Origin of the sequence: Gordonibacter sp. 28C (assembly GCF_003339845.1) — a bacterium.
GTDB lineage: Bacteria > Actinomycetota > Coriobacteriia > Coriobacteriales > Eggerthellaceae > Gordonibacter.
The window spans coordinates 115,344-172,866 of sequence record NZ_PPTR01000004.1; the positions used below are offsets into that span (position 1 = coordinate 115,344).

58 protein-coding genes and 1 pseudogene (2 of these 59 only partly in view) are annotated in these 57,523 nt (G+C 65.4%); 48 read left to right on the plus strand and 11 right to left on the minus strand.

Annotated features, from left to right (window positions below; all coding sequences use genetic code 11):
• The 24 genes from C1878_RS06390 to C1878_RS06510 all read left to right on the plus strand — a co-directional run.
• Positions 1–351 carry the final stretch of a hypothetical protein gene (locus tag C1878_RS06390; protein WP_114600847.1) on the plus strand. The gene continues 666 nt to the left of window position 1, outside the view, so 351 of the gene's 1,017 nt are visible here — the last part of the coding sequence; the start codon falls outside the window, past its left edge; its stop codon occupies positions 349–351.
• 90 nt (positions 352–441) lie between these two features.
• Entirely contained in the window at positions 442–1,191 is a 750-nt protein-coding gene (locus C1878_RS06395) for a hypothetical protein (RefSeq protein ID WP_114600848.1), read from the plus strand.
• 67 nt (positions 1,192–1,258) lie between these two features.
• Positions 1,259–2,308, plus strand: a complete 1,050-nt coding sequence (locus C1878_RS06400) for a hypothetical protein (protein ID WP_114600849.1) — start codon at positions 1,259–1,261, stop codon at positions 2,306–2,308.
• Positions 2,309–2,574: 266 nt separating this feature from the next.
• Positions 2,575–2,847 carry a helix-turn-helix domain-containing protein gene (locus tag C1878_RS06405; RefSeq protein ID WP_114557284.1) on the plus strand — a complete coding sequence of 91 codons (273 nt, stop codon included), beginning with the start codon at positions 2,575–2,577 and terminating at the stop codon, positions 2,845–2,847.
• A gap of 23 nt (positions 2,848–2,870) precedes the next feature.
• On the plus strand, positions 2,871–3,251 hold the full coding sequence (locus C1878_RS06410) for a hypothetical protein (protein WP_233789627.1): 381 nt from the start codon (positions 2,871–2,873) through the stop codon (positions 3,249–3,251).
• A gap of 6 nt (positions 3,252–3,257) precedes the next feature.
• Positions 3,258–6,206 carry a hypothetical protein gene (locus C1878_RS06415; RefSeq protein WP_114557721.1) on the plus strand — a complete coding sequence of 983 codons (2,949 nt, stop codon included), beginning with the start codon at positions 3,258–3,260 and terminating at the stop codon, positions 6,204–6,206.
• Positions 6,207–6,576: 370 nt separating this feature from the next.
• Positions 6,577–8,085 (plus strand): hypothetical protein, encoded by a 1,509-nt coding sequence (locus tag C1878_RS06420; protein WP_114557720.1) that lies wholly within the window; start codon positions 6,577–6,579, stop codon positions 8,083–8,085.
• Between the two features lies 1 nt (position 8,086).
• Positions 8,087–9,547, plus strand: a complete 1,461-nt coding sequence (locus C1878_RS06430; protein WP_158539746.1) for a hypothetical protein — start codon at positions 8,087–8,089, stop codon at positions 9,545–9,547.
• Positions 9,548–9,724: 177 nt separating this feature from the next.
• On the plus strand, positions 9,725–9,967 hold the full coding sequence (locus C1878_RS06435; RefSeq protein ID WP_035585870.1) for a hypothetical protein: 243 nt from the start codon (positions 9,725–9,727) through the stop codon (positions 9,965–9,967).
• Positions 9,968–10,190: 223 nt separating this feature from the next.
• Complete coding sequence (locus tag C1878_RS16560) at positions 10,191–10,967, plus strand: hypothetical protein (RefSeq protein ID WP_035585869.1); 777 nt, start codon at positions 10,191–10,193, stop codon at positions 10,965–10,967.
• 38 nt (positions 10,968–11,005) lie between these two features.
• Positions 11,006–11,431 carry a TadE/TadG family type IV pilus assembly protein gene (locus tag C1878_RS16565; RefSeq protein WP_052106161.1) on the plus strand — a complete coding sequence of 142 codons (426 nt, stop codon included), beginning with the start codon at positions 11,006–11,008 and terminating at the stop codon, positions 11,429–11,431.
• A gap of 1 nt (position 11,432) precedes the next feature.
• Positions 11,433–11,924: a TadE family protein gene (locus C1878_RS06450; protein WP_035585868.1), complete on the plus strand. Its 492-nt coding sequence runs from the start codon at positions 11,433–11,435 to the stop codon at positions 11,922–11,924.
• The gene (locus C1878_RS06455; RefSeq protein ID WP_035585867.1) at positions 11,924–12,556 is read left to right on the plus strand and encodes a pilus assembly protein TadG-related protein; all 633 of its coding nucleotides are present in this window, start codon (positions 11,924–11,926) and stop codon (positions 12,554–12,556) included. Before C1878_RS06450 ends, C1878_RS06455 begins: the two co-directional genes overlap by 1 nt.
• Before the next feature lie 39 nt (positions 12,557–12,595).
• Positions 12,596–13,906 carry a Flp pilus assembly protein CpaB gene (cpaB, locus tag C1878_RS06460; protein ID WP_114557717.1) on the plus strand — a complete coding sequence of 437 codons (1,311 nt, stop codon included), beginning with the start codon at positions 12,596–12,598 and terminating at the stop codon, positions 13,904–13,906.
• Positions 13,896–15,236 carry a CpaF family protein gene (locus C1878_RS06465; RefSeq protein WP_052106160.1) on the plus strand — a complete coding sequence of 447 codons (1,341 nt, stop codon included), beginning with the start codon at positions 13,896–13,898 and terminating at the stop codon, positions 15,234–15,236. The genes cpaB and C1878_RS06465 overlap by 11 nt, the downstream gene beginning before the upstream one ends.
• A 1-nt stretch (position 15,237) precedes the next feature.
• Positions 15,238–16,128, plus strand: coding sequence for a type II secretion system F family protein (locus C1878_RS06470; RefSeq protein ID WP_114557716.1), 891 nt, complete (start codon positions 15,238–15,240; stop codon positions 16,126–16,128).
• 26 nt (positions 16,129–16,154) lie between these two features.
• On the plus strand, positions 16,155–17,021 hold the full coding sequence (locus tag C1878_RS06475) for a type II secretion system F family protein (RefSeq protein WP_086414890.1): 867 nt from the start codon (positions 16,155–16,157) through the stop codon (positions 17,019–17,021).
• A 25-nt stretch (positions 17,022–17,046) separates the two neighbouring features.
• Positions 17,047–17,427 carry a DUF192 domain-containing protein gene (locus C1878_RS06480; protein WP_114557715.1) on the plus strand — a complete coding sequence of 127 codons (381 nt, stop codon included), beginning with the start codon at positions 17,047–17,049 and terminating at the stop codon, positions 17,425–17,427.
• 662 nt (positions 17,428–18,089) lie between these two features.
• Positions 18,090–18,395: a helix-turn-helix transcriptional regulator gene (locus C1878_RS06485; RefSeq protein ID WP_114557714.1), complete on the plus strand. Its 306-nt coding sequence runs from the start codon at positions 18,090–18,092 to the stop codon at positions 18,393–18,395.
• A gap of 918 nt (positions 18,396–19,313) precedes the next feature.
• Positions 19,314–19,607, plus strand: a complete 294-nt coding sequence (locus C1878_RS06490; protein WP_114557713.1) for a hypothetical protein — start codon at positions 19,314–19,316, stop codon at positions 19,605–19,607.
• Positions 19,608–19,650: 43 nt separating this feature from the next.
• On the plus strand, positions 19,651–19,980 hold the full coding sequence (gene mihF, locus C1878_RS06495; protein WP_086414894.1) for an integration host factor, actinobacterial type: 330 nt from the start codon (positions 19,651–19,653) through the stop codon (positions 19,978–19,980).
• A gap of 237 nt (positions 19,981–20,217) precedes the next feature.
• A complete protein-coding gene (locus C1878_RS06500; protein WP_227791155.1) occupies positions 20,218–21,339 on the plus strand; it encodes a hypothetical protein in 1,122 nt (373 codons plus the stop codon).
• Positions 21,340–21,354: 15 nt separating this feature from the next.
• Positions 21,355–22,479 (plus strand): hypothetical protein, encoded by a 1,125-nt coding sequence (locus C1878_RS06505; protein WP_086414896.1) that lies wholly within the window; start codon positions 21,355–21,357, stop codon positions 22,477–22,479.
• Positions 22,480–22,494: 15 nt separating this feature from the next.
• Entirely contained in the window at positions 22,495–23,163 is a 669-nt protein-coding gene (locus C1878_RS06510) for a hypothetical protein (RefSeq protein ID WP_086414897.1), read from the plus strand.
• Here C1878_RS06510 and C1878_RS06515 read toward each other — a convergent pair.
• On the minus strand, positions 23,160–24,287 hold the full coding sequence (locus C1878_RS06515) for a hypothetical protein (protein WP_114557712.1): 1,128 nt from the start codon (positions 24,285–24,287) through the stop codon (positions 23,160–23,162). The genes C1878_RS06510 and C1878_RS06515 overlap by 4 nt on opposite strands.
• A 511-nt stretch (positions 24,288–24,798) precedes the next feature.
• On the opposite strand from C1878_RS06515, the gene C1878_RS06520 reads away from it, so the two are divergent.
• The 18 genes from C1878_RS06520 (at position 24,799) to C1878_RS06600 (ending at position 45,253) form a co-directional block, all read left to right on the plus strand.
• A complete protein-coding gene (locus C1878_RS06520; protein WP_086414899.1) occupies positions 24,799–25,098 on the plus strand; it encodes a TnpV protein in 300 nt (99 codons plus the stop codon).
• Between the two features lie 200 nt (positions 25,099–25,298).
• Positions 25,299–31,202, plus strand: coding sequence for an SNF2-related protein (locus C1878_RS06525; protein ID WP_114600851.1), 5,904 nt, complete (start codon positions 25,299–25,301; stop codon positions 31,200–31,202).
• 95 nt (positions 31,203–31,297) lie between these two features.
• Positions 31,298–32,254, plus strand: coding sequence for a hypothetical protein (locus C1878_RS06530; protein WP_114600852.1), 957 nt, complete (start codon positions 31,298–31,300; stop codon positions 32,252–32,254).
• A 118-nt stretch (positions 32,255–32,372) separates the two neighbouring features.
• Positions 32,373–33,317, plus strand: a complete 945-nt coding sequence (locus C1878_RS06535) for a hypothetical protein (RefSeq protein ID WP_086414902.1) — start codon at positions 32,373–32,375, stop codon at positions 33,315–33,317.
• Positions 33,318–33,376: 59 nt separating this feature from the next.
• Positions 33,377–33,961 carry a hypothetical protein gene (locus C1878_RS06540; protein ID WP_114557709.1) on the plus strand — a complete coding sequence of 195 codons (585 nt, stop codon included), beginning with the start codon at positions 33,377–33,379 and terminating at the stop codon, positions 33,959–33,961.
• Between the two features lie 41 nt (positions 33,962–34,002).
• Positions 34,003–34,968, plus strand: coding sequence for a hypothetical protein (locus C1878_RS06545; RefSeq protein ID WP_086414904.1), 966 nt, complete (start codon positions 34,003–34,005; stop codon positions 34,966–34,968).
• A gap of 49 nt (positions 34,969–35,017) precedes the next feature.
• On the plus strand, positions 35,018–35,986 hold the full coding sequence (locus tag C1878_RS06550; RefSeq protein WP_086414905.1) for a hypothetical protein: 969 nt from the start codon (positions 35,018–35,020) through the stop codon (positions 35,984–35,986).
• 6 nt (positions 35,987–35,992) lie between these two features.
• Positions 35,993–37,621, plus strand: a complete 1,629-nt coding sequence (locus C1878_RS06555; RefSeq protein ID WP_086414906.1) for a hypothetical protein — start codon at positions 35,993–35,995, stop codon at positions 37,619–37,621.
• 14 nt (positions 37,622–37,635) lie between these two features.
• On the plus strand, positions 37,636–38,052 hold the full coding sequence (locus C1878_RS06560) for a hypothetical protein (protein ID WP_086414907.1): 417 nt from the start codon (positions 37,636–37,638) through the stop codon (positions 38,050–38,052).
• Positions 38,053–38,223: 171 nt separating this feature from the next.
• Positions 38,224–38,484 (plus strand): hypothetical protein, encoded by a 261-nt coding sequence (locus C1878_RS06565; RefSeq protein WP_086414908.1) that lies wholly within the window; start codon positions 38,224–38,226, stop codon positions 38,482–38,484.
• Between the two features lie 207 nt (positions 38,485–38,691).
• Positions 38,692–39,045, plus strand: coding sequence for a hypothetical protein (locus C1878_RS16855; protein ID WP_241963636.1), 354 nt, complete (start codon positions 38,692–38,694; stop codon positions 39,043–39,045).
• Positions 39,046–39,093: 48 nt separating this feature from the next.
• Entirely contained in the window at positions 39,094–39,627 is a 534-nt protein-coding gene (locus C1878_RS16860) for a hypothetical protein (protein WP_241963637.1), read from the plus strand.
• A gap of 23 nt (positions 39,628–39,650) precedes the next feature.
• Positions 39,651–40,769, plus strand: a complete 1,119-nt coding sequence (locus C1878_RS06575; RefSeq protein ID WP_114557708.1) for a hypothetical protein — start codon at positions 39,651–39,653, stop codon at positions 40,767–40,769.
• 109 nt (positions 40,770–40,878) lie between these two features.
• Positions 40,879–41,778: a hypothetical protein gene (locus C1878_RS06580; RefSeq protein ID WP_147271389.1), complete on the plus strand. Its 900-nt coding sequence runs from the start codon at positions 40,879–40,881 to the stop codon at positions 41,776–41,778.
• A gap of 128 nt (positions 41,779–41,906) precedes the next feature.
• The gene (locus C1878_RS06585; RefSeq protein WP_114557706.1) at positions 41,907–43,127 is read left to right on the plus strand and encodes a hypothetical protein; all 1,221 of its coding nucleotides are present in this window, start codon (positions 41,907–41,909) and stop codon (positions 43,125–43,127) included.
• A gap of 15 nt (positions 43,128–43,142) precedes the next feature.
• Positions 43,143–44,102, plus strand: a complete 960-nt coding sequence (locus C1878_RS06590; RefSeq protein WP_086414913.1) for a hypothetical protein — start codon at positions 43,143–43,145, stop codon at positions 44,100–44,102.
• A gap of 12 nt (positions 44,103–44,114) precedes the next feature.
• On the plus strand, positions 44,115–44,858 hold the full coding sequence (locus C1878_RS06595; RefSeq protein ID WP_114600853.1) for a hypothetical protein: 744 nt from the start codon (positions 44,115–44,117) through the stop codon (positions 44,856–44,858).
• Complete coding sequence (locus C1878_RS06600; protein ID WP_114600854.1) at positions 44,858–45,253, plus strand: hypothetical protein; 396 nt, start codon at positions 44,858–44,860, stop codon at positions 45,251–45,253. Before C1878_RS06595 ends, C1878_RS06600 begins: the two co-directional genes overlap by 1 nt.
• Before the next feature lie 18 nt (positions 45,254–45,271).
• On the opposite strand, the gene C1878_RS06605 is transcribed toward C1878_RS06600, so the two are convergent.
• Positions 45,272–45,607, minus strand: coding sequence for a hypothetical protein (locus C1878_RS06605; protein WP_114600855.1), 336 nt, complete (start codon positions 45,605–45,607; stop codon positions 45,272–45,274).
• Between the two features lie 196 nt (positions 45,608–45,803).
• Here C1878_RS06605 and C1878_RS06610 point away from each other — a divergent pair, with 196 nt between their 5' ends.
• On the plus strand, positions 45,804–46,793 hold the full coding sequence (locus C1878_RS06610; RefSeq protein WP_114600856.1) for a hypothetical protein: 990 nt from the start codon (positions 45,804–45,806) through the stop codon (positions 46,791–46,793).
• A complete protein-coding gene (locus tag C1878_RS06615) occupies positions 46,777–47,526 on the plus strand; it encodes a hypothetical protein (RefSeq protein ID WP_114600857.1) in 750 nt (249 codons plus the stop codon). The genes C1878_RS06610 and C1878_RS06615 overlap by 17 nt, the downstream gene beginning before the upstream one ends.
• Positions 47,527–47,656: 130 nt before the next feature.
• Here the strand turns inward: C1878_RS06615 and C1878_RS06620 are convergent, their stop codons facing one another.
• Together C1878_RS06620 and C1878_RS16865 are read right to left on the minus strand one after the other, a co-directional pair.
• Positions 47,657–48,055 carry a sugar transferase gene (locus C1878_RS06620; protein WP_114600858.1) on the minus strand — a complete coding sequence of 133 codons (399 nt, stop codon included), beginning with the start codon at positions 48,053–48,055 and terminating at the stop codon, positions 47,657–47,659.
• On the minus strand, positions 48,043–48,219 hold the full coding sequence (locus C1878_RS16865; RefSeq protein WP_241963638.1) for a hypothetical protein: 177 nt from the start codon (positions 48,217–48,219) through the stop codon (positions 48,043–48,045). The genes C1878_RS06620 and C1878_RS16865 overlap by 13 nt, the downstream gene beginning before the upstream one ends.
• Before the next feature lie 426 nt (positions 48,220–48,645).
• Here C1878_RS16865 and C1878_RS06630 point away from each other — a divergent pair, with 426 nt between their 5' ends.
• The 4 genes from C1878_RS06630 (at position 48,646) to C1878_RS06645 (ending at position 52,562) form a co-directional block, all read left to right on the plus strand.
• Entirely contained in the window at positions 48,646–49,971 is a 1,326-nt protein-coding gene (locus tag C1878_RS06630) for a hypothetical protein (protein WP_114600859.1), read from the plus strand.
• A gap of 10 nt (positions 49,972–49,981) precedes the next feature.
• A complete protein-coding gene (locus C1878_RS06635) occupies positions 49,982–50,701 on the plus strand; it encodes a hypothetical protein (RefSeq protein ID WP_114557701.1) in 720 nt (239 codons plus the stop codon).
• Positions 50,702–51,046: 345 nt separating this feature from the next.
• Complete coding sequence (gene abiEi, locus C1878_RS06640) at positions 51,047–51,586, plus strand: type IV toxin-antitoxin system AbiEi family antitoxin (RefSeq protein ID WP_114600860.1); 540 nt, start codon at positions 51,047–51,049, stop codon at positions 51,584–51,586.
• Positions 51,567–52,562 (plus strand): nucleotidyl transferase AbiEii/AbiGii toxin family protein, encoded by a 996-nt coding sequence (locus C1878_RS06645; RefSeq protein ID WP_241963639.1) that lies wholly within the window; start codon positions 51,567–51,569, stop codon positions 52,560–52,562. The genes abiEi and C1878_RS06645 overlap by 20 nt, the downstream gene beginning before the upstream one ends.
• A 152-nt stretch (positions 52,563–52,714) precedes the next feature.
• On the opposite strand, the gene C1878_RS06650 is transcribed toward C1878_RS06645, so the two are convergent.
• From C1878_RS06650 to C1878_RS06680, 7 genes and pseudogenes are all read right to left on the minus strand, one after another.
• Complete coding sequence (locus tag C1878_RS06650) at positions 52,715–53,917, minus strand: hypothetical protein (RefSeq protein WP_114557699.1); 1,203 nt, start codon at positions 53,915–53,917, stop codon at positions 52,715–52,717.
• 42 nt (positions 53,918–53,959) lie between these two features.
• A complete protein-coding gene (locus tag C1878_RS06655) occupies positions 53,960–54,892 on the minus strand; it encodes a glycosyltransferase family 2 protein (protein ID WP_199519297.1) in 933 nt (310 codons plus the stop codon).
• Positions 54,893–54,908: 16 nt separating this feature from the next.
• Positions 54,909–55,136: a hypothetical protein gene (locus C1878_RS06660; RefSeq protein ID WP_114557698.1), complete on the minus strand. Its 228-nt coding sequence runs from the start codon at positions 55,134–55,136 to the stop codon at positions 54,909–54,911.
• Between the two features lie 4 nt (positions 55,137–55,140).
• Positions 55,141–55,290, minus strand: coding sequence for a hypothetical protein (locus C1878_RS16570; protein WP_158539747.1), 150 nt, complete (start codon positions 55,288–55,290; stop codon positions 55,141–55,143).
• A 593-nt stretch (positions 55,291–55,883) separates the two neighbouring features.
• Positions 55,884–56,126, minus strand: a pseudogene (locus C1878_RS17085) (hypothetical protein); the annotation flags it as partial.
• Positions 56,127–56,306: 180 nt separating this feature from the next.
• Entirely contained in the window at positions 56,307–57,299 is a 993-nt protein-coding gene (locus C1878_RS06675; protein WP_114557695.1) for a hypothetical protein, read from the minus strand.
• 3 nt (positions 57,300–57,302) lie between these two features.
• Positions 57,303–57,523 carry the end of a relaxase/mobilization nuclease domain-containing protein gene (locus C1878_RS06680; RefSeq protein ID WP_114600861.1) on the minus strand. It continues 1,840 nt past the right edge of the window, so the window shows 221 of its 2,061 coding nt (coding positions 1,841–2,061); its start codon lies off the right edge, out of view — the gene reads right to left on this strand; it ends in the stop codon at positions 57,303–57,305.

The following is a 57,523-nucleotide window of genomic DNA, read 5'->3' on the forward strand; positions in this document are numbered from 1 at the left end:
ACCATCCCGACTGGTACGGACATGAACGGCATCGACATCTCCGGCTACAAGTTCAAGACTTTCCGCAAGCCCTGGACCGAGTCCGATATCGCCAACGGCAAGGGCACCACGGTCACCGTCAAGAAGGACATGCCCGTCCATCTGTTCAAGTACGACGAGAACGACCAGCTCAAGACCCTCGATGCCGACCCGTTCGAGCTGTCAAAGGCCGTCAAGGCCGCGCGCGAGGCCTACAAGGCCAAGATGAACGCCGAGGCGCCCAACCCGCAGTCCCAGGCCGCCGCAGCAGTCGCCGCCGCCCACGGCACCGCCGAGCAGAGCGGCGACGTCGCGCAGGCCGCCAAGCTCTAGCCCGCGCCCGCGGCCTCCACAACCCGTACCGGAAGGGCGCCCGCGCACCGTACCGCGGGCGCCCTTCCCTGTCTTTGGATGTGATGGAATATGAAAAGCTATATCGAGCCGTTGAACGCCGCGGATGCGCTGGACGTGCTCGACCTCTACGGGATCGATACGCCCGGAGCCTTCTTCTCGAGCGAGCATGAGGGCTGCGTCGAGGTCGAGCTGTCCGGCCACACGGCCCTCCTCGAAACGCCGGAGAGCGTCGCGATGCTGTTCGGGCATGATGCCGCGACGGCGCTCTGCCAGCACTCGAACTTTCGCAGGGACGCGGCCGAGATCATGAGCCGGGCGCTCGACCTCGACGATTTCCTCTACAACGTCTACAGCGGCACCGCCTTCATCCCGGACAAGGCGCCGGACGGCGAGTTCTTCGGGTTCCATGTCGCCCATACCCCCCTCTCGGCCATCCTCGAGGACGATATCGACCCGCTCTCGCCGGATGTCTGCGACTACGGCCTCGATCCCATCAGCGAGACCACCGAGGACGCCGCGGTCGGATATTTCGACCCTGCCGGTGCGGTCGATGATGAAAAGTTCCTCACCTCGGCCGATTGGGCGCTGTGCGATATCGAGTCCAGCGTCCTCACGGCGTTCGGAGCCGGATGCAGCCCCGAACTGGCAGGGTGGACGCTCGGCAACGCCGAGAGCGTCGCCGAGACGTGCGCCTCGCTCGGGGTCGATATAGCCACGGCCCCGGCGCCCGACAACCCCGCGCGCGTCGCCGCGGCCGCCAAGGCGGCCACGAAGGCAACAACCCACGGGGTGGCCGCCGCGGCCGGTAACCGGCTGTGACCGGTTTTCCCGGGCCCGCGCCGAGGCGGGCCCGCACGACTATAGATCCCGACCCATTGGAGCGACCATGAGCACCTATAAAGAGCAGGATATCGAGAACCTGCTGGCACACCTGCGCGAGGGCATCGCATCCGATTCCGTCCTGGCACTCGCCGACGATATCCGCGTCGACTGCGAGGGCGCCGGGGACGGCGAGTCGGTCTGGATGCACCCGGTACTTCCCGGGGCGCGCTACGGCAAGGACGACAAAGTCATCTACGACCCGTTCGATACGCTGCCGGGGCGGTCCCTGAAATCCTCGGGCGGGCTGCCCATGGTCGAGTTCTACCTCCACCGCGGCGACGACCGCCCCGATGCGACGCGCAACGTCAAGGATATGGAGCCCCTGCCGTATCTCATCGGCCGCTACTACATGAAAACGCTGCTCGCCGACCACCTAGACCGCGGCATCCTGCTCCAGGACATGCCGCGCCTGGCCCTCTCGGCCGATACCGTGGCCGATGTGCAAGACGCCCTCGCGAAGGCCGTGAGGGCATACGCCGCCGCATGCGACTTCGAGATCGACGGCGCCGACGCGGATATCGCGCGGTGCCTCGCGCAGGGCGGCGGACGCGCCGCCGGCGCCAAGGTCTCGGCGGTCTACGTGCCCGTGGGCGACCTGCCGCGAGAGACGACGGTCTTTCCCGACATAGCCCGCGCGGCGGCCTCCATCGGCCTCGAGGATCCCGAAACCGAGACCCTGGCAGAGTACGGGGGCGTCACCGTGTCGCTGGTCCGCGCCGCCGATGCGGAGGGCAGCGAGCTCAAGCCGAACCGGGCGTGGGCGCGCGGCGGGGCGACCGAAATCGTCCGCGGCGGCTTCCTCGTCATCGCGACCGACGGGGACGGCGAGGTCGTCGACCTTCCCAAGTGGGCGATCGAGAGCGCCAAGACGCGCTTCGCCGACCCCTCAACGGGCCCGTTCCAGGCGTCCGCCGAGTTCATGAGGGAAGTTCGGCGCGGCCTCGGCGAGCAGATCGAGCAGGCAGGACGAACGCCTTCCGACATCGCCGCGCTGGCATCGCAGCTCGCCGCGAAGCCGGGAGACGACGGCGGCGCGGGCGGTAAACGCATCTGAAAAAATAATCGGGCCCGGCGCGGCGCGGATGTATAGATTCGGGTTTGCAAGGGTATCAATTTTGCAATCAGGCCGCTGCCGGCTATCCAATCATCACCCAAACGCATCGCCGCGGCCTGATATGCGGGAGGAGGCGGCAAAATCCGGATCGCCATCCGAGTTTCGACCGCCCCGCCACCGCATTCGCCAGAAGGGGCGCCCGATGCCGGCATACGCTGGTGCGGGCGCGGCAAGTGGAGAAAACAGGACATCGCAGGGGGGACCGTATGCAGCGAGGCTCCGACAACGAACGGCGCGACAGGACCGAGATGCAGCGACAGCGCGACCGCGACTACGCCAAGGAGCTGTGCGCGTCGCGCCTGGCGTTCACGCTGTCGAGGACCGGCACCTCGAAAGAGGACTACTGCCGCGCCGTCGGCATATCGAGCTCGACGCTCTCGCGCATCCTCAACAGGCAGACGCTCATGTCCACCTCCACCCTGATCGAGACCGCCAGATATTTCGAGGACACGAGCGTGTCCTGGTTTTTGGGACTGTAGGAGGACAATTGAATCCCATCGATATGATCAAACGCTCAGACATCGAACCGTATGAGCTGAGGCGTATCGCGTTTGGTGCCATCCTGACCGCGTTACCGTCCGCCATCTTCCAGCTGCAAAGCGCCGCGTCGGTCATCCTGTCCTGCCCGACAGACTACTACTCTCCAGCGTCGGCAGCGTGGTTTCTGACCAGGGGCTGCCTGGGCGCCGTGTGGGTCCCGGTCATCCTGCTCATCGCCGCCGGCATCGCCTGCAAGGTACGGAGCCGCGCCCTCGACCTCGGCATCGCCGCGGTCCTTTTCGCCCTCACGGTCCGCACCGCCATCCGCCTGGACCCGTATTCCATCGGCTACCTCGCCACCGCTTTCACCTGTTTCGCCGTCTCCGGCCTCAAGGAGGAGTAGATCGCTTTGAACACCTCGCCACGAACCAACATCGTCCCGGGTCGAAACGGGAATGACGAGAAGACCGGGCCCCTCCAGGTGCCGATCACGCGTCGCGGCGTCTTCGCCGCCCTCGCCTGCGCGGCCGGGTTGGCCCTGCTCGGGCCCGCCCGGAAGGCCGAAGCCCTCGCCGGTATGAACTTCAACCTCGGCCAGGGCTGGTTCGGAGCCGCCAACGACTCGATGCTCGTCCACCTTGACCCACGCCAGGGCGAGGGGGACATGTACTTCGGCTTCGCCAACAGCTACCATGAATGGCTCTGCGCCGCCCCCGCCAACACCAGCTACTATATAAATCATTACGGGCAATGGCTGAGGTACGCCTTCGCGTGCGTCTTCGAGTGCAACTACGCCAACGAGCTCTACACCCTCGTGGTGGTCAGGCCGTTCGCATGGTGCTCCAGCAAGGACCTGCAGAAAGGCAGGGGCCTTTGGGTCGATACCATCTCCGAGGGCGGCGACAACAAGGGCTACGTCTACCTCGACGGCGCCGAGCTCGCAGGCTCCCGTTTCGCCGGCGACCTCAGGAACCAGATCGGCTACCCCTATTACGACTGGATCTCATACGGCTTCTACGACTTCAACGACTTCCAGGGGTCCACGTACTGGGGGTCCACCCGCCCGTCCTTCTGGGTCAAGAGGCAAAAGGGCGAGGCGCGCCACAGCGTGTGGAGCAAGCTCCAGGTCTACAACGTGGATTACAATCACTTCGGGGTATACGAGAACGTCATCAAAGAATCCGACGCCCCGAACTACTGGTTCCTGAGCCAGACCACCCCTTCCCGCGATTTCAGGGTCGAGAAGATCTACATCCGCAACGACGTGGCCCTCTACGGCGGCATCTTCTACATCAGGCCCGTCATGGCGCCGGACATCCAGCTCGACCTCGTCCAGGGCCAGTACAGCGGCGGCAAGCCGCTCGCGCAGTACGGCAACGGCGCCTCCGTGGGCCTCTGGGAGGACTACCGCGGCGTCAACCAGACCTGGATGCTCAAGCCGTACACCAACGACGGCGTCGACACCTTCACGTTCGCCATCGCCAACATGGTGGGCCCGAACCTGACGCACATGCTGAACAACAGCGGCCACGCCGCGCCTGTGGTCGACCACGGAGTCGTCCAGAACAGCCATGCCGACATCTGGGACATCAACGACTCTGACGGCCGGAGCAAGGCCTGGTGGGTCCACCACGAGCCCGACGACTCCAACGAGACCGACCACTCCTGCTACTTCATCACCTCGGATGCCGACGGCCTGCGCCTCGACACAGACGGGGTCACCTCGAACTCGGGCGTCAGCGTCTCGGTCCAGTCTGCGGCGTGCCCCGGGCGCTGGGCCATCCAGAAGAATGCCCAGTGGAACCTCGTCGAGGCGCGCATTGAGGGCAAGGTCTCGGTCCATTGCGACGAGGGCATGCTCAAGATCGGCGACAAGGCGAAGATCTGCGGGTGGCACAACACGGACCCGGACGACCCGGATGCGGGAATCAAGCCCGCCGGCTGGGTCTTGGGATGCAAGAACGAATCGGACCTGCCGGTCAGGCCGATCTTCAGGCTCTACATGTCCGACGTCGCCGACGACCTTCCCGAGGACGATGCCGCCATCTTCGCCCAGTGCGGCGTGGCCACATGGGGATGGCAGCAGGAATCGCTCGCGCACCGCCATATCGGCTACCCCCACGGCGGCCACTCGATCTACGGCCTCGCCCTCAGACTCGAAGGCTCCGCCTTCCCGGGATCGATCCGCTACGCGGCGCAGCGCTACAGCGGCGGCGAGTGGGTCGAGGGCGCCGACGGCGCGCGCATCCTCGACTCCGAGTCGGATATCCTGGGCAGGGTAAAGGTCTGGCTGACCGGCGAGATCGCGGACCACTACGACCTCGAGATCAGGACCAAGCTGCTCAACGGGAGCGGCGAGTGGTCCGACCCGGTCTACGTCAACTGCTCCGCCTCCTCGCCGCTCGACATCGGCTCCGCCCCCGCCGTCGGCATCGAGCCGGACGGCGCCGACGGCAACAAGATCTGCGGCATGAATATCCATCTCGTGCGCAAGCCGCAGGGCGGCCGCGTCGTCAGGGAGTTCTCAAAGAGCGAGGACCTGACCGTAGACGCGTCCTGGGGACCGGGATACCTCTCCGTCGCCGCCATGCTCGGCATCCGGACCGTCGGCAAAACGGACCGCTACGTCTGGACCGACCGCTATCTCGGCACCCTCGTCTCCCGCGGCGTGCCGGTGGTCACGACGTGCGTCGAGTACTACGCCGACGGCGTCGAGCAGAAGGACATGGTGTACCGCGACCTCGACGTCGAGGGCGGAGACGTCTACACCCCCGTCGACATCGCGACGCAGAAGGCCCTGAAGGACACCTGCAACCTCAACGGGCAATACGGACAGAACCCCTCGACGGGCTTCTCGGGCTGGTTCCTCGACCCCGAGCTCACCCAGCCCGCGGCGGGCGTCACCATCGTCAAGGACCAGACGCTCAAGCTCTACGGACGCAACCGCTGCACCGTGCGCATCGAGTACGCCGAGGGGTCGCTCAGGCCCGAGGACGGCGGCATCTACCGCACCGCGCCGCTCGCGTACAAGCCCGATGCCCGCTCCAGTTTCGAGTTGCCCGATTTCTCGCAGTCGCCGGAAAAGCACAGGCTCGACGGCCTGGCGCTCGCGGCCATCGGCGACGACGGGCAGGGGCACAAGGCGCTCTACTGGGGCGAGAGCGTCACGCCGGTGAAACCCGGCGAGGTGTTTGCCATGATCGCCGACGAGACATGGCGCAGATACGTCCCGGAATGCTGGATGACCTCGGCAGACGGCACCGAGAAGGTTTCCTCGGTCACCGCCAAGCGCGACGTCACGCTCTACATCAAGTGGACCGAGGCGAAGGCCGAGGGCGTCGCGAGTAGCAAGGGCTGAGCGCTGACCATGCCGTGCGGAGCGGCCGCGTACACGATGGGAACACATTTCCACTTACGAAGTGTCTACGATGTTCCGCCAAGGGGTATAGTCAAAGCAACGCCGTCACTCCTTCCGATAAACTATGTCACGGCGACCCGGCCGACCCACCATCCGATCCAGTCGGCCCCATATGCAATGGCGGACTCCCCTATATGCCGTCATTCTCCCCATCGGCGGCCGGCCCTCACCGGCCGCCATCCTTTTGCGGATATTCCCACCGCACGCTATCTGCGTTTTCGGTGCCCCGTTCCCACTTTTGGGAGCGGGGTTCTTCTTTTCGCCGCAAAGGCGTATGCTCCCGGTCGAATATCTACCCCTTGGAGTCACCTTGATAGCACCCAAACATGGCGGGCGCACGCACGGCGCCATCTTTGCCCTATGTGCCCTCCTCATCGCGGGCCCGACCCTCGCCCGCGCCCTGACGGGAGCCGGAACGCTCGACTCCGACGTCTGGTTCCTCCTCGCGACCGGCCGCGAGATCGCCCGCAACGGCATCCCCCGCACCAACCCGTTCTCCATCTGGCCCGGACAGGGCATCGTCGTCCAGCAATGGCTCCATGACGTCTGGCTCTGGGCCTGGTATACGCGCGGCGGCTATGCCGCAGTGGCCGTGTCCGCCTGCGTGCCCGCCGGGCTCCTCTTCTGGCAGCTTGCCGGCCTCATGCTCGACGCCGCCGGCGGAAAGCTCTCGCGCGCGGGGCTGGCGTTTAGCCTCGCCATCCCCTCTGTATGCATCTGCATGTACATATCGGTGCGCCCGACGCTCTGGACCGCGCTGCTGTGCACGCTCACGGCCAGGATTATGCTCAGTTACCTCAGGGACGGCAGGCGCCTGGTGCTGCTGTGGCTCCCCGCCGTCGCCGTCGCCGGCGTCAACCTCCAGGCGGCCCATTGGCCGCTTCTCGCCGCGTGCGCCGCGGCGTTCGCCCTGCCGAACCCGCATGAGCTCGCCGACCCTGCGGCCCGCCGCGCGTGGTCCGCGCGGGCGCTCCCCATCTGCGCCGCCCTGGCGGCGATGTGCGCGGCGTCGCTTCTCAACCCATATGGCGCCGACGGGTCCCTCTATGTCTTGAAATCGCTCGGCGAGGCCGCCTATGGCGGCGCCATCGTCGAGATGCAGCCCCTATGGGTCCAGCTCGGCCCCCTTTTCGCCGTTCCCGTCGCGACGATGGCGCTGGGACCGATCGCGCTGTGCCGGCGAAGCGGAGCGAGAGTCCCGGCCGGCGCCGCGGCAATGCTTCTCGCCGGTATCGCCGCGGGAGTCCTGCACTCGCGCTGCATGTGGATCGCCGGCCTGTTCTGCGGCCTGTGCTGCGCGTTCGGACTCGCAGGGGCGCTCGGGGAGCCCGTGGCGCACCCGGGGCGCGCGGCCGCCGCGGCAGGCGCCGCCATGGCCCTGATCGCCGCGGTCTCGGGGCTCGCGGTATCGCTGGCGCCGCAATCGGGCGGCGAGGCGGGCATGCTATCCGTGACCGAATCGGAGATGTCCCCCATCTTCTCGGCGATATACGACGCCGGATCCGATGCGCTGGTGTTCTCCAGCGACGTCTCGGTGTACAACCAGCTCGAGTGGGAGGGCTTCAAGGTGCCCTGCGACATGCGCCCCGAGATCTGGGGCGAGGGCATCGCCGGCGCCGGGGCGGAGTCCGCCTACCGCGAGATCGTCGACGTCCTCCAGGGGTCGACCTCGCTGGAAGAGAGTACCGAGGACTGGGGCTGGGAGCTGTTCCTCGTCAGGGACGATGAGGCCGACGCCCTGCGATCCGGCGGGCACTTCGATGAGCTCGCGCACGGCGGCGGCTACACCCTGTTCGAGCTGCCGGAAGGCGGTGAATAGCGTGGACCGCACGGACACCATGCGCCGGGCGCGCATCCTGCGATGGGCGTCGCTCTCGGCCGCGCTCGCCGCATGCGCCGCGACGCTGGCGGCGGTGTCCCTTACCGGCTGGTCGCTGTTCCAGCCCGACACCCGCTACATGGTCGCCATCGGCCGGTGGATTGTCGAGAACGGCGAGCTCCCGACCTCAGACCCCCTCACTCTCCACGAGGGCCTTGCCTACATCTGCCAGCAGTGGCCCCTGTGCATCGCCGCGGCCGCCATCTTCGACGCGTTCGGCGAGGCCGGCATCAGGTGCGCGGCCGCCGCGCTCGACATCGCCGCGACGGCGACCCTTTGGGCCTGCACCCTCGACCGCGGCAGGACCGGCGCCGTCCACATGGCGGCATCTGCGGCATGCGGCGCCGCCATAGCCGTGCTGTGCAACTCGACGCCGCGCGGGATCGACGTCATGGCGCTTTGCGCCTGCTATGCGGCGGGCAGGAAATGGGCACGCGGCGGGCGGGACTCCCTGCTTGCCGCCTTTCCCGCCGCGGGGTTCGCCATGGCCCAGCTCCACGGGGCGCTGTGGACCGTCGCCCTCATGGTCCCGTGCTGCCTCATACTTGACGGCAGGCTCGACAGGCACGGCAGGCTCAAGGCGCTCACGGCGGCCATGTCGACGGCTGCCGCCTGCATGCTCAACCCCTACGGGGCGAGGCTGCTCATGGTGCCGTTTGCCACCATGAGCGCGAATTCGCTGAAATCCGTAGGCATCGGCGAGCTCGCACCGTGGACCGAGGCGGCGCCGGCCCAGGCGGCCGCCGCGTGCACGCTCGTCTCCGCGCTCGTGCTGTACCGCCTCCGCGTGCGCTGCCGCGGCGGCGGGCGGGCCCTGCTCGAGGCAGGCGACCTCCTCGTGCTCGGAACGCTCATGCTCGCGCTGGCCAACGTGAGAAACGAACTCTTCCTGATGACCTCCATGGCGCTCGCCCTGTCCGATATCCAGGGCGAGGTGGCGGGGCCGCGGGCGCGGAGGCCGTTGGCCCTTGCGTCGCTGTGCACGGCGGCGCTCCTCGCCGCCATCGGATGCCTGGCCGCGACCGTGCCGGCCAAGACGGCAATCGAGGAATCGGCCGCGGGGGCGCTGTCCTCCCTCGCCGCCGCGGGGGCGAAGCCGGGCGATGCCGTGATCTGCGATATCGACGTCGGCAGCGAGCTGGAGCTCGCGGGATACCGACCGCTGCTCGACACGCGCGCCGAGCTCTTCTGCCCCGAGCTCAACGGCGGAACCGACGCCTGGGGGCAGGCGCGGTCCGTTCTTACCGGAGACGCGGCAGCCATCGGCGAGACCGGTGCCGATTTCGCGGTCTTTCCCTCGGGGGCGTACCCGGCGCTCGAGAAGGCGCTCACCGGGCTCGGCTATGCCGACATATATGACGACGGATGTTTCGCGGCATACGCCGACAGGCCGGTTCCATAGAGTCTGCACATTCCGAACAAGGCCGTGAGCGGGGTAAACGCCCAATCCATCCCATTTTTGGGAAACCGGATGACTTTCCCGGCCGCCGGGTCCATCTTTTATGCCGTACTGCCCCCGAGCGCGGGGGGAACGCCGGCGTCGCGCCCACCGCGCCGCCATCGAGAGAAAGAGGCTCCCGTGAACGAGCTCATCGCCAAGCCCCTGGCCATCGCCACATGCGGCGTCTTCAACATGAAGCGCCGCGCCAAGGAGGCCCTGCGCGCGCAGGGCTCCATCGAATGGGTCGTGATCGTCGTCTGCATCGCCGTCGCACTGATCGCCGCCCTGGTGTTCCTGTCCGGCGAGATGAACAACAAGATCAACACCGTCGCGAACACGCTCAAGAACACTACCGTCAACGGCGCCCATGCCGGCAACTAGGCACGTCGGATAGATTCCCGAGCCGACGGCACCATAATTCCTACATATGAATAAATGGCCGCTGAGCTGGGACGATTCAGCCCCCTTCCCATTTTTGGGCGGGGGGCTGAATCGTCCCGCGCTTGGGTACATAGTTAGCAGCCGTACCGCCACCGCCCGGTGGCGCAGCAGGGCGCACCGTTTACGCCGGCGCCCACCACTTATCGCGGCGGAAGGGAGCCATATGCTCGGAACACTCTCGATAGCAGCAGGGACCGGCATCGCCGGGTGGCTCCTGCAGCACGCCTACCAGCACATGCGCTACTCGTCCTACGAGCGCGAGGACGCGGCCATGCTCGCACCGGGCGCGGACCCCGAGCAGCGCCGCAGCTGGCTTGCCGCCATCGCGCCGCAGATCAGCATCCAGGCCGTCGCGCCCTCCACGATCGACGCGCTCGCCGCATCGGGCGATATCGATGCGGGCCTGCTGCCCGCCCGCGCGGCCGGGGCCTACGCCCGCCGCTACAACCCGACGCTCGCCGGCGAGGCCCACTGGGTCCCCGCATACCTCGCCGCCGGCCTCGCCGGCGCCGCAATGTCGCCCGCGGCCGCCGTCGCGGCGGTGTCGTCGCTCGCCATCGCGGCGAGCGACATCCGCTTCCGCATCGTACCGATCCCCCACCTCGCCGCCCTCGCCGCCTCCTGCGTACTGGCATTCTGCCCGACGCCGGCGGGCGCCGCGATCACGGCGGCCGGCATGGCCCTCACCTGGGCCATCGGCGCCGGCGTGCGCCGCGTCGGCGGCGAATGGGGAGACGGCGACTCCCTCATGCTCGGATGCGTGCTCGGCGCCACCGCCGAAACGCCGACCGTGCTGACGCTCGTGCCGGCGCTCGGCGCCGCATCGCTCCTCTTCATCGCGTGCTCGCACCAGATCGGAGTCAAGACCAGCGCCATGCCGCTCGCGCCCGTCATCTCGCTCGCCCTGATCGCCTCATTGGCCGCGGGGGCGATCTCATGACCGCCGCCAGGGCACGCGGACGCCGCGGACAGGGGACCTTGGAGTTCATCCTGGTCCTTCCCCTTCTCATGATCATGCTCTGCGCCGTCGCGGACTACACGCACCTCGCGCGCGAGACGGCGAACGTGCAGACCGCGAGCTCGGAGGGGGCGCGCTACGCCGCGGCCAACCCCACCGCCTCCGACGACGCCGTGGCCGCCTACGTCCGCGAGGCATGCGCCCTCGGCGACACCGCGAGCGTCACCGTCACCTCGGCCGATGCGCCGTCGAAGCCCGTCACGCTCAAGAGCGGCGACAAGTCGGTCACCGCGCGCTATGCGCGAGAGAAGGTCACCGTCAAGGTCGTCGAGGACGTCAGCTGCATCTTCCCGCTCAAGTCGCTCGGCGTGAAGGGCGCCACCGACGACGGCTGGCAGGTCCATTCCGAGACGTCGTCCATCAGGTCAGAGATAGAGAGGTCGTGACATGGCAGCCTTTCCAACGACACGCAAGCATGTGCACCTCCCCGGCCAGGGCTCGGTCGAGTTCATCCTGGTCATGCCGGTGCTGCTCACGTTCCTCTTCGCCATCGGGTCGTTCGCGATGCTCTCCTACCAGAACACCGTGATCCAGCACTCGCTGGCGACGCTCGCCGACGCGCTCCCCGCCGGATGGCAGCAGCAAGACCGAAACGAGCTCGTCCGCGACCTCGTCTGCGGCGGCACCGACCTCGACAAGAGCAGGCTCACGGTGACCAACGCGAGCGTCAAGACCGAAACCAGCGGGGCCGTCAACGACGGCGACTCCATCGCGAGCGACCTTGGGGCCTCGACGCTCAGGACCGAGACGCGCCGCGTCGCCGTCGAGGCCGATATCGCCTACGAGTACAACGACCCGCTCTCGCTCGGGCGCAAGACGGTCCTCACGCGCCACGTCTCGCACAGCTACACGACCTATACGGACTGGGAGGTGCTGTGATGGCATCGCGAAAACCGCTGCGCGCCCGCGGCCTTCCCGGCCAGGTCGCCGTCATCTTCGTCGTGGCCATCAGCTGCCTGCTCATCGCGGTGGGCCTCGGCGTGGATGTCAGCACGGCCTATTCGGCCAAGACCGGCCAGGAAGCCGTGCTCGAGGCCGTCCGGCAGTCGTCGCTGGGCATGTCGAACGCCGTCAAGTACTCGGAGAACCCCGGGCGCGAGGCGCGCGAGGAGGTCGTCGAGCTGCTTTCGGGCAACGGATACACCGGCACCGCCGAGATCTGGTATGCGGAGCTGCCCGAGTCGGAGTCGGGCGCCAACGACCGCTACGCGGGCGTCTACGTGAGGCTTTCCAACGATACGGAGACCACCTTCCTCAAACTCGCCGGCCGCGACAAGCTGACCGCAAGGTCCACGGCCGTCTGGACCATCCATCCCTACTCGACCGGCAACGTGTACCGGCCGGCGGACGTCGGCAACGGGAGCCTCGAGGCCACGTTCGAGGACGGCACCGTGACCGGCCGCAAGGAGACGGCGGCCCGGCTCGCCGACGCCCCGGGCGCGCTGCTCGACGCCGTGCGCGGCGTGGCGGCGGCCAAGGGAAACCCAGGCAGCGGGGAAAGCGGAGACTGAGACGGCCGGCGGCCGTCCCCGAGAAAGGAACCAAGCTACATGAACGATAACCGAGACGAGATCCAGCGACTTCGCGCCATGAGGGCCGAGGCTATCAATCGCGGCGACTTCGGCCGCGCCGACGCGATCGGCGCCGACCTCGCGCGCCTCGAGTCCGCCGCGGGCGGTACCATCGACCCCATCACGGGCATGCCCGCGGCATCGGCAAGCGCCCCGTCCGCACCGCAGGGGGCGCCCTTCCCGCAGCGCCGCGACGAGCGACCCGCGCAGGGCCGCCCCGCCTACGAGGACCAGCACGGCCCCGCGCCGCGCCAATCGGCACCGACGCCGCAGCCCGCGTCCCCGTCCGCGCCGCAGGGAGCCCCTGCACCCCGCCGCGAGGCGCGCGACGCCCGCCGCATGGAGGCCGACGTTCGCCAGCAGGAGAATACATACCGCCACGAGCCCGCGCAGGAGAGCGCATACCGCCCCGAACCAAGCCGCCCGGCCTACGCCGGCGATGACCGCGGTGCGAAAACCGAGGCCGCTGCCGAGGAGCGCGGCGGTAGCCGCGAGGAGAAGCGCGAGGAGAAGCGCCGCGGGCGCTTCGGCAAGGCCGAGGGCAAGAAGGACGCCAAGCCCGCCGAGGGGCGCGATCCCTCGACCGCGCCGCGCCGCGCAGCGCCCAAGCCCGCCCCCGCCGGCCCCTCGAAGGGCACGCGCGCGCTCACGGTGGTGGCCGCCGCGGCCATCGCCGTGTCGGTGGGAGCCACCGTGTTCTCCGGCATGCGGGTCGCGGAGTCCTCGGCGATCATCGCCAAGAACGAGGCGAACACCGTCAACGTCGTCGTGACCAACCGCGACGTCGCCGCCGGCGAGACCATCACCGAAGCCGACCTCGAGACGCAGGCCGTCCCCAAGGCGTACTGCCCGACCGACGCCGCGACCAAGGTCTCGGATGTCGCCAACCACACCTCGCTCACCACGCAGACCGCCGGGACCTCCATCTCGCTGTCCTCCCTCCAGGCATCTAGCTCGCCGGCGCACATCACGTCGGCCATCGAGGAGGGACACGTGGCCATCGCCCTGTCGCTCGATTCCTCGAAGAGCCTGTCGCCGCTGCTGCGCGTCGGCGACCGCGTCAACGTCATGGCCGTCGTCTCCGACGGAACGACATCGAGCGCCGAGACCGTGTGCGCCAACGTCAAGATCATCGCCCTCGATTCCGCCCTGTCCGGCTCGCCTGACGCCGGGTACTCGCTCGTGACGCTCGACGTCACCGAGGACCAGGCCGCGGCCATCGTGGCGAACCCGAACGTGACGCTCACGGCCATCCCGCAGACCGCCGAGGGGGCAAGCGATGCTGAATAGCGACCTCATCGCGCTCGAGCGCGCCGTATACCGCGCCGCGCGTGAACAGCTCTCATCCGACAACCAGACCGAGCAGCCCGACGGCGACGCGGCACGACGCGACCGCGACGCGGCCGCGGTCATCGGCCCCATCATCGACGACCCGGCGTTCTACCACCTCGTGCCCGAGCGCTTCATCGACCAGACCGGCCGCATCGCCGACGACGCCTACCAGGAGGTGCTGCGCGCGGCCATCAACGACCTGTACTACTTCGGTCCGCTCGAGGACCTGCTGTACGACGAATCGCTTTCCGAGATCATGGTCAACGGGCCCGACTCGGTGTGGATCGAGCGCTCCGGCAGGCTCATGCTCACCGACGTGCACTTCGAGGACGACGACCACGTGAAGTTCACCATCGACCGCATCGCCGCGGGCATGAACCGCCGCTGCGACGAGGCCTCGCCGCTGTGCGACTGCACCATCGTCCGCCCCGGCACGCCCTTCAACGGCTCGCGCGTCAACGCGGTGCTCAAGGGCGTCGCGGTCGACCACCACCTCATCAACATCCGCAAGTTCCGCAAGGACGCGCTCACCCCCGAGGCACTGATGGCCAACGGGTCGTTCGACGGCCGCATGCTCGAGATCATGCGCGCCATCGTGCAGGGCCGCATGTCCACCATCGTGGCCGGCGGCACCGGATCGGGCAAGACGACGCTGCTCAACGCAATCTCGCTCTACATCCCGCCCGAGGAGCGCATCATCACCATCGAGGACACGCCCGAGCTGCGCCTGAACCAGCCGCACGTCGCCCGCATGGAGACGCGCGACGCCAACGTGGAGGGCAAGGGCCGCATCGACTACCGCGACCTCGTGACCAACGCGCTGCGCCAGCGCCCCGACCGGATCATCGTCGGCGAGTGCCGCGACGCGGCGGCCTTCGACATGCTCCAGGCCATGACCACCGGCCACGACGGCTCGCTCACCACGATCCACGCCGACAACTGCCGCGAGGTGCCCACGCGCCTGCGCACGCTCGTCCAGCAGGCGAACACCGGCATGTCGTCGCGCGAGATCCTTGAGTACATCAGCCAGGCCATCGACTTCATCATCTACACGGAGCGCTCCCACGGCGTGCGCCGCGTGACCGAGATCGCGGAGGTCCAGGGCATGCAGGGCGACGTCGTCACGATCGCCCCGATCGTCCGCTTCGAGCACGACCCGAACGACCCCGAGCACTCCGGCTGGTTCGTCCCGACCGGCGAGCGCTTCATGCGCCGCCATATCGAGAAGATGGCGAACGAGGGCGTCTTCGTCGATGACGACTGGTTCAACCCCCAGGCGGTGTTCTAGGATGGGCGGCACGCAATCCAACCTCGTCAACCTGCTGCCGGCGCTTCCCGGCCTCGCGCTCGGCATCGCGATGCTCGTGCTCGCCCGCCGCGGGCGCATCGCCCGCGAGGCGGCCGGGGCAGAGGCCGTCGAAGAGCGGCCGAGCGGAAAGGTCGCCGCGGCGCTCGTCTCCGTCTGCGAGCAGGCGTCCCCGCAGCTGTCGGTCCAGGAGGCCGAGATCGTGTGGGCCGCGACGGCCACTCTGCCGGCGCTCTGCGCCCTCGCGCTCGGCGTGGGCCCGCTGTCCCTGCTCCTCCTGCCCGTCTCCGCGGCCGGGTTCCCCGTCTACCTCAAGATCCGCCGCGACTCCGGCAAGAAGAAGTTCGAGGAGCAGCTGGGCCAGGCTATGCCGCTGATCGCGTCGAACCTGCGCGCGGGGTCGTCGGTCGCCCAGGCCATCGGGCCGGTCGCCGAGAACATGAGCGACCCCATCAAGTCCGAGTTCAGGCGCCTGGCCTCCGATATCCGCGCCGGCACTCCGGTGCCCGAGGCGCTGGACAAGGTCGCCGACCGCACCGGCAGCCGCGACCTGCGCCTGTTCGCCACGGCCGTCGACATCTCGCAGCAGACCGGCGGCTCGCTCGCCGACATCACCGAGAACGTCGGCCAGACCGTCCGCGCCCGCGTCGAGGCACGCAAGGCCATCAAGTCTAAGACCTCTCTAAACCGCATCGAGTCGCAGATCATGGTCGGCCTGCCCGTCTTCATGATGGCGGCGCTGCTCGCGATCTCGCCTTCCCACCGCGAGTTCTACAGCCAGCCCTCCGGCTGGGCACTTATCGCGCTGGCCGTCGTGCTGGACGCGCTCGCCTACCTCATGATGAGGAAGATGGGCGACGTCAAGCTCGACTAGGCGGCGCCGGATAGATTGGAAGCACTGTGAACATCGAAATCCTGCGCGGCGTCGCGCTGTCGCTGTGCGCCGCGACGATCGCCGGCCTGCTGTCATTTCTGGGCCTCAGGCGGCTCGGCGGCATCGAGTCGGGCCCGGTCAAGCGGCCGAGCCGGCGCCGGCGCGGCGAGACGCGCCTGGACACGCTTACCTACAGCGTCACGCGCTACGTCCCCATGAGCGAGAAGGTCGCCGACGCCACGCGCGACATGCTCTCGCGATCCGGCGTCACCATGCCCGCCGCGTCGTTCTGGGCCATCCGCGTGGCGTCGTTCTCGGCTGGCGCCGCCGCGGGGCTGATCGCCATGCCGCTCGTCGGAGGCGTGCAGGGGCTCGCAGCGGCGGGCGCGCTCGCCGTCGCCGGGCTCGCCGCGCCGCAGGCGTGGCTGCTCGCCCGCCGCGCCGAATGGCGCGACGAGCTCGACCGCCAGCTGCCCGACGCGCTCGACCTCATGGCCATCTGCATCTCGGCCGGGTCGTCGTTCGAGGGCGCGCTGGCATCGGTCGGCACCCGCATGGACGGGGCGATCGCCGAGGCCTTCGCCCGCGTCGCCAAGGAGGCCGCCTACTCGAGCCGTTCCGAGGCCCTGCTGGGACTGGCCGACCGCGCCCAGGTGAACTCGATCACCTTCTTCACGGCATCGCTCGTGCAGGCGGAGCGCGCGGGATCTTCTCTGGTCGACATCATCCGCATGCAGGCGCAGTCCGTCCGCACCGAGCGCCGCCTGAGGGTCGACGACATGACCAACAAGCTGTCCACCAAGATGCTCTTCCCCATGCTTCTGCTCATGCTGCCCTCGATCATCATGCTCATGCTCGCGCCGATGATCCTACAGCTCGGTCAGTTCTTCTAACCTTCCGATCAAGGAGCCATCCGATATGAACGATAGATATCTCGACGAGGCCGTGGCCGTCACGGCCTCAGGCAAGAGGGTCCCGATCCTCACCCATACCTGCCGGGGCTTTCTCGAGCGCTTCTGCGGGCTCATGCTCAAGCGCGAGGTGCCCGAGGCCTGCGGGCTCTACTTCCCCGGCTGCCGGTCGATCCACACCTGCATGATGCGCGTGCCCATCGACGTCGTCTGGGTGCGCGAAGGCGAGCCCGGCGAGCTCAAGGCGGTATCGCTCGATGTCGCGCTCAAGCCCTGGCGGTTCTTCGCCGCGCCGCGCGGCGCCACCGGCTGCGTTGAGTTCCGCGCCGGGTCGTTCGACCCCGCGGACAGACCGGCCGAGATCGCGCGCCCGAAGAAGAGGAAATAGGCGATTTCGGCCGCAATGCCGCCGTCTGCCTGTGTAGGCAGACGGCTTTTGGGTATCGCGCCCGGTTTGCCTTCGCGTTTTCCATGGGTGGCGGCATGGAGGGACCCCATCCGTCCCGTAGGGCCGCCGGATGTGGGAAACGCCTCGCGGCCGGCTTCGGCTGGCGATCGGCTGGAGATGGTGTGGACCGGGACTTTCGCCCTGTGGAGCTGATAGGGTCCCGGACTTCTCGAGTCTCGATCGGGGCCTTGGCGGGTATTAGCCCCGTCGATATGCGGAGGGTTCGCCGGGCGGGCCTGAGCGGGCGGACTACATCTCGATACACAGGGTGTTTCACGGTCGGGGCCGCGGATGCGGTGCTGGCCATTTTTTGTGGGTGTGAGCTCGGGGTATTCGGGGTAAAAGGTCTGGAAATGTGCGGGAGGAAGTAGAGGATTATATCAGCTTGAGGAATGGCAACGCGCTAGGGCTCGTCTCTATTGAAAAAACGGCTGCTAACGATTGTCAAAACGATCTGCGCGATATCTTGCGTTGCTAACTGGGCATCTTCTGGAATGGCTGTAAATAGGCCGTGATGGCCTATTAGGGTTCATTTTTTGGGAACCATATCTATCGGGATTACCGATAGGCGGTTTATATCGCCAAACAGGAGAGAGCGACGAATGGCTACATTGATCGGATGGAACCTAGCTGCCCTACTTAAGGAACGGGGTATGAGTCAAAAGGAGCTTGCCGAGGCGGCAGGCCCCACACCGGCCTCGGTGAGCAGGTACGTCAACGGCGAGCGGCTGCCGTGGCCTGCCACGATCGCCGCGATGTCGCGCGCCCTCGGGGTCGAACCGTCGGACATCATCGGAACCTCCTGCGATCAGGAGCTGAATGACGCCGTGCACCACGTAGCCCGCAATGCGGACAGTCTCACGGAAGCGCAGCGCGCCGAGCTTATCGCCGCACTTGCGAAGCACTAGGGAGATCGGCGGACGGCCGAGGTCGATATGCTCAAATGTAGAATCTGAGGGCGCGTCTATACCTTGCCGGAGTTGGGTAAGATGGCCGTAGAAGACAATGCGTCCCCGTGTGAGCGACAAGGAGCGCGGGCGGCCTAGTTTTCTGGTTTAGTTAGATGCCCGGGCTCCACCCCGGGCATCTGCGTATCAACTCCGGTCCACCGGGTAGAATCACGGGTGAACGAAGCGGACCCTGCGCAGGTTGCTAGCCAGTTACGCGGGCGATGCGGATTTCAGGTTTAAAGGCCGGGCTGCACCCCCGGCCATTTTTACTGCGACAACCCCGCCGCCCGCCTGCTCACGGGGTGCGTCGCCCCCCCTCAATTCCAGACAATTAAATACGGTCATCTACCTGCTGCGTTGGGACGATTGACGATGATCCGTTGGGACGATTGACGATGATCCGTTGGGACGATTGACGATGATCCGTTGAGACGATTGACGGCAGCCCGGGAGCATGGCGTCCGGGTACATATCGCCCTTGGGTCTCTTGCGGATGAGCGGAATGGCCGCCCCGCCGATTTCGGCAGGCCGACGCTTGCAATCGGAGATGTTTTTGAGGGAAGGGAGGGGGCCGTTTTCGCCCGGCCCCGGGGCGCGCACCTGCGTTGCCCGCGTTCCCAAGGTGTGACATAAGGAACGGGTTCCGCTTGCTATCGATTCTACCTTGTGGCGCGGCGTTCCATCTAGCGGCCCCATTTCTCCATATCCGGTCGAGGATGTAAGGTTTTTGCGGTCTGAGCGCATCTTTTAGGCAGTTGCGGGGTATACCTCCTGCCGTATCTGAAAGACCTCTGGAAGGCGTGAGCATCTATGAAGCCGATCATCGACTTTGCCGCCGGACGCGGTGCCCATATGCTTGGCATGGGGGCGGTGTAGTTGTTCGGATGGGAGTGCGACCCCGCGAGGGACGGGCGGCTGACGATCGCCGAATACCGCGAACAGTTCTCGGGCAAGTTGGGCCATCGGGCGACTATCTCGGGACACACGGGCTCGAAACGCGGCACCGCGGCGAACCTCGCGAAGGTGCGCTGCACGCTTGCGCAGGTATTCGATAGCTTCGCTATCTTCACCGTGAACGACGGCAGGCACACGCAGTCGGCACGCCGCCGGACCCTGTGCGTCGATTTCGCCTCGGTCCATTCCGGCGATACCGTAGTCGAATGGCTCTAGGCGGTACGCGACCGCGATGCCGCAGGACAGAAAGGAAACGACCATGACCGAGAAGAAGGCCGCCTTCGGGAACAACTTCACCCCCGAGCAGCGGGCCGCCGCGCTGAAGCGAGCCGCCGAGATGCGCGGCGCGCGCGCCGAGTACCTTGACCGCGTCAAATCGGGCGAAGTGGCCATCGCGACCGCCCTGGCCGATGGCAAGGAAACCCCCGTCGTCGGGCGCATCAAGGCGAAGCGTCTGCTCATGGCCCTGCCGGGTGTCGGCGCGGCGAAGGCGCAAAGCGCCATGACCGCAATCGGCATCGCGGAGTCCCGCCGCGTCGCGGGCATCGGGCAGCGACAGGCCGAAAAGCTCATCGAACTTTTCGGGTAGGTGCGCACGCTGCGTTGCCCCAAGGGGCAATGAGGAACCATATGCGAGGCCCTGGAGCCGTCGCCCATCGGGCGGCGGCTCTTTCCTTTCGCGTTCCAGGGTGTCTGGGGTGCGGATGAGTGCTTCCCGTTCGGGAAACATGAACGGGCGCGGGGGCGGTCGGGGCCGAGCGCGGATAGCATCGAGGGCGAATATACCCGCGGCGCCGGAGGGCGCCCGATGAAAGGATCGACCGCCATGTGGAACTACGACGCCGTCGACAAAAAGGAAGCGGAGCGCATGGCCTCGCTCTACGGCGAGGACGCCACGCGCACCGTCGAGCATGGAACGGAAGCCGAGACCGGCGAACTTCTCGTCCGAAGCTGCGGCAACGAGCTCGGTTTCGCCACCTGGGAGGCGTTCGATTTCGAACGCAACACCTGGTTGTGCGAAGCCTTCGAGAACCGCGAGGCGGCCGAACTCTGGCTTTCCGGCGAGGAGGTGGATACCTGCTTCGAGCTGGACGATCAGCTCGTACAGTCCACCAAACGCATGGCCGCACTCGCCGCCAACATGTCCGGCGGGCGATGGACCGCCGGAATCCATGAGTACAAGGACGGGCGCAAGTCGCTGTCCTTCCAACTCTCCGACGATGCGGGCTTCTTCCTGATCACCTCCCCCATCTGCAAGACATCCGAGCTCGCCCTGGGAGAGGTTCGCGACCGCGTGGGCGAAGAGCTGGACAATCTCGACCCCTACCGCGAGGCGCTGGAGGCGTGCCGCCGCGCCGAGGACAGCTCTATCGCGCTCGACAAGCTCGCGTTCTATGAAAAGCTCAAGGGCGAGGACCTGCCGGTGCTCCTCGGGGCGCTCGCCGTCGCCACCGAGCAGAACCAGCGCGCGCTCGGACGTCTGCTCGCGGATATGAAATTCGAGGACATGCCCGAGCTGCCCGAGGCCATCAATCCCATGGAGGCCGCCTTCGCCGAGGCCAAGGGGAAGCTCCTGGAGTGGAAGGAGAGCGGCCACGGCGATGCCAGGTATCATTACAAACTCGCTTCCTCCTACCTCGATGAGTACCACAGCCTGGACAAGGGATTCGGCCGTTGTCTCGTGGAGAGCATCGACGAGCTGATCGAATACGGCTATGTCGATGAGTCGGGCGTCTACGAGAACCCCATCGCGGCAATCGGCACCATGCTCGCCGAGGCCGCACTTGAGCATGCGCGTGCGGACGCCGAGTACTTCGACGAAGACTTCCGCATGCGCGCCACGGAGGGCATCAATTTGTGGACCGTCGCCAAGGAAATCATCGAGGCCGTTCCCGCGGCCAAGCCCGCCGAAGAGGAGCCCGCGCAGGCACGCGGGCCCAAGCACTAGACTCCCGGAGCTACCATGACCAGAAAACACGCAACCATGACGGACGGCGAGGACATCTGCCTCGCCTTCCAGTCAGAGCACGGCGGCTTCGATTGCAGCGAGGCCTCCATCGACCGCATCTCGGGCGCACTCATCTGCCACGACGGCACGTTGGAAGGCCTGGGCGAGGGCGTCGCCGACGCGGCGATCTACCCCACCGCCGAGATCTTCGCCGGCGCCCGCCTGCTCGCGCTCGACCGCGTCGCCGAGGGTTACGCCGACGGCCGGGACGCGCACGCGATCGACGCCGCGGCGAAGTCGATGGCGGAATCGGTACGCCGCAACTGCATCGAGCTCGGCGGTGCCGGCGCCTCGATGATCGATTTCGCGGGACACCCGTTCGCAGCGTCGCAGTGGATCGGCAAGAACTTCAGGACCTCGATCAGCGAGGTGGACGCGCGCCGCCTCATGCAGGACCTCACGCTCGTAGATATCGCCAGACTCGACCGCTCCCGCCCCCTCATCGAGGGCCTGGGCATGCAGGCGCGCGAGAGCATCCTGGCGTTTCTGGACAGCATGGAGGAGCTTCGCGCATCGTCGGTCGATGTCGAGCTTTTCGACCGGCTGATGACCGATGACTTCAACGTCGTCCGCACGCTCGGCCGCGACAGGTCCCGCGAGCTCGGCACGGTCACGGTCCACGGGCGCGACATCGAGATCTCCTGCACGCTCGCCGACGGGTTCTGCGCGACCGCGCGACCGCAGACCGGCACCATCCTCACCTTCAGCTCGAGGCGCCTCGGCTGGCACGGCTTCCAGTCCTCCCCCCTCTCGTTCGGGGGCTCCACGGTCTCCATCCGACACGACATGCCGAGCGCGAGGCTCGCCCGCGACTTCGACCTCGCGGCACTCTCCGCCGAGGCGGAGACCGCCATGCGCGAGCTCGGCGTCCCCGTCCCGGCGGCACTCAAGTACGTCAAGGAGGAGTGCGAGAGGGTTTCCGCGCGCTGCGACGAGATCGAGGCGAAGATCGGCGCGGCCGTCGATGCCTTCGCGCAGGCGCCCGCAAAGGGCATGAGCCCCGCGGCCATGGCGGCAGCCGCCAAGGCGGCAGCGCATGCCGGTGAGACCGGAAGCGCAGACATCAAGGTACACAGGTAGAAAGAGGTGTGTGGGATGGCTTTCCACGATTGCGACGTTGGAGAAGCAGACATCCTGGAAGTGCAGTCCGTCTCGGATATGTTTTCCGCTTTCAAGACCCCGGCGGCAGATGCCGTGAAGCTGATCGGCGGAGACGATATCGCAGTATTCTCGCCCCAGTTGGGCCTCATGGTCGTGACCTCGCAATACGATCTCGAGGAGCCGGCCACAACGAGCCAGACGGTCATCTTGAGATTGGCCGATGCTGAGTGCACGTGGCCCGATCCGCCCGAATATATATCGGACATCGTTTTCGAGTGCCGTTGGCCGTCCGGCGCAAATCTCGTCACGGAGTTCCAGACCTTCTCCGACGAGAATGCCACGCCCTCGCCATCCCTCAAGCATTACCGCAAGCGTTTCTCCGAAGGCGGAATCTGCACGGTCTTCTCCGAATGTGATGAAGCGTACCTGCTCGATCTAAAGGGCAAACGGGATGCCTCACGGGTAGATAACCAGGACAGGATTCCCATTGCCAGGAAACACCCGGCAGCCGATACGGCGAGCCCCGCAGTCCTGGAGATCGAGCCCGGCGAGATCTGCGCACCGTATATCGTCGCCAAGCAGGCGACGGTCGCGGCGAAGCACGGGGCACGTACCGATGAAGGCGGAGGCCGCAGCGCGAGGATGAAAGGCGGATCTCTCTAGGGTCCCGCCTTTCGGTTCGAGTACCGCGTCCTGCACGACGGGGAACAGAACTCGCGCCTCTTCCCCTTGGTTTTAACCAAGATGCCGTTTCCGCAATTTTTGCACGTCGTGGGGACACAGCCGTATCGGTAGAAGATAGCCCCGAACATCGCAGCCGCCGTCGAGTGGAAACTGTATCTGGGTGCCGGCTCGTCGTCGAAGATGGAAGGCGCGTTCACAGACCATCCGAGCAGATCGCCGTCCTTCGTCGTCAGCCCCGCCAACATCTCGGCAACGGACTCCACGAAGGCAACCGCCTCTTCCCTTTGGGAGCCGCCGTCGTCGATGCCCAGATACAGCTTGGTCCTCTCGATCTCCGGCTTCCAGCCGATGTCAAAGAACGGCGCGGCGGCGCCGTCCCGCGCGGCCATCAGGATCGCATTGGGAACCGAGCCGAAAAGATCTCCGTTTCCTTTGGGTCTTAGATCGAGGAAGCGCGTCTCGAGAGGGTCGGCGACCATATAGGCAAAGACGTTGCCAAACCGCCTCGTCGAGTAGTTGAGGGTCATGTCGATAGACGGGGCGTGCTTGAAGGGCAAGACCCAGCAGGAACCCATGAGCTTTCCGGCGATTTGACGGCGGCGCATTTCGTCGAAATGCCTGAAACCGCTTCTCTCGAGAACGTCATCGTGCCCGGCGGCGATGTTCGCCATCAGCCTCAGCACCAACGACCCGAGGTTTCGGCACAGCACGATATCCTCCAGGGGTTCGACCACGACGGCGCACCCAGGATCGGCCTCCCTCCACTTTTTCAGCTCGGCGAGCCCGCCAGATTCGATGAGGCCGTGCCTTTTCATGTCGCGCGAGACGGAGGCCCGGGACGGATAAAGCGAAGATGCGCTGCCCGTCGCAGACGTCCCCTCAAGGCACAATTGAAGGAAAAGAGACTTCTCGCTGCAACGTCCGAAGCCGTGTTCCCCGTTAACGGACTCTTCGACGATCTCGATGGCATCGGAGATGGAAAGCCTTCTGCTCTCCTCTCTATAGATACTGCGGTCGATGAGCGGTTCCGATTCCGAGATGGCCGAGACAAGCTCGTCGAGCGTGCCCCAGCGAAGCAGGCGTTCGGCTAGCTCGAAGTCCATGGGTTTCGTCGTTGGTGCCGGATTGCCGGATCCGACCACCTCGAGCAGTGAATGGAAGCCGGTGCTCCGATTCCTTGCGATGAATACGCTTCTGGTCATTTACCAAACAGCTCCAATCGAGATAGCCGCTGTCGATATTCGCAATCGTACCCACGAATAAAAGGCAATTTCAGTTCCGCAGTTACTTCTTGCCAACGTCAATCGTTAACTTCACGATACCCGGGCCGGCGCTTCCCGTTCGGGAAAGCGCGTTGGCGCGCTCAATCCATGGGGTTACGGTGTCTGGGATAACGCACAACCGACCAAGAAGGCGAGGCACCGATGGCGCGCCGCTCCCGCAAGACGCTTCAGGCAGAAGGGCAGCTCTCCCTTTTCGCCATGACCGACGACTTTCTGTTCGCCGTCACTGAAAACACGGAGAATGTCGTTGACAAAGCCGCCGAGTCGCGGTCTTATGTAAACCAAATCGCGGGCGAGCCGCCCGCCGACGCATCTCGGAAGGGAGACGAAGATGGCCGTCCTGAAACAACCGTACACCGGGATCCGCGGCATGAGGTACCAGTTCATGCTGGACAACCTGCCGGAGAAGGTAGCCGAGCTGAAGGCGTCCGGGGAGACGGAATCCTATCTCGAGCAGATCGAGACGGCGTACCGCAACAGGATCAGCGAGCTCACGCCGGGCTGCATGAAGTCGTGCGGGGCGACGACGGAACTCCGCTCGAACGACCTGCCGAGCTTCATCAAGAAGGCGAACTCCGCCGAGGCGATGGCGACCGAGATCGCTATCAAGGAAATCATCGAGGCCATGTAGAGACTTCCGGGGCCGAGACCCCGACGGCTATCGATGAGCCCGCCGCGGCAGAAGCCGCGGAACCCATCGATCCCGCCGCCGGCGTTGACTCGCAGTGCGCGAGCAACCCCATCACGCGAGCCAGGAAGAACCTGGCGGCCCTGGAGGCGCTTGCCGCCGCCGAGGAGCGAGGCCGCGCCACCGCCGGGGAGATCGCCGCCATGGAGGCCTATTCCGGCTGGGGCGGCGCCCAGAAGGCCTTCTCCGAGAAGGCCGAGGGCGAGTGGGGCGAGATCCGCGACAGGCTCAAGGAACTGCTCAGCGACGACGAGTTCGCATCCCAGCGCCATACCGTCCTCACCGCGTTCTACACGCCGGCGTCCGTGATCGGTGCCATCTACGACGCGCTGCGTGAGGCCGGCATCGGCCAGGGCGACACGCCCGCGGCGATCCTCGAGCCGGGCTGCGGCACCGGCAACTTCATGCGTCTCGCGCCGGCCGACCTCGCCCTGGACTTCCACGGCGTGGAGCTCGACCCGATCTCGGCGCGCATCGCGCAGGCGCTCTGCCCCGAGGCCCACATCACCGCGGCCGGCCTCGAGGAGTGCCGGGTCTCCCCCGCATCCTTCGACGCCGCCATCGGCAACGTGCCCTACAGCGGCGATATCAAGATCGACGGCATGCCGATCCACGACTACTTCATCAAGAAGAGCGTCGAGGCGGTGCGCCCCGGCGGCATCGTCGCGGTGCTCACCAGCCGCTACACGCTCGACAAGAACTCGACCGCGACCCGCCGCGCCCTGGCCGAGCATGCCGAGCTCCTGGGCGCGGTGCGCCTGCCGGCCGAGACGTTCAAGCGCCAGGCGGGAACCGAGGCGCTGAGCGACATCCTGCTGCTGCGCCGCCGCCCCGAGCCCATCGCGCTTGCCGGGGACGAGCTTCCCGAGTGGGTCGAGACCTCGCCCTTCGAGGACACCGTCAACATCAGCCGATACTTCAACGAGCATCCCGGCCGCGCCGTCGGCGACATGTCGATCGTCAGCGGGCCCATGGGGCCCACGCTCGGCGTCAGCTTCAAGGGCGGCGCCGACGCCCTCGGCGTGCGCGTCTCCGACCTGCTGCGCGACAGCGTCGACCAGGGCGGCGCAGTCGAGATGGCCGCGGCGCAGGAGCACGCCGGAATCTCGGTCACGCCGACCGAGCCCACGAAGTTCGAGTTCTCCGTCGCCGCGGACGGCACGATCTGGTACGGCACGGAAGACGCCGTGGAGCCCTTCACCCCCGGCGGCGGCAAGACCGGCCCCGAGCGCGCCCGCGCCATGCTATCGCTGCGCGACGGCGCCCGCGCGCTTCTCGCCCTCGAGCGCGACCCCGCCGCGGACGATGACGAGGTCCAGGAGGCGATCGCCAAGCTGTCCGCCGAATACGACTCGTTCTTCGAGCGCTTCGGCCGCATCAACTCCAAGAAGAATCTCGCCGTGTTCCCCTCCAAGGGGTTCACGGACCACTCGCTGGCACTCAATCTCCTGAGCCTCGAGAAGGTGGACTCCGACGGCAACGTGACCGACAAGGCCGATATCCTCAAGAAGCGCCTCGTCACCCCCGAGGCGCCCACGCCCGAGCACGTCGGCAACCCGTCGGACGCGCTCGCCGTCACGATCGACGCGCGCGGCGGGGTCGATATCGACTTCCTCGCCGACCTCATGGAGACCGACATCCCGACCGCCCTCGAGCGCCTGGGCGACCTTGTGGTCGCCGACCCCGACGACCCGTCGCACATCATGACCGCCGACGAGTACCTTTCCGGCGACGTGGGCGGCAAGCTCGAGCACGTCCGCGAGCTGTTGGAGGCCGAGCGCGGGCGCGCCGAGCGCCAGACCCGTCAGGCCTGGAACGAACACCTCGGTTTCGCCGTCGACGCCGAAAACCTGACCGGCGGCGCCCACGACGCGCTCGACCAGCTGCGCAAGACCCACCTGTGGGAGAGCAGCCTGAACCCCACCACCTCGCGCTTCGCGGTGGACGGCCCTGCGCATGTCGAAGGCCTCGACCGCGGCGCCCGCCGCATCGACTGGGCCTGCTGGCCGGCACTCATCCCCCTCGCGCTCGAGGCCTACGACGGCCCGCGCCCGATCGGGCTGGCGGACTGCGACGAGCGACGCTGGAGCGTTTCCACCGGCAACCCGCTGCTCGACCAGCTCGCCCGCGGGCTGGGCAACTTCCGTTCCGGGGGCGCCGGCGGCGCGCTCGAGGCCACGCCCGCCTACGCGATCAAATACCTCGTCTGCGACAGCGGCCTTTCCGATGAGGAGCTTGGCGCCTTCCTCGCCGCCGGCGGCGCGGAGCCCTACAACGGCTCGGACTACCTCGAGGCCTTCCAATCCGTCGCCGGCGTCGAGATCGAGCGCCCCGAACGCCCGATGTACGGCGGCCCCTCGGCCAGGGAGTCGGCAATCGAGAACGGCATGCGCGTCGCGCGCGCCCTCAGGGCGGCACCGGACGCCGTCGAGTACCTGTTCCGCATCCAGCGGAAGCAGTGCTCGGATGAGTGCGTGATGAAAATCGACCTGCTCGAGCCCGCGCGCCGCACCTACTACCAGAGCAGCTGGCACGCCGCCACCCCGGCGTCGCTGTCCGAGCTCGCCACCGAGGAGGGCCTGGAGCGCTTCCGCGACCACAGGCGCCGCTTCATGGAGGCCGCCAAGCTCGCCGTCGAGCCCGCCGACGCGGACCGCGTCGCGTCGCTCGAACGCCTCGAATCGCGCCTCGAGGCCGTCCAGCCGGTCAAGCTCGTGCCCGGCCAGATCGCCTGCCAGCTCGGAAGCTCCTGGGTCCCCGCGTCGGTGATCCGCGACTTCGCGCTCGAGACCTTCCAGATCGGCTACGGCGATGCGAGCAGGGAGCGCGGCAGCCACCAGACCGCCGCCCAGGCGCGCAGCCTCGAGGTCCGCTACTCCGAGGTGTCCGGCAGGTGGAGCGTCACGTCCGCCAGCGGCGGCATGGACGAGTCGATCGCGAAGAAGTGGGGCGTGGGCTCCTACAACTGCTTCATGATCCTCACCGCCGCGCTCAACGGCGGCCTCATCCAGATCGAGAAGGACAACCCCGACTACAACCCGGCCGCGGGCAAGTCCAAGAAGAAGATCCCCGACCCGGTGGCCACGGCCGCGGCCAACGCCAAGCGCCGCGAGCTCGAGGAGGCCTTCCGCGAGTGGGTCTGGAAGGACGAGGACCGCGCGGCCATGCTCGCCGACATCTACAACCGAAAGCTCAACCGCGTCGCCCCGCGCGCGTACAGCGGCGACTACCTGTCGCTGCCGGGGATGTCGCCCGACATCCAGCTCAGGAAGCACCAGCGCGACGCCGTGGCGCGCATCATCCAGGACGGCGAGGGCACGCTGATCGCGCACACGGTCGGCGCCGGCAAGACCTTCACCGGCATCACCGCCATGCACGAGCTCAAGCGCCTTGGGCGAGCCCGCAAGCCGATGATCGTCGTGCCGAACAACCTCACCGAGCAGTGGGCCGCCGACTACCTCAAGCTCTACCCCGACGCGAAGCTCCTTGTCCTCACCGACGCGGCGGCGAAAAGCCCCGACTCGGTGCGCCGGTTCTGGGGGCAGGCCGCCGCGGGCGACTGGGACGCGGTGATCGTCGGCTTCAGCCGCTTCGAAAAGCTCCAGATGTCCTACGGGGCGCAGAAGGCGGCGCTCACGGCGCGCATCGACGAGCTCGAGGAGTCCAGGCTGCTGGAGCTTTCGGACGGCGCCGGCGAGAAGGACTTCTCGGTCAAGCAGATCGAGGGCGTGCGCGACAAGTTCAAGAGCAAGCTCGAATCGCTTGAGAAGAAAAACGCCACCAAGACGCTCGAGGGCGCGACGTTCGAGGAGATCGGCTGCGACGCGATCTTCGTCGACGAGGCCCACTACTTCAAGAACCTCGCGGTGTCGGGCGGATCGGTGCCCGGCATGCAGACCAGCGACGCGGCCAAGTGCGAGGACCTCCTGATGAAGTGCGAGTACCTGCGCGGCAACGGACGCGGCAACAACATCGTGTTCGCCACGGGCACGCCCGTCACGAACACGATGGCCGAGCTCTACAACATGCAGCGCTACCTCTCGCCGAACCTGCTGGACAGCCAGGGGGTCTCGAACTTCAGCGCGTGGGCCAAGACCTTCGGCGAGGTCACCGAGACCCTGGAGCCCAAGCCCGAGGGCGGCGGCCTTGACATCAAGCGCCGCTTCGCGAGGTTCCAGAACCTCCCCGAGCTCATGAGCTCGTTCCACTGCTACAGCGACATCATGACCGCCGACGACCTCGACCTCGACCTCCCCGAGCTCGAGAGCCACGCGGTTGCGGTCCCGGCGACGCCCGAACAGCTCGCCGAGGTCGAGGCGCTGGTGGAGCGCGGCGAGAAGGTCCACGCCGGCTGCGACCCAAGCATGGACAACATGCTCAAGATCACCGGCGACGGCAGGAAGGTCGCGCTCGACCCGAAGCTGCTCTACCTCGAGGAAGACCCCGACATGGAGCCGCTTTCCGGCGGCAAGGTCGACGAGTGCGTGCGCAACATCCTCGACATCCGCAGGCGCACCGAGGCCGAGCGCGGCGCGCAGCTCGTGTTCGTAGACTCCTCCACGCCCGCCTCCGGGCGCTGGAACATCCAGGACGACGTGCGCCGCCGCCTCATCGAGGCCGGCGTCCCCGAGTCCGAGATCGCCTGCGTGACCGACGCCAAGGGCAAGTCGAAGCAGAAGGAGGCGCTGTACGAGAAGGTGCGCAGCGGCGATATCCGCATCCTTTTGGGCTCGACCACGACGCTCGGCACCGGGACGAACGTGCAGACGCGCCTCGCCGCGATCCACGACCTCGACTGCCCGTGGCGACCGTCCGACCTCGAGCAGCGATTGGGGCGTATCGTGCGCCAGGGCAACGGCTTCGACCACGTCCACGACTTCCGCTACGTCTCGACCGGCACGTTCGACAGCTACCTGTACTCCATCGTCGAGCGCAAGCAGCGCTTCATCAGCCAGGTCTTCACGAACAAGTCGCCCGTGCGCACCATGGACGACCTGGACGAGACCGTGCTGTCGCTCGCGCAGATGAAGCAGATCGCCGAGGGCGACCCCACCGTGGCCGAGCGCATGGACGTCGAGAACAAGATCGGCCAGCTCAAGCTCATGATGGCATCGCACCTGGAGGGCCTGGCCGACGTCCAGCACAAGATCGAGACGCAGTACCGCCCGCTCGTCGAGGCGCTTACCTCCCAGCGCGACATGCTCGCCGACGACGAGATCCCGTTCGCGGAGGCGGACCTCGTCCGCCAGCAGACGCTCGGCTCCAAGGACAGCTCCCTCACCGTCGGCGGCACGCACATCGCCGACAAGGAGGAGGCCATCCGCGCGCTGCGCCGCGCCGCCTACGGCGTCCGACCCGGCTGCGAGGAGATCATCGGAACCTACCGCGGCCTTTCGGTCGTGTGCCGCCGCCAGCGCGTCCTCGACGACGACTGGCTGCCCTATATCGGCCTGGCGGTCGATGCCGCCAAGCACGTTCACATGTCGGACAGGGTCTTCCCTTCCGGAGAGAAAGGAGCATTCACCGTGCTTACCCAGATGGACCGCATCATCGCCCGGGACGCGAAGGGCCCCGCCGAGATCGAGCTGAAGCTGCGCGAAGCGCAGCACGCGCTCGCCGACGCGCAGAAGGCCGCCAGGGAGCCGTTCCCCAAGCAGGCCGAGCTCGACGAGGCCGAACAGCGCCTCGCCGTCCTCGAGCAGGAGCGCATCGAGGCGGAGGCGCAGCGCCAGCGCGAGCAGGCGCAGCGCGCCGAGGCCGAGGCCGCCGCGATCGAGGAGGGCGTCGAAGATGAGCGCGAGGCCGAGCGCGAGCACGAGCGCGCGGCCGCGGCCGACGACGTGGCCCGCGAGGCCGCCCGCGTGGCGGAGCTCCGCCGCCAAGGGCTCATCTGCGAGGACTCCGCCACGCATGATGCGGCGACGGCATCGCCCAACGGTATCGCGTCCGGCGGCCCGGACGACGTCTACGAGGCCGCGCGCCGCTCGGCGGCGGCATCCGTCCGCGAGGAGCTCGACGGCGGCGAGAAGCACAAGGCCGGCATGTAAGCCGGGGCGCTTTTAGGGTATACGCCATTAAGGACACGTCCGACAGGGGGCCGGTTTCCGGCCCCCTGTCCCCTTTGAAACCGAAAGGACACGCCATGCAGCCGCTCGAAATCGACTCCGCCGTATTCTGCGACGGCGCGCGCTACACGATCATCTCCCGCGAGAACTCCAGCATCCTGACCTGCCCCGTCACGAGCGGGGCGGGCGTATATACGCTCAACAGGGTCGAGGGGCGCGACATCGACCTCGAGCTCGACCGGCTGACGGGGCACGCCGCGTGCATCGCCGTCGACGTCCCGACCTGGTGCCGCATCGCCGGCGACCCGCTCGACGCCGTGGCCGACGCGCTGGCAGACCTGCTCTGCGAGACGCCCACGCGCTTCGAGCTCGAACGCCTCGCCGCCGCCTCGCCCGTCCTCACGGCTAACACGCCGGGAATCCCGGTGTTCCCCGCCGGGATCGCGCCGGCCGCCAACTCCTACACGCTCGCCGGGTGCTGCCGCTCCGCGCTCGTGCGCGGGCTGTCGAGCCCGGAGCTGTACCGCACCGCGCTCACCGCCGCGGGAGCGGCGATCTCGGGGGCGCGGCGTATCGCCGCGAACAGTCCCGATAGCATCGCCTCAACCGACAGCATCCTCACCGCGACGATCGGCATCGGCGGCACCGACACCGCCGAGATCGGCGCCATCTGCGCCGACGTGCTCGAGGACGGGAACCTCCTGATCGAGGGCGCCGCCTGGCCGATCTCGGAGGGCGAGGACGAGCGCGCGTTCTTCGGCTTCGAGGATACCGCCGAGGACCCGAGGAACCGCATGCGCGAGGTCCCGGCAGGGGCCGACGGGGCCAAACGGCTCGCCGACGCGGCCCTCGCCGCCTCGTGCGCCACGCTGTCGCCCAACACGGCCGACCCCTGCCTCGTGGCGCGCCTCGCCGCCGAGGCGCGCGAGCGCTCCCTGTCGCTCACCGATCCCGAGACGCAGGCGCGCGGCGCCAAGAGGGCCGCGGGATCGACCTTGCAGGGAGAGGCCGCCGGGCGCGGGCCGGCGCTCTAGGGGCGGCCCTTCCCGTTCGGGAACATGCGTTCACACGGCGGGCCAGCGTCCCTATCATCAGGGCAATATCCGCATCGCCGGCGCCTTCTGCGCGCCGGACCGCCTAAGGAGTTTCGCCATGGAACACATCGTCCTCGAATACGACGAGAACACGCGCACCGCGCTCGTCGTCGCCACGTCGGGCGGCCGCGAGCCCGTCCTGAGCGGGCACGCATCGCCCTACATCGTCGCCGACGGATACGATTTCGAGTCCCGTTCCTGGGGCGCCGGGCACTACTTCACCGATATCGCCGAGGCGAAGATCGACTACGAGCGTTCGTGCCGCCATCCATACCCGCTCGCGGAGGGCAAGCTGCGCGATGACGAGTTCTGCACGATCCGATGGTGCCGCGAGGATGTCGCGGCGGCGCTCTCGGAATACCTCGCCTACCCCATCCCTGCCACGGAGAAGAACATCGATACCGCAATCGGGCAGCTCATGGCACATGACAACTTCCAGGACCGCTCCATCGAGGACGGCTGGGAGACCATCGGCGGCATCATCGTCGAAGACGAGCTCGACTTGGGCTTATCGACCAAACAGGGCGTGGACTTCTACAGGGACGCCTTCGGGCTCTCGAACTTCACCGAGGCCGTCGTCTGGCCGAGTAGCGAGGGGGACGCCGCGTTCGTCATGACATCTGCCGTGGACAGCGAGGACGGCGACCTGGCGGTCTACAAGATCGATGCCGGCCTCATCGGGGACAGCGAGATCACCGTCGACGATATCGAGCGCCTGGGCGGCAAACGCGAGCTGTGCGTGCACAAGCACGGCTTCGACGGCATCGAGGCTATCCGTGCCTTCGCCAACCGCGTCGCGGTCGATAGGTTCGATGAGCGCTTCGGGGTCAACAACCTGTACGGCGATCTGCCCGACCTCGCGCCGACGCTGCGCAAGGTGACCGAGGACGCTCGCACGGCCGTGCAGCAGCCCCGCGACCCGCAGGCAATCGCCGCGGCCGCGCTGTCGGCAGCAGAGGGCGGCGCGAAGGGCGCCGTCGAGCTCGTCGGCAACAAGCGCTGAGGTCCATTGTCGCGGCGGGCGGTGCCTGCCGCGACGTTTTTTCGTTTGGGAGTTTCGATATGGATGGAACTATCGATTTCATCGTCCTCGAGCACGACGACGTCGCCGGGTGCGCCCTCATCGCCGGCGCCGTCGACGGGGTCGTGCCGGCCCTCGACGGGTACAACACGCCCTACGTCGTCGCCATGGGATACGACCATCCGACTCGCAACTGGGAGGACTGCACGCTATTCGACGACATCGTGAAGGCGAAACTCGCCTACGAGGGATTGCGCGGGCGGGAATACTCGCTTGACGGGGCCATGCGCCTGGACGATTCCGCCACGTCGGATATCCGCGGGTTCACCGATGCGGAGCTCGCAAACGAAATCGAGAAGGCGGGCGCGGCGATGACCGCACTCGTCGATGCCCACATGAGCCACGTCCACGGGCTCGGCGGGACCGAGGACAACAGCGCCGCATATTACGCCGCACAGAAGCGGTACTCGAACCTCCGGCTCGAGAAAGACCGCAGGCTCCACGCACCGATAAATCTCGGACAGAGGGAAAGCCCACGCGAGCCGCAAGCCATGGCCGCCGCAGCCGCCAAAGCCGCGCTGAATCGCGATGGAGCCGAGTTCGGACGAAGTTGCAAGAAACAATAGGGCCGCCACACCGCCCGCGGCAATATGATTGGAGTATCGAAATGGAGACCGTCCCGCATATCGTCCTCGAGTATGACAAGTGGAGCGATTGCGCGCTGGTCGCGTTGACCGACGACGCCCACTCGGACGTCCGAGGCGGCACCGACATGCCCTATCTCGTCACGAGCGGCTACCACCGCGGATCGCGCACCTGGGCCAGGGCAACGCCGTTCGGCGACATCACGCGCGCCAAGGTCGTCTTCGAGCACCGCGTCGGCCGCGACTACACCCCCAACGAAGGCAGGCTCCACGACGACGAGGTCATCGCCTGCCGCTGGCGCCGCGGCGATATCGCCGGGATCCTGGAGGAGTCGCTTGACTACCCTATCCCCGCGACGAAGGAGAACATCGATACCGCGATCGGGCAAATCGCGCATGTCCGGGACCGTCTCATCGAGCATGGATGGAGGGAGATCGTCGATTCCATCCGCGCGGAACGTCTCGACCTCGGTCTCGGCAGCTCCCAGGCGGATAACTTCTACAGGGGCGTATATGACGTGACCGCGCACCATAATTCGATGTTCTGGCCGTCGGGCGACGGCAATGCGTTGCATGTGTCCCATTGCCGCCTGGGAGACGGCCCCTCGTTCGGACTCACCGTCCGCACGATTCCGGCCGCGGCAATCGTCAACGAACCCGTCACCTTCGAGAAGATCGACCGACTGGGCGGGAAAATCGAGCTTTACGTGGACGGCATCGATGCGGATATCGGTAAAGTCCGTGCCTTCGCCAGCTCATCGCCCGTCGTCCGCGCTTTCGTCGACCCCCTTTGTGTCTATATCCCGGCACCTAGCGATTCGGTCAGGGAGCAAGAGCGCGACATCTCGCCCTACCTGCGCCAGATCGCGCAGCGCTGCCAGCGCATCTCGCACCCGATCGACCCTCCCGAGACGGCCGCGGCTGCGGCGCGCGCCACATTCGGCGGCGCGGCGGCGCGGCCGGCATATCGAGGGCATAAGAATCAGTAACCAGCGGCGGACGCCTGCTTCCGCCGCCCTATCCGTTAGGAGCCACAATATGAACGACAAGCTGGACCATTTCGTCCTCGAGTATGACGGCAAGAGCGGCCTCGCCCTGCTCGCGATGACGGAGGCCGACGGCGGACGCATCGCCGATGGCGCAGGCCTCCCGTATGCCGTGGCCAGCGGCTACGAAGCAGCCTCGCGCACCTGGGAGTCGATCGAGCGCTTCGACGACGTGGCGTGCGCCAAGCTGCGCTTCGAGAAGGGCCGCGGCCGCGATTACGCGCCGACCGGCGGCAAGCTCTACGACGACGAGTTCATCACGCTCCGTTGGCGCCGCAAGGACATCGCCGACTCGCTCGAGAACGACTGGGGCAACTTCGGCTTCCCCATCCCCGCAACCGAGGAGAATGTAGATTTCGCCATCGACCAGCTCGGGAACCATATCGACGACACCATCTACAGCCAAGGCTGGGCCGTCATCTATGACTGTCTCGACCCCAACTCGTTCGACTTGGGGGTCGGACACAGCAAGCAGGCCATTGAGTTTTACGAGCGGGTCTTCGACTGCGACGGCGACTTCTATCCCACCGTCAACGTCTGGCCCGCGGTCGACGGCGGCGGTGTGCATGTCTCCGTCTGCCCCGTCACTTTCGGGAAGCGAGACCTGGCCGTCTACAAGGTCGATGCCGGCAAGATCGGCGATGGGCCCATCACGATCCGCGACCTCGAGGACGTCGGCACCCGTGAGGTCCATGTCGACGACTTCGCGGAGAAGCCCGAGGAGGTGCGCTTCTTCCTGCGCACGGATGCCGACGTGTACCTTTTCGGCTCCAGCCTGGGCAAGTCCCTCGCCGTCGAGGATGCGGACGAGGGGGACATCGCCCCAGCCCTGCGCGAGGTGCGTACCTACTGCATCGATGCGAGCAAGAATCGCGACCCGCAGCTCATTTGCGCCAAGGCCCAGGCGGCCGCGGCCAAATCGGCCGCGGCCGAGGGCGATGCCGGCGGCAAGAAGCTCTAGCGCGCCATGGTCACCCCGACCGTCCGAACGGTAAACGCGCAAAACCAAAACCATCTGGTCTTTGCCGCCTCAAATGAAGCGGGATGGCGGCGCTATCTCGAGACGCTTTCCCGGCACACGGGATGCGCCAACGCCTTCTACAACCTGTCGGCGATGAACTGCGCCGGGCTCGCCGCATCCGACTGGCACGAGTCCCGCGAGATCCTGCCGATCGCCACATGGAGATCGCTCTTCCCCGGGGCGGACATCAAGGCAGCCGACGGGTGCCGCGGCGTCTACGGCGTCAAGTCCAGGCCGCGCGGGTCGGGCGGCGGGCTGTTCTACGTGGACGAACTGTTCCCGCCGGCGCTCCTCGTGGGGCTGCCGCCCACGAGACTAAGAGGCGCGGCCCGCGTGCTCGACCTGTCGGTCGATATCGCCGGCGCGTCGTGGAATGACGCCAAGGCCGGGCTGTACCGCCTGGTCAACGTAGCCGACATGGACGGCGACGCCGACGCGGTGCCGGAGGCCGAGCGCGTGCCCGTCGCATGGGAAGACCTCGACGAGAACACGCGCTTCGTCATCGAGGCGCACTTCCGCGCCCAGGGCCCCGGGTGCGCCAGCCCCGTGCTGCCCCCCGACGACGTGAGGGCCAAGGCCTCCTCGCTCAAGAGGTACGTCAACGAGATTGTGAAGGCCGCTGCGCCCCTCATCAGGCAGATGCGCAACGGCTACCGCGCCGCCTTCGAGAGGCACCGCCGGGACGTCATCCCCGAAAGCGATCCTTCGAGGGAGAGCGTGCGCGGCGCCGCCGAGAGCGGCATCGCGGGGAAGGCGGGGGGCGTGGAGGAATCCCGCTTATTGGAAAGCGGTGACCGCCCTGCACCGATTGAAACACTGCCGCTAGAGGTCTCGAAAGACGGTGCCGGGCTGCATGTCGATGTTGGAGAGCTCGCGCGCGAGCCCATCGAGAAGGCAATGAGGGCTATCGGCGGGCATTCCAGGGCGGATGGCGATGGGGCGGGTACCGAGACCGTGGTCCCCCCTCCTATGGCAAGCGTCGGGGATGCCGGCGCCACCGGGCGGCACTTCGCGCGGAAGGACGGCACCGCAAGCCCTCCCGGGGCGGGTCCCCAGGGCGGGAGCCTTGAGGTGGCGCATACGGGGGCGGAACCCTGCCCGGCGACCCCTCCCGTGCCGATGCGGGCCGCAGGGGCCGGCGATAGAAGCCCTGATGCGAAAACAGGTCGGGGCACCGCTGGCGATACAGGAGGAGCCGTACCGGCCGGAGGGGGCGGGCGGCTCGCGGAGTCGCGCGCAGAGGCCCATGAGCGCCGACGGGAGCGCCTGGGACGCCACGGGCGGCCGATGGAGCGCGGAGCGGACGATGGCGGGGAGGTCGACGTCCTGCGTCCCCGCGGGCGGCGCTACCGCCGCGAGGAGGGCGAGGGCGAGGCCGGCGGCCCCGAGCGCCATTCGATGCGGCGCCGGCGCTCACCCGAGGCCAAGCCCGAGCCCGTGGCGCCGCCCGAGAAGTACTACCCCCACGGCAGGCCGCCGCGGGAGACGGCGGGACACGCGAAGAGCGCCGCCGCCAGGACCGCGAAGGACCGCGGCAAGAAGAAGAAACCGCCGACGGGCAAGGGCTCGTCGTAAGGAGGTCGATGCAAATGGCCGAAAAACTCGAAGCCGGCGCCGTGGACGGCGCCGAATACTACATGGTGACGGTCTCCGAGTCCGTCTCCTTCAGCTATCCCGTTCTCGCCACGGACGCGGAGGCCGCCCGCGAGAAGGTCGCCGCGCTCATCGAGGCGGGACGCGTCCGCGCGCCGCTCGACCTCGTCGGGGCGCCGTGCCGCCGCGAGGGCATCGAGGCCGTGGACGCCGTGGAGTCCGAGGACCTGAGCTGTAGGCAGGTATGCGCCCAGACGCTCACGCCGGGCGAGGCTGAACGGCTGGTGGACGACGTCGAGGCCGGGAAGCTCTACGAGAATACGCCCCCGCAGATGGCGCACGCCGCCAAGTCGATCCTCAAGAAGACCGGCTCGGGCAAGCTGACGCCGACCAAGCGGCAAAGGAGAAAGTGACGTGGTTCCCGTTCGGGAACCCCATGGGCCGCCGGACCGCATTGCGGGACGGCGGCCCTATGATTTTGGGTATCAGAGTGCCGGCTCTCAAGCGCAGGCTTTCCCAGATTGGAGTGCATCGATATGGACGCAGACTGACGGAACGAGACGGATATCTTCAGATATACCGATGTGGAGTACACGCCCGACGGCCATTCCGAATTGTACCGCTGGGACGATTTCCTCGGAATCACGGGCGGACATGCCTACAGCGCCATGGCCATGCTCAGCGCGATCACGGGATGCAGGATCCAGGCCTACGGCACCGACACCCTCATCTATCGCGCTTCGCTCGGCAGCTCTGCGGCGGCGAAGCTCGCCGCGGGGGCGCTCGCGATGAAGGATCGCCTCAGCGGACGGGGTGACGCTGTCGAGATCGGCCGCCGTCTCTAGCGGACCGGCTCGCGGAATGCGTTTTCGGCCCCGGGCCCTTTCGAGTCCGGGGCTTTTTGCGCGCAAGACCTCGGCGGGTCCGTCGGTTTCCCGTTCGGGAAATGGTGACCGTGGCTGCGGCTGGCGGCGATGCGGGCGGGTACTATCGGCCTATAGCGGTGACCGGGTCGGTCCCGTGCCTTCCTTCTCAACCGAAAGGACTTCTCCATGGATCTCTTCATGCCCGCGGAACGCGTCCTCTACAACCGTTCCTATTACTTCTCCGATGAGGCGGTGGATGATTATAACGAATATATAGCGGACCGAGACGGCGTCAATATCGATGTGGTGTCCTCCCTCGATTTCTTTATGAATGAGGTTTGGAAAGAGATCGATTACGCCATCGACAACGACCTCTCCGACGAAATCTCCTGTTTCGATCGCATGCTGCGCGACTTGAAATGCGGCGGCGACCCGGAACACCCGACCGAGATCTCCGTGGTCGCCAAGGGGACGGTCGAGCGCTGGGACGAGCCTTCACGCGGGCTGGTCGTGGCCGACTCCCTGCTTTCCCTCGTATAGGGCACCGGCAGCGCGGATGCCCTCAAGGATTGCCAAATCGACCGCCTCGTGGACACGAACGGCGAGTTCCATATCGAGGCCTCCCATCATGACGGCTCCGCTTATCTGGACGTCCGGCTCATCTCCGGGGTCTCGTACGATGCCAAGGGGTTCAAGCTCGGCGGCGAATATTATGCGCCCGGCAAAATGGACCTGGTCGATTTCTATATCCTCCTGGATAACCTCTACGACTCACCCGATGTCGGACCATGCTCGCTGCCGCGTTTTTCGGAGCGCGCCTACGGCACGGCACGGGAGTCCTACCGCTTCAGGGAGACGACGTTCGATATCTACCAGGTTGCCGATTCCCTCGATCGGCCCTACATGGTGAAGATCTCGACGGGTGAAGGTGCCTGCAAGGATGCAGGACTCCGGTTCGCCTCCGTCGGCGAGGCCAAAGCGTGGTGCCATCGGTACTCCCTGCGCGAGCTCGCCGAGGACGAGAAGAAGCCCGAGCCGGCCGAGGCCGCCGCGACGGCGAAGATGGCGGCCGGGTGCTCTGGCGGGGACGGTGCCGGAGATGCCGGCGCGATCAAGCTGTAAAGCGATTTCGAAAGGATAGGGTCATGGCTGAGAATCACGAGCCCGGCAAGTGGGATGCAGTCGTCTGCAGCGGATTTGCCGCCGTCAACGTCCTCTCCTCCACCAACGTCGAGGAGCTGGGCTGGGACTATACCGAAATGGAGCTCGACCCCACCGGAACCTGCGGGCTCTTCGACGGCATGCTGCTCGACTGGGACGACGACACGCCCGAGGAGCGCCGCGAACACGAGGAATTCTTCCCCGATGCGTTCACGGTGGGCGCCCGCATCCTGGCCGATGACTGGGACCATGAGATCGGCAACGACGAGGTGCGTTCGCGCTGCTTCCTCATCATCGAGGATGCCGACCAGTTCACCGACCACGACACCGGGCGCGACTGGCTCTGCGAGAGCACCATGGCCGACTTCTCCGAGGCCGAGGCGATGACGTTCTTCCAGAACCTCACGCTCGTTGACTCCCAGGACATCGCGGAGCTCGGCGGGCGCCCGATCATCCCGTCCGCGGGACCCGAGGAATGCCGCGCGGCAGTGCTCGCCTTCAACCAGAAGATGGTCGCCCGCCGTCGCGAACGCGGGCTGGACGACATGGCCGAGCCCGCTAGCGTAAAGAAGACCGTGGCGGCGCCGAAGCCCGTCATGCCGAAGATGGAACAGGTGGTCCACGGGCTCGGAAAGGTCGATTTTTCCGGGCTCGGATATGGCTGGGGAGCGCAGTATCCCGATTCGCTTTCCGTCGATGGCATCGGCATCGATTACCCATCGGGCGAGCACAATGACATCCTGAACTTCTCCCCCATCACGCATGCCGTCGATGTGGTCGGCAGGAAGTTCTTCTGCCATGAGACGACTTTGAGGTATGACTGCAACGCGGATTCATGGTCCGGCGCCACTATTGGACCGGATTTCTGGACCTTCGACGGCGAGGAAGCCCGCGAGTTCGCCGAGAACATCGGGTTCGACCTCCTGGCGGCCCGAGCGTGTGGGAATCTCGGCATCGATGCTCCGGGGCTCAAGGGGCGCGAAGCGCTCCCGATCCCGAAGGCCGTAGATGTCGCACCCGAGCCCGGCGCACAAGCGGAGGCCGCGAAGGCCGCGGCGGCCAAGAAGGTGTCCGGCGAGGGCGGTGGCGGGAAGCATATCTAAATTCTACTTGTTGCGCCCCTTCCCATTTGGGAAGGGGCGTTTTTGTTGCGGGGTGTTCTGGGTAGCATCTTCGGTGTATATGGCCTGCTTCTATCTGGGAGTTGATGACATGGCTGCGAAACAATATGAACTCGATTCGAGCGTCCTTGATTGGTATAGGGGCTTCTGCCCGGACAACAGCTTCAATGTCGAGATCCGTCCCGATATCACGTTTGCGGACGTCGTCGTGGGCATGTCGAACGGCATCATGCTCGATAGCCTCATCGGGTCCGATGACGAGGTATTCATGTATATCGTGTTCGTGAAGCTGGCTGAGATCACCGGAGAGAGCTTTCAAACTGTCTTCGATGTGTGGTGTGAGGCGCCGATGAATATCGATTGGGTCGACGAGGACGAACGTCGACTCGTCGCCGCCGCCGAGCGCGTGGTCGAATCCAGGTTCGAACCTATTTCCATCAGCGACATCGATTCCAACAAGGCCTTCGATATCGCGAACCGCGCGATGCTGGACGAGATCATGCCCTCCTGCGGCCCAATCGAATACGGCCTCGCGGAGCAAGTTCTTCCGAACCTCAACTGGGGTTCCGACACCGTCGCCACCGACGCCATCAACGAGTTCATCCGCAGGAACCGCGATGGGAAAATCGATCCCGAGGCCGTGCGTAGCCATGCCGCCGAGCTTTTCGCGGCCTGTCAGGTCCAGCTGGCGTTCACGCAGGCGGACTTCATTCTTCAAGCGTGCGGGGGCAAGATCGAGCCGGCGGAGGAAATGGAATTCTGCTCCGTCTATACGCCTCAACCTAATTTCCACCTGGATATCCTGGATGATTGCGTTAATGCTCTCCGCAATCCCGGCTTTTCGGCCGTCAAGGAGGCTGTCGCCGACATCGAGAAGCGGAGCAAAACCGTAAACATTACCCCGATCGCTCCAACGGATGTCGCAGCGGCCAAGAAGGCCGCCAGCGCAAACGTCTCGACCGACGGCGATGCCGGCGGCAAGCATATCTAGCTCGATCTGATTCACATTGCGGTCAGTTGGCGGCCCTTCCCGTTCGGGAAGGGCCGTTCTCGTTGATGCGCGATGCGGGTAGCATCTTTGTCGTATCTGGCTGACCCTCTTTTTTTGGAGCTGGCGAAATGAGCAAGCAGCATTTCAATTTCAAGTCTAGTATCCGCGATTGGTATATCCGGGCATTTCCATCCGACCAGATCGGCTACAGGATCAACCCACTGGCCACCTTTGCCGGCGCCGTGAAATGCATGGCGGACGGAGGCGACATCTATAAGTATCTAGGCGTCGGGGACTCCCTGGTGCGCGAGAACGTATTCTCCAAGATCGCCGCCATCACGGGCGTGGACTACGATGCCGTATATGACCTTTGGCTTCATCATGACGAGGACGAGTGCAGCAGACTGGTCTTCCTCGGCGATCATCCGGACTGCGCCGTCGATCGCGACTGGCGGGAACAGTTCGATGAGGTGGCCTCCCCTTCCGAGCAAGTGCGCTATGACGAGATGCTTGCAGCCGAAGAGCATCGCAAGGCCGAGACGTTCGATTCGTTCATGGAGGTCAACGAGACCCCCATGGACGAGGTGCGAGGCGCCGGGATCGCGATGATGCTCATGCAGGGCATCGTTTTCGCCGAGATCGCAAGGAAGATCGATGGGCCGAGCGAAGAGCTGAACGAACGCATCGCGACCTTCAACCGCGACCTCAAGCGCATCTACAGCGAACCGCTCCACAAGAAGGTGGAACAAATCGAGAGCCAGGTCGGAAAGCTGGAAGAGAAGGCGGCCATCTACGATGAGATGCGCTATACCGCGGAACATACCGATCCGGCGGATATTCGCATCGCAGAGGGCAGTGCCAGCATGACCGGCGCCCTCATGGCCGCCGCGATGGCGAGCTACGACCTGTCATGCGGCCTTATCGACGATGAGCACATCGGGCGATACGGCGACGTCATCACCGCCCTCGAGGAGCGTATGGGCGTCGGTGCCGGAGCCCTCTCCGTGCAGACCGAGGCGGGCGAGCTCATCGCCAACGCCAGGGAGGACGGCATCAGCGTCGGCATCAACATTCCCGGCGGCAAGTGCGCGGATATCGCCTTCGTCGATGCGGACCCGGATGCCAACGACCTCTATCCGACGCCCGTCCGCGCCTTCACCTACAACGGCCGCGACGAGGAGCCCGATCACCGCACCGACGTGCATCTCGATGGGGACATGGTGCTCGAGGGGCAGTTGACTGCCGAGGCCCCTGCACATTTGCCCGGCGACGTCGCCGCGGCTGCCAAGGAGGCCGCCGCCAAGAGCGTCAAGCCCGATGCCGTCGGCGCCGACGGCATCAAGCACTAGGATGGAGGCATAGCCATGGAAGAGACCTATCAGCTCATCGAGGGCTCGCCGACGCTGCGCGACCTGGACGCGGAGAACGGCTTCCTGTGGTGCCCGTTCGGGTGTATTGAGCGCCGGTATGACCGAGGTATCCTGATCAGCCGCAATGATGACAGAAGCTACGATGTCAGGCTCGGAATCGGGTTCGACGGCCCCGAGTGCTTCGCGGCCGGGGGCTCCGATTGGTCCTGGATGGACATGGCGATGGACTTTACCGTTGACCTCGCCTTCGCGGACGACATGGAGCTCAGTGACTGGATCTCAAGCGAGACTGTCGCCACCGGTGCCGCGTGGGCGCGGTGCTTCAACCCGGATTGCGGTCCCGCCGACACGTTGGACGTCAAGGAAATCACTGCGGCGCTCAAGCGCTTCGAGAGCCCTTCGTATCTCGCGCGCGGGCCCATCGCCGACATCGAGGACCTTGCGCTCGGATACTACTGGTGTCCCGATGCGGTCGATTCAGACCCATCCTATAACGGCTATCTCCTGAACGTGTTTTCCCGCTCCGGCCACGGCGGGCTCCCCTGCACGGCCTTCGAGCTCTTCGGCGGCGTCACGCTTAACGACGTGCCCTCCTTCGGACTCGATGACGGCTGGGACGGCTCGTGCCTCAACCGCCTCGATTGGTTCGAGGATGCCATCGGCATGGACGGCGACGGCGTCACCGCCGGCCTCGTCGCCGATGATCTGGATTCCATCAAATCGCTCACCGCGCGCTGTCCCGCCTGGGTCGAGTGCTTTCCCTCTTACAGCGAGAAGGCGGCCCAGGGAGAGGACGATATCCTCAAGGCCGTGAAGCAGTTCCGAGTTGAAGCCAAAAGGACGAAGAAGGCGGCGGTTCCCGACCGCGTCCCGTTGATCCAATTCCTGGGCGCCAGGACCGCCGCGGCCAAGACCGGTGGCGGGAACGATAGCGGCAACGGATTGCATATCTAGGGGGCGAGGACTATGGACTACTTCTCCCGTAAACCCGATTTCCCGACTTTCGAGGATATCTATATCGCCCGCGCGCAGGGCGCCATCGGGTTGGAGCGTCGCGAGGACGGGCTTGCCTGCCGCTTCGGCCAAGACGGTCCCGCCATCATGCTCCCCCAGGTCGCGTCCCAGGGTGATGGCGTTCGGGGACATGCCGTCTGCGACGACATCGTCGGGGCGCTGAAGGAGGACCCGGAGACCCGAGCCGCCGCGGCCGGGTGCCTGGACTCGTATTTCACCGAGGTTGCGGAGCGCGCGCCCGTCGGCGAGACGTGCGGGAGCGATTGCCTTTTCGCATGCCATGTCGATATAGACGGCGTCTATGCGCAGCGCACCGGGGACCCGGACGGGCTGCGCGCCTACTGCGACCCCATTGGGGTCGGCTGGAACTACGGCCCGATCTATTACTTCCCGCATGAGTCCGTCGAGCAGATCGTCGGGCAGCTGTGCGAGGACGGGGACGACTTCCCCATCCTGTTCGACGGGGAGAACGTCATCGAGGCCTTCGACGGCTCGCCGGTGCATATGTCGGTGCCCGTCGAGGTGGATGGCGAGCGGGTGTGGACCTGCGGCTACGACTTCTGCTGGGGCGAGACCGTCGCCCCCGATTTCAGCCGCGCCAGGGGGCACTTCCCCGACGCCACCGTGGCCGCCTGGGCGGCGGCACGGAGCGTGAACGAATCTGATGGCAATTTGGGTATCAAGGAGCGTATGTAATGAACGAGCGCATTTCCGTAATGACCGATTTCGGCGAGCTGATCGCCACACCGTTCGCAGGCGGTATCAGCGTGGATATCAACCTGCCCGACGGGAAGGGCAGCGGACAGCTCGCCTTCATCGAGGCGGCGCCGGTTGAGCTTCAGGATGACTACCCGACGCCGGTGCATGTCTTCACCTACGACGGGCGCGACTCGGAACCGGTGCACCGGACCGATGTCCATCTCGACGGGGAAGCCATGACGCTCGACCCCGTGAAGGGCGTGCCGGTGCATAACGACGCGCAAGCGCATGACGGTGATAGGCGTCCCGCAGATCTCGCCAAGGCCGCGAGCGCGGCGGCGAACCGAACTGCCGGTTCGCATGCGGATGAGGCCGGCGGCATCAAGCACTAGGGCGTCGATGCCCACCGGCTAACGGGTCGTCTTTGCGGGATCGTCTCGGCGGCTGTCGGCTATGCCGGCGGCCGCCGATTTCTTTGCCGCGGCCGCGAGGGTGGCGGGAGATGTCTTCTCGAGGACGACGGCGACATTCCTGCGGGCCTGCTCGGCCCTCTCCAGGGCCTCCGCATACTTGGCCTCCGCGCGGCGCTTGGCGCCGTACAGATCCATGTACTTCGCTGCATTTGCCGTATAGTCTGGCGTCCGGTAGTCCAGTGCCGGCGGCGCGTCGATCGCCTGGAGCTCCGCCGGGCGCCATGTCAGGTTCTTCACGGTATCCTCCAGGACGTCCAGAAACCTCGCGATCATCTCGGCCCCTGGTGAGATATCCCTTTTGTCAAGACGAAAACGCAGGGAAAAACGAGCGGTACGCCCTGCTAGAGGCATCGCGATTCCGAAAGCCCACGAGGGCTCGCAAGGCGTCATTAAATGTAACTAATTGATTTGCTATGTACCATTCATAATGGTACATTGATAATTGTTTAGTTACATGAGGAGGCAGGGCATGAGGGAGTACGTCGAGAAGGCGCTGCACACAAAAGTCGATCGCGAGCCCGTCGACGTCTCGGGGCTCCCCCTCTACCTGAGGGGGCTGTACTCCCTGGAGCGGTGGACCGCCTTCGGCGTGCCGTTCGCCGTGGCCTCCCCCGTCGAAAGCCCGACGGTGAAGACCATGGCGAAGCACCGCGACGCCCTGGAGGCGGCCCTGGGGACCCCCGTGGCCTTCGCCCTCGAGGGCGCCACGGGCTACAGGGTCGGGCGCATGCTCGAGGCGGGCCTGCCCTTTATCGAGCCGAGCGGACAGGTATACCTGCCGTTCCTGGGAATCGCGCTGAGCAGCGGAAGGAGCCGCGCGCGCGGCAGGCGGCGGACAGACGTTGGCGCGTTCTCGCCCCAGGCGCAGCGCCTCGCGCTCATGGCGCTCTACGGCGACCTCGACGGCGCCAGCGTCACCCAGGCGGCAGGCCTCCTCGGCGCGGCGAAGATGACCGCCTCTCGCGCATTCGACGAGCTCGCGGCCGCCGACCCCTCGATCGTCGCCGCCGAGGGGCGGCGGCGGGTGCTGCGCCCCGGCAGGGACAAGATGGCGCTGTGGCATCGCTTGAAGCCGCGCATGTCGAGCCCGGTCGCGAGGGAGCACCGCCTGGGCCGCGTGCCCGATGCGGAGCTTCCCCTTGGCGGGGTCTCGGCGCTGTGCGGACTCTCGATGCTGCAGGACGACCCCTGGCCGACTTTCGCCGCGACCAAAGCGCAGGAGCGCACCCTGGGGCTGGCGGCCGGCGCGCGCGACGCCGGCCTCGACGAGCCAGAGGATCCCGCGTGCGTGGTGCAGGTGCTGCGCTACGAGCCCGTGCCGGCGCCGGGATGCGCGGTCGACCCGCTTTCGGCCATCCTGTCCCTTCCCGCCGACGAGAGGGACGACCCGCGCGTCGCGGGCGAGATCGAGAACGTATTGAACCGAGTGCTTGGAGGCGATCATGAGGGGAATCGATAAGTTCAAGGAGCGCTTCGCGGGCCACGACGGCGAGTACGTCCTGATCGGCGGCGGCGCCTGCGACCTGCTGTTCGGCGAGGCCGGGCAGGACTTCAGGGCCACCAAGGACCTCGACCTGGTCCTTTTGGTGGAGGCGCTGACGCCCGAGTTCGGCCAGGTCTTCTGGGACTTCGTCAAGGAGGGCGGGTACGAGAACAGGCAGAAGAGCGGCGGAAAGCCGCAGTTCTACCGGTTCTCCAAGCCGGAGGACCCGGCCTTCCCCGCCATGCTGGAGCTGTTCGCGCGCACCGACGTCGACCTGCGCGACGCGGAGTCCGGCCTCATGCCGATCCACATCGACGACGAGGTGTCGAGCCTTTCGGCGATCCTGCTCGACGATGAGTACTACCGGCTGCTCGTCGAAAACAGAACGTCGGCCGGCGGCGTCGCCGTCCTGTCGGTCGAGGGGCTGATCCCCTTCAAGGCCAAGGCGTGGCTCGACCTTTCCGCCAGGCGGGCGGGCGGCCAGGCCGTCGACGAGAAGAGCGTGAAGAAGCACCGAAACGACGTCTGCCGCCTCGCCACGCTGCTCGCGGGCGGCGAGCGCCCCGCCATGAGCGAGGGGGTCCGCGCCGACATGCGGCGCTTCCTGGAGGCCTACGAGTCGGACCCCGTCGACCCCAAGGCGCTCAAGATCAAGGGCGTCGGGGCGCAGCAGGTCGTCGAGGTGCTCAAGAGCGTCTACCTGCGGTAGCGCAGCTGTCCGATAGCGCTACCGTGCGGCGTCATCTAGGACGGGCCGCAAGGCGCACCCCGCGCCTTTCATCGCCGACTACTTGCGCCACACCGCAGCTACCGGGTATCTACCAAGTAGTTGCTGGGCACTACTGAGCGGTCCGGCAGGTTGCGAAGGCTGAGCCATAGTTGGACATCGCGTCGTTGCATTCGAGACAAATGGGGATGCGGACAAATAGTTGGACCGAATCGGTCCGGTTAGGAGTTCGCGAATGCCGAGCTGCACGGAAGAGCAGAGGCGCAAGGCCGTCGAAAATGGTCGAGGAGTGCGGCGGGTCGGTGACGCGCGCGATGCGCAGGCCGGGATACCCCGCGCGCCACAAGTCGAGCGCAACTTTCTCCTTCGGCAAAAGGTCATAGCCGCCCCTCACCTGCGCGAGGTCGCTGAGCCCTGGCTTCACTAGAGTGCGATAGTTCCAGCCGTGAATGCGCTTCTCGAACTCGGCGCAAAAAGCCGGGCGTTCAAGCCTTGGGCCTATAAGCGCCATGTCGCCATCATCTCGGAATACGGTATGCGCTCCCCCTCGGCCATATCCGCGGCCCGCGGGCGTATGGTTATCATGTTGCGGGACGTGGCAAGGTCCTGCTCCGCATACCCCGCGCTCACCACCATGTAGTCCGCGTACTTGTGCCTGGGCAGCATCCTCGGCATCAGGATATCGCCCGCGCGCAGGCGCTAACGGTCCGCCTTGGCCGCATCGACCCGGATGAGCTCGATCACCTCCACCTTTTCCTCCGGCATCAGGATGCCTTCCGTCAGGTCTTTCACTGAGATGCGCCTAAGGGTCACCCCCGTCGATGTCGGCGGCCTTCACGCTGTCCCGGGACATCAGGGGAGGCACGACGGCGAAAAGGTCGCCGACCGTGGCCTCGTATCTCCTCAGCACCCCCAGCATCGATTTCGCATCGAACTTTCACTCTACGGTCATGCCCTCTCCGAACTGACGGGTCTTTTGCAAAAGGATACCCTCGGCGCGGCGGTGGAGGGGCGCCCCTTCCCGTTCGGGAAGGGGCGTTTCCGTGCGGGTTCGCGGCGGGTAGCATCGATGGGGACAACCGTTTCACTGGAGGTGCCGACATGGCCGATATCAACCCTAACGACAGCGCGACCCTTACCGATGGCCTCGAGATCGACAGCTACGATGACGTCGTGAACCTGTTCGGCGCCGACGAGGCCGCCGCGATGCTCGCGGATGTCGTCGGCAACCGTTTCAACCGGCAGGAAATCTTGAAGGCCATCCGGAGCGGAGGGGATATCCACCTCGACTACTGGCCCGAATACGGGGAGTACGGCTATGCCGCGCGCATCTGCGGCGAACTGCTCGCGGACACCTCGCTCGAGTGGGCCGATGGCCTCGTCGACCCGGATAAGATCAAGACGCACAAGGGGCTGACCGCCGGCGACCTGTCGCATGCCGTCACCTGCGTGCTCACGGACAGGTTCAACGACGGGCTCGATGAGGCGAGACTTGCGGATTGCAAGAATATCGCCGATGAGTTCGCCCAGGCAATCGAATCGCGGCTCGGCTCGGGGTGCCTCGGGCGTGAGCCCTACGTCGACAGCGAACGCCTCCGCGGCGACCTGACCGATAAGTTCGGGTTCTTCTACGACATCGATTTCAGCGGGCTCTCCTTCAAGACCTCGCTCATACTGTCCGTCAACGGCCTGTATTCCGAGGGCGACGTCATCGACGCGGCGAGCGACTGGCAGGAAGATTACCTGCCGTGCGTCTGCCATAGGGGCGGCCAGGGCGAGGACGACAGGTGGGAGTACGAGCCCGCCGAGGGCTACAGGCCCTTCACGCGTCCCGCGGACATCCCCGAGAGCATCTTCGACAAGCTGTGCGCCTCGCAGGGCACGACCATCGAGAAGGTCGTCAACGACCCCGTGACGCCTTTCGAGCGCAGCTTCCGCGAGGACATCTTCAACATGCCGCAGAATCGCCCTGTCGGGCTCGCGGTCCTCGCGACGCTGCCGCTCGACGCGTTCGTTGACGCCAGCCTCTCGATGATCTGCCGCGGCGACTGCGAAAACGCCGGCACCTTCACGGTCAAGCCTGGAAGGTATGAACCCATCCTGGGCATCTACGACCCCGTCGGCGGGTGCGGCGGCGCCATGGGCACCGTGCTCGACTGCGATTTCGAGATCGACCCGCACGACATCGCGTACACGATGATGGAACCCGTGCGCGGCGAGTGGAAGTCCGACCGCATCGACCTGTACACCCCCCAGGACTGCTTCGGCTTCTCCGACCCCTTCGGAGGGCGCATCGAGTATTCCGAGAAGAAGCCCGAAATCGCCGTCGCGGTGAAGCCCGATCCCGTCGAACTGGGTCACCGCGCCTCAGTCGCGGCCAGCTCGACCGCCGGCGGCCGTGCGCGCGGCGCCGGGATCAGGCAGTAGGGGTGCCGCCATGGACAATCGTGATGCCAAACGCAAGAGGCCCATCACGTGCCTGGAGTCCGGGGCGACCTACGACTCCGCCTACCGGGCGGCCAAGGAACTCGGTTTCGCCGACTCGCGCAACATCTTCCGCTCCATCCAGCGCGGCACCTGCACCCAAGGGCTGCACTTCTACTATGCCGACGAGCCGAAGCCGGCGCCGGAGTTCTTCATCCCGCCCAACAGGCCGCCGCGTCCCGTGGTATGCCTCGATACCGGCGAGATGTTCGAGTCGGCGTTCCAGGCGGGCCGCGCGTTCGGCATCACGCCCGGTGGCGTGCGAACATCGGCCAGCACGGGCGTCGAGCGCGGCGGGCTGCACTTCTATTTCGGCGACGAGCCGAAGCCCGCGCCCGAATTCTTCAGGGAGCGCCATTCGAAAACCCGCCCCATCGTCTGCCTGGAGACCGGCGAGTCCTTCATGGGCAACCCGGCCGCGGCCCGCCCCCTGCATGTATCGCCCGCCGCGATCAGCCAGGCCGTCCGCTACGGATCGCCCGTAAACGGGCTCCATTTCTACCATGGCGACGAGCCGAAGCCGGCGCCGGAGTTCTTCAAGCCGGCGAAGGGTAAAGGCGGCAAGAGCCCTGCGGCGATAGCTGCCGCGGCAAAGGCCGCCGCGGGGAATAGCGCTCCGGGTACCGATTACCGCGAGCACGGTATTCAGCGTGATCGGCGTGCGGTACAATAGGTGCGGTCGGTAAGGCGCCCTCGGTTTCCGAGGGCGCCTTCTTTCGTTTCGGGGTCGTGGCAATGTGATGCGCAGGGCCCGCCGGTTTCCGGCGGGCCCTGTCGTGTGGGGTTTGCTAATGATTGATCTCGGGGCCCTGCTGGGAGCCTTTCGCCGCCTTCCGGGCAAGGGCCATGGCTGCGGCCACCATGCCATTCAGGTTCAGATTAGTCCGGCTTGATGAAGATGCGGACGGCTTTCCAGGGAGGGAGACTTTGGAGAGGGTGTGGGACGGTATTCTTGTGGTAAGTGGTTTAAACTTAGACCACTCGGGTATAGTTGTTGAGAGGAGACGGGAGGGTTTCTGTGAAAAGCGTCGAGGCAATCAAGATTCTGCATGGGTGCGACCTGGAGGGCCGAATCCTTTTCCGCAGCCGCGAGCTGGGGGGGCTTTTCGGTGAGTCCGGCGATACGCTCCGCTCGACCATCAAGAGGCTCACCGCGGACGGCATCCTCGAGCGCATCGCCCATGACGCGTACCTCTACCTGCTTTTCCACCCCAACGGCTGCGACCTGCTCGGCCATATCGCGGCGTTTTTGCGCCCCGGCGAGGTCACCTATGAAAGCCTCGAGTCCGCGGCATCGCAGTGGGGCTTCATCTCGCAGATCCCGCTCGGACGCATCTCATGCGTGACGACGGGCGCGGAAGGTCTCGTCGATACCCGCTTCGGTGCCATCGAGTTCGTTCACACGAACGATGGTTTGAACGACGTCAAACGGGGAATACTCGACCGTATGCCGAGGAATCGGCTGCCGATCGCGACCGAGGAGCGCTGCCTGCACGACCTCGTCTCGAGGAAGCGCAGCCTGGAGCTTATCGATTGGGATGAAGTGGATGCTGATTGACCTTGAAGAACTTGCCGGGGAGATCGCCAGCAAGGTCGATGGCGCCGGGCTCACGCCCGTCATCGAAAAAGAAATCGTCCATTACGAGATCATCCGGTCCCTCGGGAGGAACGGCCTGCTTCAAGACATCACCTTTCAGGGCGGGACTTCACTGCGCCTCTGCTACGGATCGCAGCGATATAGCGAAGACCTCGATTTCGTTGCCGGCGATAAGTTCGATTCGCTCCCCTTGGACGATTTCTCAAGGACCCTGCGTTGCGATCTGCTGAGATCCTACGATACCGAAGTGAGCGTCAGGGAACCAAAGGTCGTCAACGATCTCGATGGTGTCGGGATGCGTAGATGGACGGTTTCCGTAAACACCAACATTGCGCGCCCTGATTTGCCGAAACAGCGAATCAAACTCGAGATCGCGTCCGTTCCGGCGCATACATCCACTGTCCGTCGCGTCGCGGTCAATTATCCCGAGCTCGCCGGAATGTATGACGACCTTACAATCCGGTGCCAGACACTCGAGGAAATCTTGGCCGATAAGCTGATCTCATTCTCAGCCACCGATACGCATATCAGGCACCGCGACCTCTGGGACATTCCCTGGATCGTCCGTGCGCAGGAAATCGACTTCCCTGCCGTAGCCGTACTCGTTGCGGCAAAGCACGATGATTACCGCTGTCCCGTGCCCCTTTCCAGCATGATTGCCGTCGGCATGCAACGAGCGCACGTCTGCTATGCCGACGGGTCATTCACCGGGCAGATGCAGCGTTTCCTATCCCCTGCCGTTCTCGACCGCACGCGCGATTTCGATAACCACTGCGATGCCCTCAACGCTATCGTCGAAAAGTGCTACGGTCGCGTCGCCGCCTCCCTCGGCATCTCGGATCAGGTCGAGCATGCCAGGCGCAGGCTCGCAACCGAGATATCTTCGGGATCGATTTCGTCCGCCGTGCTACCGAAAAGGACTTTGGGCCTTTCTTAAAGAGGTGACTGGGGGGATTACTTTCCTGGCTCGGTTTGGGATGCAAGTCTCGCCCGGCGATCTGTCAGGAGTTCGCCTTCGTATGTGAAGCTGGCTGGGATCAATATGGGTGTGGGCCCCGCCGATTTCCGGCGAGGGTTGTGATGCTGTCGCTATTTTGCCGCTTGTTCTTTACAGTAGGTCGCACGACACGAGTTGCTGCAAAATGAACGCTCGCCACCCTGGGTTCCCGAGAGCACGGTCCGCATACATCTCCTGCAAGTCAGTAGGTAACGGTCGGGGTGGTTTCTGGCGAGCAGCCACATTGCTTCTAGTATGTTACGCGGTTTTCGCTCGGAGGCGATCTCGGTCATCTTCACGCCGGAATATGCGATTTGCGGCTGAAAGAGCCTTCCATCAATTGCCTGTAGCAATCGGTTCGCTATCTGCATCTGATCCTTTACGGGCTTACTGTCGATGTCTGAGCTTACGGCTAGATAACACCATCTGTTCTCTTCCGGGCGGCCTTTGCGGTCGATACTCCCGCCTGACAAGGTGAGGAATCTAACGAATTCGTTTCCCTCGCCTTTCAGGTGATGGCCGATGGCGACCTGATTTGACGGCTTCCCGATATCGACAAGGTTGGCGTAAAGGGGCCAGGCACTTCGGATATCGAGGGGCGCGTCGGCAATTGAGAGGATATCTGTGCGATAGAACGGGTTGTATGCCACGGGGATCGCAAAGCAGGCGCCGGGGCCCATATCGAACCGGTCTTTCAGATCCGACGGCTCGACCTTGCGAAACCGGGCGGACTCCAGGATGGTCTTGGGGTCAGCTCCTGTCCTGTAAAGCCCTCCTATGCGCAGGACTATCGAAAGCAGGTTCCTTGCAAAAATCCAGTCGTGCAATGGCTCTACGACAGCTCGGAACCGTAAATCGAGGTAGGACAGGTCCTCGGCTTTCGAGAAGTCAAACCCGTCGATAAGGTCCCTCGCGGCTTTCTTTCCCGTCCTGCCGATTTCCCTATAGCCTACTCCGTCTGTTCCAGTGGGCTCGGCATATGGATCGAAGTAGCACTCAGATAGCAGACTGCCCAGATCGGATGGGACGAGGTTCATTTCACGCACGATGCCCTGCTGAAGTTCACCGGGTATGAAGATGCGACCTGCGAGATCGTCCTTTGCGGCGAACATGGGGCCGAGACCCTGTGCCGCCAAGACCAGCGACTTCGCATCCCTCGCCATCATGAGCTCATTGAAGGCATTGGAGTCTACCGGAGGATAATTCGCCCCTATATCGTCGATTGCCAGGATTCTGACGAGGACATGCTTACCCGACTTCCCGTCCTTCGCGATATAGATTCGATCGGTGCTCATATGGCCCCCTCTTTCAGTCAACGAAACTGGCATGCTTTTGCCTTATTTGTTCTCGGTCTGGCGGTATACGCGGAGCTCCCATTGCTTTCGCTCGACTTTCGCCACGGCGTCCAGGATGAAGCCCGTGGCGAGCGAGAGGGCGGCCATGAACATGAGTGCCGCGGCGAGGATGGCGGTCGGAAACCGCGGTACGAGGCCGGTGGCGAGGTATTCGGTCACTACCGGCATTCCAGCGAACAGGCCGCCGATGCAGAACGCCAGGGCAACCAGCGAGAAGAACTTCAACGGGCGGTAGTCTTTGAACAGGGTGCCGATCATCGCGATCACCTTCAGGCCGTCTTTCACTGTGTTCAGTTTTGAGACCGAGCCCTCGGGGCGGTCGCGGTATTCCACCGGGACGTCGGCAATGCGCCAGCGCCGGTCGACGGCGTGAATTGATAGCTCGGTCTCAATCTGGAAGCCGCAGGAAAGGACGGGAAACGTCTTGATAAAGGGTTTGGACATGGCGCGATAGCCCGTCATGACGTCGGAGTATTCGTAACCGTAAATCCATTTGATCATGTCGCGAACCAAATCGTTTCCGAAGCCATGGAACGCCCGCCTGTTTTGCTTGGCGTACGTCCCGTTTGACAGTCTGTCGCCGACCACCATGTCGGCATGCCCGACTAGGATCGGCTCGCATAGGCATCGCGCCGCCTCGGCAGGATAGGTATCGTCACCGTCCACCATGAGGTAACAGGCGGCATCGATATCGCGGAACATCTGGCGGCAGACGTTTCCCTTGCCGCGGCGCGGCTCGAATCGGACGGTTGCACCGTGTTTCGCTGCAATCTCGGCGGTCGCGTCGGTCGAATCGTTGTTATAAACGTAGACCGTTGCCTCGGGCAGCTCGCGGTGGAAGTCGTCAACCACCTTGCCGATAGTCTGAGCCTCGTTATAGCAGGGAATGATTACCGCAATCTCGTCTTGATCCACCCAGAGCACTTCCCTATTAGATATCGAGATAAACGCACGGAGCGTCCTCAAAGCCGCCCTCTCGGTTCGCGAGGCGAATCTGGCCGCACTCTTCGCCAATAACCTCGGCCCTGGCTATAGAGGGCGGCAGGCGAAATAAATCCTCGTGGTCGATAAAGGCCGCGCACGTCACCCACCCGCCTTCTCGGATGATCACGAGTTCGCCCACATTGGTCTTTTCGCGGCAATACTGGATAACGGTCATCGGTCTACTCCTTGTCCTTATTGGATAAATTCTTTTCGATCTGCTTCAGCAGATCGAGCTTTTGGGCCTCGATCTCGTTGCGCCTGCGCAGCTCATCGGCAACCCTCTCCAACTTGCGTTCGATGGAGTATAGGTCACTTGCATCTACAGACATTTCGAACTCCTTCCCCTTGGATGTCGTTTCGGGTCTTCAATCGCTATGAGGGGATACGCCTCCAATGTCCAGAGTTCTACCCGCGATGGAAAAATCTATTCGTTGAACGGGGTAAATATCGAAAAAGGCACCCGGTTTCCGGGTGCCTTGGCGTAGGTGTCGCGAGCATAAGAAGGCTCTATACCATTGGCTTGTTCTGACAATTATACGAACTCATGAACCCACCATCGGACGGTTGGTGGCATGCCTGTTTCTGGTCGGTTTAGGTGCTGCTCTAGGTACAAGCTCGTTCTTCGGTTTGCAATGCTTACGCGGTATTTAGCCGTGAAGAAGCCTTCGAAGCCGGGGCGGAACTCCCCCACCTCGATCACTTGCGTCACTCTAAAGGTGCGACCGTCGCGCCACGCGATGCTTAGTGGCTCCAAAAAGCCGTCGTCGCGCATGTGTGCGACGACGTCAACGTATCGCTTGTGAACGCGTCTCATTCTGCCGTTGCCGTCTTTTATCCAATCTTCCATATATCCGATTATCAAACAGGAACCCGTTATCGGGTAGCGAACAAACGATGGAGATTCACTGAGTGAGCAAGCAGATCAGTGTTCTAGCGAATGAAGCAGCTGAGAATACGTCGTGTCGGGTGGGCGGTCTTTCACCATGGCATGACTGCTGGTAACTATGATGGCGTTGAGCATTTCATTTGCCGGGTCGGCATTTTCCGCGCACGGGTTGCTGACCCAAACATAGCGGATGTAACGCCTGTATTTGGCGGTGTCGGAAACGTCTTTTACGAGACAAACGCAACTCCCTTTCAGAAGAATATCTTTTAACCAGGCGCTTGCCTCGCGGCCACCCTCGGTGTTCTAGGATTCGTCGGGGTTGACCGATTCAGGGGCGTCAATCCCAATCAACCTAATGCGCATGTTTTCACCGTTAGTAGCAGGTTTCACGTCGACGGTGTCAAGGTGAAACGCCTGCGGCGGCCGTTTTGCCGCCGCAGGTATCCTTGCGGTTACTTTCTAGAAGAGGTCGGCGAACATCGAATCGTCCTCCTCGTAACCATCGTCGTCATCACCGCCGTCACCATCATCGTCATCGTCGTCGGGATCATCGGTATATTCATCCGGGTCATCTTCGGAATCTGAGTCGATATCGGCCTCGGCGGGCTCGGGTTCGCTTTCGGTATCCGTTTCGTCTCCCGCGGTTTCTGCAGGGGACTCGGATGCGGCGGCGTCGGGGGTATCTTCAATTGAAACCCGATCGGAGGCGATGCCTTCGGCGGTGACTGCCGCCGTGTCGTCGGCTTCCCCGTCTCGGGACGGCTGCGGTTCGCTTTCGGTAGCGGCGTCGTCGCCGGTGGAATCGTCCGAGACGGTACCGCCGCCGCTCACCATGCCGCCCGCGGTCTTCATGGCTACGAGCGCGCCGCCAAAGGTCATGAGCTCCATGTGCGCGTACTGCTCAGGATCGACCACGACCGTGGGTTCGGGGCGGAGCTCCATGAGGTTTCGGTCGCCGCGCGTCCAGGCTCCGCGGGTCCAGGTGATGCCCGAGTCCAGGTCGCTCCAATCGATCAGGTCGTCGGCCATGAGCATGCCGTCGCCGAACGAGAGCACGGTCGGCACGATCGTCTCGTAGCTACCGGACTCATAGTAGATGCATAGGCCCTGCCCGTGGTCGCCCATGAAGTTGCCGCTGTCGTCGAACAGCACCTCGAACACAGCCGGGGCCAAACGCGACCCGTCCTCGGTCCTCATGAGGATCGGCTTGCCATCCGCATAGACGCCATCGATGGCGTCCAACTCATCTGGCTCGATGATCGTCACGGCGCGCTTGAGGAGCTGCATGTCATCGCTGGTGGTGATGAACACGCTGCGCTCAAGAAGCACGCCCTGGTTCAGGTAGTCGGAAATGTCGAGGAAGTCGTCCTCGAGCATGATGCCGCTGTGCAGGTCCATGCGCGTCGTCTCGATCACGCGGGTCCTGTCGTGCATCTTCACGATGATGTTCACCGTCTATCTCCTTCTCGTGTAGTTAGCCGGCGTATAGCCGTCGTCCTCGATGTCGTCTCGGGTCTGTGCGTATGTCCGCGCGTCCCTCGCGTTGTCCCCGTCCCTCTTCTCAAGCTCGAGGTTCTTGGCCTTCGGATGCGAGTTCAGGAGCGCGTTGACGTCCGCGATGGTCGGCTCGCCGCCGAGGCTGTCGATGTCGGCCTGCGCGATGACGCCGGACTCCA

Bases quoted from the DNA above. Each gene is read 5' to 3' on its own strand.
- C1878_RS06395 (WP_114600848.1), top strand. From the start codon at position 442: ATGAAAAGCTATATCGAGCCGTTGAACGCCGCGGATGCGCTGGACGTG.
- C1878_RS06400 (WP_114600849.1), top strand. From the start codon at position 1,259: ATGAGCACCTATAAAGAGCAGGATATCGAGAACCTGCTGGCACACCTG.
- C1878_RS06405 (WP_114557284.1), top strand. From the start codon at position 2,575: ATGCAGCGAGGCTCCGACAACGAACGGCGCGACAGGACCGAGATGCAG.
- C1878_RS06410 (WP_233789627.1), top strand. From the start codon at position 2,871: ATGATCAAACGCTCAGACATCGAACCGTATGAGCTGAGGCGTATCGCG.
- C1878_RS16560 (WP_035585869.1), top strand. From the start codon at position 10,191: ATGCTCGGAACACTCTCGATAGCAGCAGGGACCGGCATCGCCGGGTGG.
- C1878_RS06450 (WP_035585868.1), top strand. From the start codon at position 11,433: ATGGCAGCCTTTCCAACGACACGCAAGCATGTGCACCTCCCCGGCCAG.
- C1878_RS06455 (WP_035585867.1), top strand. From the start codon at position 11,924: ATGGCATCGCGAAAACCGCTGCGCGCCCGCGGCCTTCCCGGCCAGGTC.
- cpaB (WP_114557717.1), top strand. From the start codon at position 12,596: ATGAACGATAACCGAGACGAGATCCAGCGACTTCGCGCCATGAGGGCC.
- C1878_RS06465 (WP_052106160.1), top strand. From the start codon at position 13,896: ATGCTGAATAGCGACCTCATCGCGCTCGAGCGCGCCGTATACCGCGCC.
- C1878_RS06470 (WP_114557716.1), top strand. From the start codon at position 15,238: ATGGGCGGCACGCAATCCAACCTCGTCAACCTGCTGCCGGCGCTTCCC.
- C1878_RS06480 (WP_114557715.1), top strand. From the start codon at position 17,047: ATGAACGATAGATATCTCGACGAGGCCGTGGCCGTCACGGCCTCAGGC.
- C1878_RS06485 (WP_114557714.1), top strand. From the start codon at position 18,090: ATGGCTACATTGATCGGATGGAACCTAGCTGCCCTACTTAAGGAACGG.
- mihF (WP_086414894.1), top strand. From the start codon at position 19,651: ATGACCGAGAAGAAGGCCGCCTTCGGGAACAACTTCACCCCCGAGCAG.
- C1878_RS06500 (WP_227791155.1), top strand. From the start codon at position 20,218: ATGTGGAACTACGACGCCGTCGACAAAAAGGAAGCGGAGCGCATGGCC.
- C1878_RS06505 (WP_086414896.1), top strand. From the start codon at position 21,355: ATGACCAGAAAACACGCAACCATGACGGACGGCGAGGACATCTGCCTC.
- C1878_RS06510 (WP_086414897.1), top strand. From the start codon at position 22,495: ATGGCTTTCCACGATTGCGACGTTGGAGAAGCAGACATCCTGGAAGTG.
- C1878_RS06515 (WP_114557712.1), bottom strand. From the start codon at position 24,287: ATGGACTTCGAGCTAGCCGAACGCCTGCTTCGCTGGGGCACGCTCGAC.
- C1878_RS06520 (WP_086414899.1), top strand. From the start codon at position 24,799: ATGGCCGTCCTGAAACAACCGTACACCGGGATCCGCGGCATGAGGTAC.
- C1878_RS06525 (WP_114600851.1), top strand. From the start codon at position 25,299: ATGGAGGCCTATTCCGGCTGGGGCGGCGCCCAGAAGGCCTTCTCCGAG.
- C1878_RS06530 (WP_114600852.1), top strand. From the start codon at position 31,298: ATGCAGCCGCTCGAAATCGACTCCGCCGTATTCTGCGACGGCGCGCGC.
- C1878_RS06535 (WP_086414902.1), top strand. From the start codon at position 32,373: ATGGAACACATCGTCCTCGAATACGACGAGAACACGCGCACCGCGCTC.
- C1878_RS06540 (WP_114557709.1), top strand. From the start codon at position 33,377: ATGGATGGAACTATCGATTTCATCGTCCTCGAGCACGACGACGTCGCC.
- C1878_RS06545 (WP_086414904.1), top strand. From the start codon at position 34,003: ATGGAGACCGTCCCGCATATCGTCCTCGAGTATGACAAGTGGAGCGAT.
- C1878_RS06550 (WP_086414905.1), top strand. From the start codon at position 35,018: ATGAACGACAAGCTGGACCATTTCGTCCTCGAGTATGACGGCAAGAGC.
- C1878_RS06555 (WP_086414906.1), top strand. From the start codon at position 35,993: ATGGTCACCCCGACCGTCCGAACGGTAAACGCGCAAAACCAAAACCAT.
- C1878_RS06560 (WP_086414907.1), top strand. From the start codon at position 37,636: ATGGCCGAAAAACTCGAAGCCGGCGCCGTGGACGGCGCCGAATACTAC.
- C1878_RS16855 (WP_241963636.1), top strand. From the start codon at position 38,692: ATGGATCTCTTCATGCCCGCGGAACGCGTCCTCTACAACCGTTCCTAT.
- C1878_RS06575 (WP_114557708.1), top strand. From the start codon at position 39,651: ATGGCTGAGAATCACGAGCCCGGCAAGTGGGATGCAGTCGTCTGCAGC.
- C1878_RS06580 (WP_147271389.1), top strand. From the start codon at position 40,879: ATGGCTGCGAAACAATATGAACTCGATTCGAGCGTCCTTGATTGGTAT.
- C1878_RS06585 (WP_114557706.1), top strand. From the start codon at position 41,907: ATGAGCAAGCAGCATTTCAATTTCAAGTCTAGTATCCGCGATTGGTAT.
- C1878_RS06590 (WP_086414913.1), top strand. From the start codon at position 43,143: ATGGAAGAGACCTATCAGCTCATCGAGGGCTCGCCGACGCTGCGCGAC.
- C1878_RS06595 (WP_114600853.1), top strand. From the start codon at position 44,115: ATGGACTACTTCTCCCGTAAACCCGATTTCCCGACTTTCGAGGATATC.
- C1878_RS06600 (WP_114600854.1), top strand. From the start codon at position 44,858: ATGAACGAGCGCATTTCCGTAATGACCGATTTCGGCGAGCTGATCGCC.
- C1878_RS06605 (WP_114600855.1), bottom strand. From the start codon at position 45,607: ATGATCGCGAGGTTTCTGGACGTCCTGGAGGATACCGTGAAGAACCTG.
- C1878_RS06610 (WP_114600856.1), top strand. From the start codon at position 45,804: ATGAGGGAGTACGTCGAGAAGGCGCTGCACACAAAAGTCGATCGCGAG.
- C1878_RS06615 (WP_114600857.1), top strand. From the start codon at position 46,777: ATGAGGGGAATCGATAAGTTCAAGGAGCGCTTCGCGGGCCACGACGGC.
- C1878_RS06620 (WP_114600858.1), bottom strand. From the start codon at position 48,055: ATGGCGCTTATAGGCCCAAGGCTTGAACGCCCGGCTTTTTGCGCCGAG.
- C1878_RS16865 (WP_241963638.1), bottom strand. From the start codon at position 48,219: ATGCCGAGGATGCTGCCCAGGCACAAGTACGCGGACTACATGGTGGTG.
- C1878_RS06630 (WP_114600859.1), top strand. From the start codon at position 48,646: ATGGCCGATATCAACCCTAACGACAGCGCGACCCTTACCGATGGCCTC.
- C1878_RS06635 (WP_114557701.1), top strand. From the start codon at position 49,982: ATGGACAATCGTGATGCCAAACGCAAGAGGCCCATCACGTGCCTGGAG.
- C1878_RS06645 (WP_241963639.1), top strand. From the start codon at position 51,567: ATGAAGTGGATGCTGATTGACCTTGAAGAACTTGCCGGGGAGATCGCC.
- C1878_RS06650 (WP_114557699.1), bottom strand. From the start codon at position 53,917: ATGAGCACCGATCGAATCTATATCGCGAAGGACGGGAAGTCGGGTAAG.
- C1878_RS06660 (WP_114557698.1), bottom strand. From the start codon at position 55,136: ATGACCGTTATCCAGTATTGCCGCGAAAAGACCAATGTGGGCGAACTC.
- C1878_RS16570 (WP_158539747.1), bottom strand. From the start codon at position 55,290: ATGTCTGTAGATGCAAGTGACCTATACTCCATCGAACGCAAGTTGGAG.